Origin of the sequence: Lacrimispora sp. 38-1 (assembly GCF_049890855.1) — a bacterium.
In the GTDB taxonomy this organism is placed as follows: Bacteria; Bacillota; Clostridia; order Lachnospirales; family Lachnospiraceae; genus Lacrimispora.
This window is the reverse complement of the sequence record NZ_JBANEW010000063.1, coordinates 1-57,671: the sequence shown is the minus strand read 5'-3', so window position 1 is coordinate 57,671 and position 57,671 is coordinate 1. Positions and strand designations below refer to the sequence as shown.

The following is a 57,671-nucleotide window of genomic DNA, read 5'->3' as shown; positions in this document are numbered from 1 at the left end:
CCAAAGCTCCCATGGTCTCCTCCAGAGGAGTCTCTGGGTCTGGTCTGTGATGGTAGAATATGTCCACATATTCCAGCCCCATACGTTTCAGACTCTGATCCAGGCTGGACATCAGATATTTTCTGGAACCCCAGTTTCCATAGGGACCAGGCCACATATCATAACCTGCTTTTGTAGAAATAATCAGCTCATCCCGGTATGGAAGCAGATCACTCTCTAAAATCTTTCCAAAGTTCTCTTCTGCTTTTCCAGGAGCCGGAAAGCCATAGTTGTTTGCCAGGTCAAAATGGGTGATTCCCATGTCAAATGCCTTTAAAAGAATCACTCTCTGTTCTGATAACGGCTTCTCCAGTCCAAAATTCTGCCATAACCCCAGAGATACCATGGGAAGCATGACTCCGCTTCTTCCGCAGCGCTTATATTTCATAATATTATATCTGTTTTCTGCTGCCTGATACATCGTTTACTCTCCTTCTAATCCTGGACCGTTCTTCAGACCCCCACCGCTTCACGGAGCACTTTACCGATGCTTCCGCTGATCACCAGATCCGCTTTGTCATCCATCGGGGTAACGGTTTTGTTAATGAGTACCATCTTATTTCCTCTGTAATAATCAATCAGTCCGGCTGCCGGATAGACCGTCAGTGAAGTTCCACCTACAATCAGCATGTCTGCCTGAGAGATGTAAGCCACAGAACGGCTGAGCACATCTTCATCCAGACTTTCTTCATATAACACCACATCCGGCTTGATCAGCCCGCTGCAGCTGCACCTTGGAACCCCATCCTCTCCCATGGAAGAAAGCAGCTCTTCCAATGTGAAAAGCTTCATACATCTGGTACAATGGTTTCTCCTGACCGATCCATGAAGTTCCAGCACATTCTTACTTCCTGCTTCTTGATGAAGTCCGTCGATATTCTGTGTAATAACTGCCTTTAATTTTCCCAGCTCTTCCAGCTTTGCAAGAGCTAAATGGGCCGGATTGGGCTTTGCATCGGGAAACAGCATCTTATTTTTATAAAAACGGTAAAACTCCCCCGGATTTGACCGGTAAAAACTGCGGCTGATGATGGTTTCAGGAGGATACTGATACTCCTGATGATAAAGTCCATCCACGCCCCTGAAATCAGGAATGCTGCTTTCAGTCGATACCCCTGCGCCGCCAAAAAATACAATATTGCAGCTTTCATTGATCCAGTTCTTTAACAGACTTTGTTCCTTCATCATCTTAACCCTCCAACTTGCAGGGGCGGATTCAGCTGAATCCGCCCGGAACTGATTTCCAGCAGCTGAAAATCAGGTTATTTCATCAAAAAACACTCCATTTAAAGGTCTTATCCGGTCTACCATTGTCTGCCGGTTTTCCGGAACCTCCGGCTTTTCATATCCAAAAAGCCAGGAAGTCAGTTCACTGATTCCCATTAACAGGTGCGGTTTTATCTTGTTATTGTCTGACACCGTAGTCATAACAGAGCCGTCTTTTTTAAGCTTCCAGAGAAATACACCGCTGTTCTGACGTATAAAATCATCTTTTACTTCAATAAACAGTTCCATCTCACTGACAGGGCAATCTTCTTTCAGTCTGATTACTTTAACGAACTGCTCGAGATGAATAATGCGCCCCATTACAGCAGGCCTTAAGTTGCCGACTTCCTTTACATAATCTCCAAGAACAATGAGTTCTCTCTGATTTTCTGCAAGCTCTCCGTAATATGCCCAGACTCCGGCAAGTCTCTCTCTTTCATCTCTGGTAAAAAGAAGAATCATATCTCCGCTGTCGCTTCTTACTTCTCTGCATAAATTCCGGTAATACTCCTCATCTCTGTGAGCATATACCTCATACTTTTTTTCCAGCTGGCGGCCCACAAACCTTGCAGCCTCCCTGCAGTCATCAGACCGTTCCATAAAAGCACGGCGGCTTAACCGGGTTCTGCCCTTTTCGTTCAGCACCCGCTTTGGAAGATCACAGATATAGGTAAAATCAAAGGGATGGTAGATGGCAGGATCAACCGGAACCAAAAAACAAAATTCCATCCGTTCCATATACATATCCAAAAAGCACCGGGCAAGCAGTCTTCTCATATAACCCTGATGCCGGAAAGCCGGATCAGTAGCCACTCCCGCAATATAATCTACCTTCCATATGCGGTCTTTCACTACCACCTCATATGGATTGCGATGGAGCATTGCAGCTGCCTGATCACCGCTCCATGCAGTCAAAATCTTATTCTTCCGGACTCTGTCCGAATAATAATAATCCAGAAAGCTCTTGGTATCCTCAGAAAAAACTTTTTCCCATAATGCCCGGCTTTCACTTTTTTCTTCCTGCTTCAAATACCGTACCATAGTTTAGAAACCCTTCTGTACCACTGAGTATTTTCTTGCAAAATCAACTGGATAATAAGACATCTTCGCTTTTCTTAAACCTTCCATTCCCACATCATCTTCCCTGTTCACCAGTAATAACTCTTCCGGATAGGCGTGGGTTATGAACTGCTGGTTAATAAACTGGTAGAGACCTTTTACATTAGGATCGGCTTTTTCAATATGAATGACAGCCATTTTTTCATATGGGTTGTAGCTTCCTATGGTAAATGCCTTTAATACTCCGTCTATAAAGACGCCTGCCATTCTTACATTTAAAAAAGAGCAGTTCTTTAAGATGCTGTGGATTCCCATAACTTCATAATCCAGCTGACGGGTAAACTCCGCGGCTTCCACCTTGTTCTCCCACCACATATTTAAGAATTCCACCACACTGTCCCGGTCTGAACAGCAAAGTGTCCGGTACTCGTATCTTCCCTCATATTCCTTTAAAAAGGAATTCAGATGATTCTTCTTTTTGTGAAGCTTCTTCCCGGCCAGTGTGCGTAATGATTCCGCATCGTAAAGATAATCCTTTAAGTCCTCAACCTCTTTTACCTCAAACTTATCAGGATCCAGATTCAAATACTGAATAGCAGCCTCATCTGCCAGAGAGATCCTGAGAGGCTTTTTTAAAACCTCATTAAAATATTCTTTCATCTCATTGAAATAATAAGGAAGGTCTTCCTCCCGGCACATAGGCATAGCTGTAAATGGCTCGCCATCCTTCTCCATTAAAAACTGCAGCGCTTTATTGTCGCTGATTGCGTACTTTACATGATAGTACTCTCTCCAGATAAAACAATCCAGATATACACTATCACAGGTCTTATTTGGCCGCAGGGCATAAAATGGAGTTATCTTTTCAACATCGTTTGCCTCAATCGGCTTAAATTGTAAATTCATAATTATTCCCTTCTATATACTAGCTTTTCTTAATAAAATCAGTATTACACCTGGGACAATGAATTTTTATTTTCCCCTTACCCCTTGGTACCCTGATTTTTTGTCCGCAGCCGGGGCATTTGTAAATATGAAACTTCATGCCCTGCTGAAACCGGAAACGCCATCTGCGGAATGTTTCCGTTATTTTAAAACAAAAGCGTTCAAACTTCTGGTTTTCCTCAAAACGTTTTCTGATATTTCTTGAAAACATACGATAGTAGCTTATTAACAGGACAGCTGCCGCAATGAAATCCACTAAGGGATTCCGTATAAACAGGCCTGCCACAAATAAAACAAATGCTGCTGCTGTTAAAAACCGTCCAAGCTTATCAGCGCCATATCTTCCTGTCATAAACCTTATAAACTGATCTCTCATTTGATTCATGCTATAGTATCGCCCCTTTTCTTTGACTTAACTATAATAAGCTATCCAGTCAAAGTCAATGTTATGAATGGATATTTCATAATCTTTTCAGAATTAATTCCTGAACTTATCACGGTACTGCTTCGGTGTCAGACCATAACGTTCTTTAAACAGGCGATGAAAATAACTGCTGTTTTCATATCCGATTTCCTGTATAATTTCTTCCACAGGTTTACAGGATGCAGTCAGACAGTTAGCAGCCCTGCAAAGCCGGATCAGCTGTAAGCATTCCGTAAAAGTCATCTGATAATACCGCTTAAACAGGCGGCTTACATAATAGGTCGGCTGCATGACCTTTAAGGAGAATTCCTCCAATGTAGCAGTGGAATAATGGCTTTCCAGATACTGGTATGCAGTTAATGCAATCTGCTCCTCATACTGAATCACGTCATGGGATTCCACCTTATCCGCATCATGAAGCAGTTCCATAATCAGCATGGACATCGTCGCCTGATTAATCTCCTGTCTGCACTTTTTCTCCACCATGAGAGACCAGATCATATTCTCCAGCAGATTCCTGGCGGGCAGGATGTCCTGCAGCCGGAAATGAAGATAATCCGCTACCGAATGATTTTCCGACAACGCACCTGCAATAAAATGCCTCAGAATGCTTCCATCCTCCGTAATTAAAGACGGGTGGGAAAAAAACTCCGGCTTGAGAAAAAAATGAACCGCTATGTCACCCTCCCCTGCAGGCTCAATTGCATGGCTGGTGCCCTGCCTTAAAAGAAGGAGATCATAAGTCTCCAGTACGATTCGTTTGTTTTTATTAATCACCTGAGTGGTGGAACCGCTGTACATATAAACCAGCTCCACATAATTGTGACTGTGATCCGGAATCGCTATATGTGGCGGCTGGCAGTAAAGATCCATCAGTCTCCCAGATTCAATAACAAGATTCTTATCCACCACACTGCATTTCCCTTCCTTTACACAGTATGATAAAATTGAAGATGCATCTTTGATAATACCGTTTTTTTCTTCCGATGTGTTCCTTAAAAATTTCAGAAGTTCTTCATCCATATTAACCTCCAAACGGCAGACTCACATGCCCTTCCCCCGGTTCATTATATCACCTTTTCTACATTATTTGCAAGAAAAGACGGTTTTTATACAAATTTGGACATAGTTTATTTTTCAAACAGCTCCTATAATCTAGTAATGTATTAATTTCAATACAATCATTACAATCCGCAAGAGGTACGACATATGAAAAGATATCAGATACGTTTAACCAGCATCGAAGAAGCAACTGCATTTGTAAAGACAGCGAATCAGTTTGATTGTGATATGGACATCTGCAGAGGAAGTATTATCATAGATGCCAAATCCATTATGGGTATTATGACCCTCTGTTCAGACACCGATCTGGAATTGATCATTTACAACAACAGCCATGATGAGGTTCTGGATTCGTTATCCGCCTTTCTGGTAAATCAAAAAACCGCCTGACCGATACATAAAAAAGCAAACAAGAGGCCGTCAAAAACTAACCTTAATCTGTTAGTTTCCGACAACCTCTTATTTTAATGCTGATCTAATTGAAATTCGTCTACCAGTTCTTTTAATGAGTTCGCCATATCAGACAGCTCTTTGCTTGCAGCTGCACTTTCCTCCGCTGTTGCAGAGTTGGTCTGTACCACTGATGAGATCTGATCGATACCTACAGTAACCTGACGGATTGCTTCAGACTGTCTCACTGATGCTTCCGAGATCCGTTCAATCATCTCTGAAACAGAACGGGTGCTCACTACCGCTGTTGACAGGGATTCTGCGGCATCCTTCGCCAGACTGGAGCCATTCATAACGGACTGAATAGATCCTTCAATAAGGTGTGTGGTATTCTGAGCTGCTTCCGAACTTTTTGATGCCAGATTGCGGACTTCATCGGCTACAACAGCAAATCCTTTTCCCGCTTCTCCTGCCCGTGCTGCTTCCACAGCTGCATTCAGTGCCAGAATATTGGTCTGGAACGCAATATCTTCTATGGTCCTTATAATGTTGCTGATCTCCCTGGAATTTTCACTGATTTCCTCCATGGCAGTAACCAGAGCTTCCATATGTCTGCTGCTGTTTTCCAGCTCACAGGTAGCGGCGGCCGCCTGCGCATTGGCGCTGGTGGAGTCCTGAGCATTCTTATCAATATTATGGGAAATATCATTGATGGTGGTAGCCAGCTCTTCTACCGCACTGGCCTGCTCTGTTGCCCCCTGAGCAAGAGCCTGCGAGCTGGCAGATATGTTCTGCGATCCATAAGCGACCTGATCCGAAGCAGATACAATCCTTTCCATCGTAACGGTCAGTGTACTGCGGATTTTAAGCAGGGCATTCTTCACCTTTTCAAAATTCCCTTTGTAATCGTATTCCAGCTGGAACGCCAGATTCTTGTCTGCAATCTGATTGAGAACAGAAGTAATTTCATCAATATAGTTTACGTAATCTCTCAGCTGCAATACTGTATTGCCCAAGGAAGCAGCAACCATACCGATCTCATCATTATCAAAGTTCTCCATGGCAAGATCCAGCTTGCCTTCTGCAATCTGTTCTGCAACATGAGACAGTTTTCTAAGCGGTTTCGTCATCCCCTTGGAAATGAGAATAATTAATAATACAAGTAATGCTGATCCCAGCAGGAAGACAGTTATAATTGTTGCAGTCACAGCCATTCGGGAAGCAAGCACTTCTGACTTTGGAATACTGGAGAGTACAAGCCAGCCGGAGTCCCCAACCCGGTTTACAGCTCCAAAATACTCTTTCTTATTCATCGTGTACTCATAGCTGCCTGCTGCCTGTCCGGTTATCGCCTGCTTTATATTATCAGACATATCCGCTTCCGTAACATTTTTCTGAATCAAATCATTGTCCGGATGATATACAATCTGTCCTCCCTCTGTAGCCAGAACCACAAATCCATCTGTTCCGATCTTGTAATCACTCATGATTGTGACAAGCTGGGACAGCTTAATATCCAGTCCCATCACACCAAGAGGTTTTCCGGTGCTGCTGTCAAAAACTCCGCAGACTGCACTGACAATGACTCCTCCTGTACTGGCATCCACATACGGCTCCGTCAATATGGGGTGATCCAGCTCCATGGCCCGGTACCAGGGCCTGCCTGTGATATCCCAGCCGTCTTCCGATGTGAAGTTGTCCGACTGTGTTACCTGGCTTAAATCCAGATCTGCTATCCATGCGGCGAGAATGTTATCCTTATCCGTCGCCTGCAGTTTATCCAGCGTTTTCTTAATCTCCGGATATCCCTCACTATCCGGCATTCTCACTTTTCCGGTGGCATTCTTTAAATACAATTCTACCTGCTGGCTGGCTGCCGCACTCTTCATCTCTGCCATGTAAAAAGTCAGAAATGAATCCACCTGGTTTGCTGCAGCTAAGGATGCCGAATTAAGATTTTCCGTAGACTGATGTTCCATGCTCTTTCCAACCTGCATAGTAATAAGAAATCCTGATAAGATTAAAATTACTATGACTGGAGCAGAAATCCCGAAGAGCAGTTTTGTAAATATGCGTTTTTTTCTCTTGTTCATCATAGACATCCTTTCTCCCTCTAAAATTTATACTTTAATATAGCATGGAGATAACGGGATAGCAAGAAGAAGGATAATCTGTTTATTAATTTAAGTTTTGACTTAATTTAATTATCCCCGTAATAATCAAACCAGTCAAAGTCTGCAAAATTGCTGCTCTCAGTGTGATTAGAAGACGCATACAAACCAATCGCTGTTCACTTTTGAGCGAAAGAGAGGGATTCCCGGAAAATAAATTTTGCTCAAGGGCTCTCCCTCTCTTTTTGAAATTATTTTGCTGCTTCTAACTGTTTATTGATGTCATTAACCAGATATTCTGCGACTCCTGCTGCATCATCCTGCTTATAACTGAGCATCTGCATACCCATATAATAAGTACCGTCTGGATTTTTCAGTGCAGAGCGTTCAAATACAGGGTCAAATTTAAATGTAGTCCATTCCATAACCTTTTTATTTGCTTTTGCTGCCAGGCTGTTGGATAAATCAAGGGATGCAAGGCCATTTTTGTTCGCCGGCACTCCTCTGGTATCTCCAAGGATCTTTGCTCCTTCCGGATCACCAAAAAGGAACTGGATCAGAGCAGCTGACTCTGCCGGATATTTTGAAGTTTTGGGAATTGCAAATACCATGGAGGCTTTTGTCATGCCGCCTTTGTAATCTCCCATCTTAATATAATCCCCTACCTCAAATTCAAATCCAGGTGCAGCCTCCTGGTATTTCTTTAAATTGCTGTCCCAGATATACATACCTGCATAATGCCCGTCAATCCACCGCTGGTTTGTATCCACCAATTCGGAACCATCGCCTGCAAGAACTTCCAACGTGGGAATTACATGCTTTTCTTCCAATAAGCTGATCCATTCCAATCCCTCCTGGACCTCTTCCTTGCTGTATTGCAGCTGATAGTTTTCTACCCATGGTTTTCCGTATTTGCACTGCAAATAATAAACCATCAGTGTCATACGATCCAGTTCATTTAAAATAATGGGATAATAGGTACCATCTTTATAAGCTGCAAACGCTTCTCCAACGGCATACAGTTCATCTAAATTCTTAGGAATTTCCACCCCCACATCTTTCAGTCTTGTGGTGTTCCAGAAAAAGACACGCCCTGTATTGCTTGCAGGCACCGCCTGTAACACTCCATTGGTTGTATAGTAATCCAGATCTGATTTATCATATGCCTTTAAATCAATGATATCTGACACCTTGTTTAAATCATAAAAAAGGCTTCCGTCCGGGGAATAATTAAATACCCAGTCCATATTCAGCTGAACCACATCTGCAGCTGATCCTGATTTCAGTGCCAGTGCGACCTTTTCCTCATGGCCAGTAAATGATTCGTATTCTGCTTCTACTTTAATATTCGGATACTTTGCTTCAAATGCCTTGATTCCTTCCAATGTTGCCTGATGCCTGCTGTCTCCCCCCCACCAGTTCATGCGAAGAGTTATGGGATCAGTCGTATTTACTTTAAGCCCTTCCGCTTTTGCTGATTCCGCTGTTCCCTGGCTCTCGGCCTTTGTTTGTGATACGGTTGTCTCCCCCTGGGGTTTACTGCTCTCTGTCGGCATGCAGCCCGCAAGAGATGCTGCCATTAAACCGGATAAAGCAAAAACCGCCGCCTGTTTCCATTTGTTTCTCTTCATGTTTCTCCTCCTCCAAAAAATAATATTTTTAACCTTTTACTCCGCCCGCTGCAATTCCATCTACAAAGGAATTCTGTGCCATAAAAAATACTGTTAATGACGGAATAATCGCTATCAGCGACATTGCCAGAACCCGGTTCCACTCAAATCCCACATCTGCGTCCATCGACATACGCAGAAAAATGGAAACCGGATATTTTGCTACTGTATTGACGTAAATTAACGGCCCCATAAAGTCATTGGATGCCCACATAAATTGAAACAGAGCACAGGATACAATGGATGGTTTTAACATTGGAACAATTACGTACCACAGTGTCTGCAGCACATTACAGCCGTCTATTTTCGCCGCCTCTTCCAGTTCTTTGGGTATTCCCCTTAAAAACTGGATCAGCATATATACAAAATAGGTATCTCCTGCAAATAGCGAGGGAATAATCAGGGGCAGATAAGAATCCAGCCAGCCAATCTGGTTAAACAATATATACTGTGGAACATTAAGTACAACCTGAGGTAAAAATAGCGTAGATAATAACACTGCAAAGGAAAACTTCTTTCCGATAAATTGAAATCTGGCAAAACCATACGCTGTAAAAACTGCTGAAAAAACAGTAACAGCAACTTTAGGGAGAACAAATTTATAAGTGTTCCACATAAAAAACAGAAGCGTCATTCCTTCATAACCCTTAAAGCCTCGTACATACCCCTCCACAGTAGGCGATTTAGGAATAAATCCTATACTTGAGAAGATTTCTGCATTAGTTTTAAAGGAAGCACCCACCATCCAGATTAATGGATATACCATTACAGTACCTACTAATATCAGGACCAGGTATCGGAGAAATGTATTAATTCTGTCTTTCTTTTCTCTTGTCATTATTCCTACCTCCCATCCTCATCGCTGTAATATACCCAGTACTTCTGACTGACAAAAGCAATGATGGTGAATGTGGTGATAATTAAAAACAGCAGCCAGGCAATGGCGCTTGCCATTCCCATTTCATAGCTTTTAAATGCATTATTGTAAACCAGCAGAGATACCAGCGTAGTGGACCGGAGAGGACCTCCTCTTGTTATAATAAAAGGACCGTTAAATTCCTGGAATTTATGGCAAAGCTGTGTTACAAAATTATAAAAAATTACCGGTGTAATAAGAGGTACTGTGATATTAAAAAACTGTCTCCATTTTCCAGCTCCGTCTATGGCGGCCGCCTCATACAGATCTGCTGACACACCTTTTAATGCTGCCAGAAAAATCACCATTGGAGAACCAAACTGCCAGATACGCAGAAGCACAATAACCAAAAATGCGCCCCTGGTATCTCCCAGCCAGTTAAAAGGTTCCATTCCGAATTTTGCAGATATCATGTTGATCAGACCTTCTGTCTTGAATAGAAATCTCCATAAAACTGCAATGGATACGGAACCTCCTAAAATAGAGGGAATGTAATAGGCTGTCCTAAAAAAATTAACTCCTCTTATCTTAAAGTTCAAAATGTATGCGATAAACAGAGCGAAAGAAAGTTCCAGCGGAACTGTTAAAAACGCATACTTAAATGTCTGTCCAAAAGCTGTCATAGTCAGCTTATCCTGAAGAATCGCCCTGTAGTTTTCCAGTCCCACGAATGCAGCTGTCCGGAACAGATTGTATTCATGAAAGCTGTAAATAAACGATGCCATAAACGGATAAAATTTAAATATTGCAAAACCAATCCACCAGGGCAGTATAAATAAAAAGCCAAAATTCTTTTTAATAAAATCCCTGGGATTTTTATATTTTGATACCCGGAGATTTCTTCTGATATTTTTTTCCAAAATTGTCCCTCCCGCAACCATACAATAGTCACTATTCTGTATAGAATATTTTTTTGCTCTCCAGCAGCCCATCCTTTTCCAGTTTTTCAATATCCATACGCTGCGGATTTCCAGGCAGATCAGGCTGACAGTAAAACCTTCCGTTCTTTTCTTCTGGCTGGAACAGGGTATATTTACCCACCGGCTTGCTGATCGGTTCATGGTATTCAATCATTTCATCTTCACCGTAAAGACAGCCAAAAATAGCATTCAGATAGATTCTTCCTCCGGAGGAGAAAGTGATTCCTTTCTTTCTGGCTAAATCCCGGATTTTCAGGATGTCATCGATTCGGCTCATCCGTCCAATGGAAGGCTGCAGATGATCCACTCCCTTTTCCGCATAGGTTTCATAAGCATAATAAATTCTCATCGATTCTCCAAATGCCAGCGGCATGGGAACTCCCAGCTCTTTGAGCTGTCTGATTCCATTCATATCATGAGAATGTATCGGTTCTTCAAACCATGCCAGATCATAAGGTTCCGCCAATTTCGCAAAACGGTACGCATCCTCAACATTCCATCGCTGATTTGCATCCACTGCGATCCCAATCCCGGAGCCCACAGCTTCCCTCACCTTTCTAAGCCTGCGTATATCACGCTCCATATCCCTTCCGTCACTGCTGCCGACTTTGAATTTTACTGTCTGATATCCTTCGTGTACATACCTGACCAAATCATCTACCAGCTCTTCGTCTTCCAGAAGCAGAGACCCGCCTCCTTTATAGGCAGCTGCCCAGTCTTTTTCAGCGCCAAGAAACCGGTGCAGCGGTTTACCGGCTCTTTGTGCCAGAATGTCAAGCATCATTAAATCCAGCTGTCCCACTTCTACTGCCTGGCCACTTTGAAATCCGGAATTTCTTATTTTCCAGTAGAGGGTATCTCTCCACTTGCTGTATGTTCTTGTCTGTCCATCCAAAATCATTGGAAGAATATTTTTTACAAAGCTTCTTCCCACACACAGATGAGCACATGCCCCTTCTGAATCATAAAGTTCAATACACCCCTGTTCGGGAGCATATTTACCCATTCCGCCAGTCCCATCCTTAAAAGGTTTCGGTAATGGAATCGGATGAAAATTATAATAAACTGCTTTGACAAATTGAATGTTATCCTGAAACTGAAATGTATTGTTCATATGCGCCTCCGTTATAACCTGCCTTGAAATTCTTTCCACAGTATAGCCTCATTCCTGCCACGGTTCAATTGACACAATAACACAGAAAATGCATGCACAATTTACATTTTGTGCATGCATTTCATATTGCTTAATATTTATTTCAAATGCGGTTAATCTATTGCAAAATTATTTCACTTTGCAATAGAGCCCAGGGTTACTTTTCACTGATTTCCAATTTTTTTATTTTTCTCCATAATGTGGTTGTGCTGATATTCAGTTCTCTGGCAGTTAAGGTACGGTTTCCGTTATACTTATTAAGTATGGATTTAATCAGTGTACGCTCCGGGTTTTCCGCTGTTCCTTCAGGACTCCATTGCTGCATTTTTTCCTCTTCTTCCAATGAAACTGCATAGATACTGGTATCCCGGTGATAGAGTTCATCAAGCAAGTCCCTGACATATGCCTCTGTAATGGTACGTTTCCCTACAGTCAGAATCATTCTCTCGCAGAATGCTTCCAGCTGAATGCTGTTTCCTTCCCATGGATAATTCAAAAGAACCTGCTTTACACCAGGGGCCATCACATGATACCGGGAATACTGCTCCATATATTTTCTGGTATACAGATCCAGTAAATACTCTACATCCTCTCTTCTGTCCTTTAAATTTGGGATCTTTAAACGCAGAGATTTCAGGGTAAAATACAAATCAGACCGAAACTTGAACTCACTGCGCAGCTGAGTCAGATTCTTTGCCGTACATGCTATAATTCTTGTATCAATCATCAGCGTATCTTCAATCCGGTTACCTCTGATCAAGCGTTTTGTCCGGATCGCACGAATGAGATTGTACTGGGCCTGAAGCGTCAGCTTGTCAATACTTTGAATTACCAGTGTCCCATGATTGGCCTGCACAAGGGCTCCTGGTTCTTCTTCCCCCTGTCCTTCTTTTTTGCTGCCAAACAGAGTTCTCGTCTGCTGGTCCTCTGTCAATCCTGCCATGTTAATAACAATAAAGGGTCCATTCTTTCTCATGCTGTAATTATGAATCCCCTGGGTAATGGCTTCCAATTCCGGGCCCGATATGGCCTCAATCAGCATGGGGCTGGAAGACTGGGCATATAATTTTGCCAGTTCCACAATTTTATGCATATCTTTCAAATTCTTGCTGATATCATCAAAGGTGCCATAAGCTACATATCCTCTTAAATACTGCTCCTTCATAACGTCTTTATCGTTCATATCAAGCCGCTTTAAACGGTTACAGGAAATAATTGCACCGTCAATACGGGTTCCCACAACAATAGGCTCCATAGAAACGACTACGGACTGATCGAGCAGCGTGAGAAATGTTGAGAAATTTTCCAGACTCCCTGACAAGATCTGATTTAACGAAGCTTCATCAAGCTCTTTTAAAAAGCTGGTTACCGGTTTCCCCACACATCGTTCCGAACTGCACCCCAGTATTTGCTCCATGGCACGATTCATTACAAGGATCTTTCCTGCCACGCTGATTTTGATAATGCCATTAAACGCGCTGTCCAGAACCGTTGAAAACTGAGCATAATTGTGCTGTTCAATTTCTGACATATAGTAAAGAGACTCTGCATTTTTAAGCGCCACCCGTATGGCTTCTCCGGTAGAAGACATATATAGGCCAGGGATTCCCATCTGATATGCCCCATCTAACGCCGACTGACCTCCGATAATAATGTCCAGTCCATCCTTTCCTGCCTCTTCAATGGTATTTCTCCATTCATTAAAATCTTTTAATATATACCGTTTTAAATCAACGTGGTATAACTGGTTAAAGTATGTTGTATCACACAGCATGTCCCCCCAGCCAAAGATACCGATCCTGGGACACTCTTTCTCCACAATACTTTTAGCCCGGATCACCAGAAGTCCCAGTTCTTGTGCTGTCATAACTATTTCAGCTACCGCTACATTGGTATGGCGCCGGATCTCTGCTGCCTGCCTGCCTCTTGCTATGATAATATTAACACCCTCCGAAATGGCCTTCTGTGCTTCTGTAACTGCCTCCTCCACCCGGATTCTTTTTACTATGGTAACATGATTGTCTTTTTCTCTCAGTATCCCCTTCGCCTGCTCATACATCTCATCGCTTGGCACAAATAATGCAATTCCGGACATCCCAATCCACCAGCTTTCTTACATTTCTATCAGATCAATCCCTGCTTCCTCTTCCTTCAGCATGATCTCATACCGTTTCTTTACCGTATCCAGATAACGTTTCCATTCAGTCGGATCTATAAATGGATTGGCTCCTTCTGGACTTTGTATCATTAACTGCCGTTTTTCCACAGTCCGGTTATGACCCGCGTGATTCCCCAGCATAATGTCAACAGGCTCTTCATATACCCGCTCTATCCCTTCCAGAAATTCTTTCCTGCACTCCTTTCTGTCAAAACGTTCTATAAATGTTCTGCATAGAGTATTGAGTCCTGCTCCGCCGTGCATGCCAACAGTCATCCGGACTCCATTTTCTTCCGTTTCGAAAAAGAAAGAAATTACTCCATCTGAATGTCCGGGAGTAGAAACTATCCGGATACTGGTATTTCCAAGGGTAATAATATCTCCGTCTTTCAAAATCAGGTCAGGCTCAAAGGGTTTGAAATAACTGCAGCCGGAGTCACGTGTTAACACCAGCTCCGGTCTTTCAAGAAACATGACTGCATCTCCCTCTCCCAGACAGGTTTTCGCTCCGGAAAGTTCTTTTAGTAAAGCCGTTCCTCCAATATGATCAAAATGGCCATGGGTATGAATGATATAGCGGATGTCTTTTGGATTAAACCCCAATTCCCATATAGACTGAACCAGCATGGCCGAAGTAGTTGGATAGGTCGTATCAATGAGTATCAACCCTTCTTCCGTATCAATTAAATGGGATCCAACACTTTTATTTCCTGTATAATACAGGTTTCCATATATCCGAAATGGTTCCACACGGTATTTTTCCGGATACATATAGAAATCTTCTCTGGATTTTACATTAAATTCATATTTAGACACCAGCATTTATCCACCTCCGACAAAATTTTCTTTTATTATCTTACAGAGGAATCCAAATTGCAACTCTATTTGCCGTCTGGACTTATTATAAACACAAAAGAAACGCTTCATAGATTTTGTTTTTATGAAGCGCTTCTTTAAAATTTTTCAAGTATTAAACATGGTTGAAATAAGATTCCATGATCTCCCTCAGTTTTTCTTTATCCGTCTCTTTCAGCGGAACCAGAGGCAGCCTGTATTTCTCCTCACACATTCCCAGTATGGATAACGCCGCTTTAACAGGGACGGGGTTCACATCCATAAACATGGCATTCATGATCCGCAGCAGCTCCAGCTGCATATCTCTGCTCTTTTTTATCTGTCCTTCAAAAAACAGTTCACACATTGTATGCATCTCCTGAGGCATGATATTTGCCAGGACTGAGATCACTCCTTTTCCCCCAAGAGACATAATCGGTACAGTCTGATCATCATTTCCTGAATACAGATCCAGACGGTCCCCGCACAGGGCCGCCACTTTTGCAATATGGGAGATATTCCCCCCTGCCTCCTTGACCGCCCTTATATTGGGATGCTTTGAAAGCTTTAAATAGGTCTCCGGTTCAATATTAACTCCTGTTCGCGTGGGTACGTTGTACAGGATTATGGGAATATCCACGCGGTCCGCTATGGTATTAAAATGCTCCACCAGTCCATGCTGGGATGTCTTGTTATAGTACGGTGTGACCAGCAAAAGCGCTGATGCTCCCAATGATTGTGCCTTTCTGGAAAGCCTCACGGAATTTGACGTGGAATTGCTTCCCGTTCCCATTATTACAGGGACCCTGTGATTTACATAATGCACCACAAATTCCAGCAGCTCAGTCTTTTCCTTCTCTTCCAGAGTTGAGGATTCTCCTGTCGTTCCGTTTACAACAATCGCGTCTGTACCATTTTCCAGCTGAAATTTCAGCAGCCGCTCCATAGCCGTAAGATCCAAATTCCCATGTTGGTCCATGGGGGTAACAATGGCTGCAGCAGAGCCTTTAAAAATCCCATCATTCATAGACATCCATTCCTAAAAAATAGGTTCATACTAACAAAAATATGACAAACATTCCCGGTTGGTACCATACACAAATCATTTTTTTTATCATATAAACCAGTATAAGGAGTGATGACCGTATGCATAAATTTCTTCTATTAGGCGGCGACTCAAGACAGCTTTATTTAAGCCGCATTTTAACTGAAAACGGCTTTTTTAATGTTCTTCATTCTGACGGAGATGATCCGGACTTCTCACTGAAGGAAGCCATGGAAAGCTGCGATATTATTCTCTGTCCCATACCGTTCACCAAGGATAAAATCAGTCTGTTTTCTGACCATGAAATGAACGACCTTGGAATTGGCAATCTCTTAAGCCATCTTACCTCCAGCCATACCCTGTTTGGAGGCAGCATTCCGGCATATGTGAAAGATTATGCCAGAAAAAATGGAATTAGCTGCTTCGACTATATGGATATGGAAGATGTCACCATAAAAAACACCATTGCAACTGCAGAAGGCGCTGTCGCGGAGGCCATCCGGTTAAGCCCCATCTGTCTCCACCAGAGCAAATGCCTGATTACAGGATTCGGAAGATGTGCCAAAACCCTGGCACTTAAGCTAAAAGGCCTTGACCTTACAATCACCATTGCGGGAAGAAGAGCAAACCAGCTGGCCCTTGCTTCAGCCATGGGTTTTCAGACTGTTTTACTAAGTGATTTAAAAAAAGAAATAGGCAGCTATGACTATATCTTCAACACCATACCAGCACTGATCATCGATGAGGAGCTTGTCTCCCTCGCAGCGCGGCAGGCAGTCATGATTGATATTGCCTCTGCCCCAGGCGGTGTGGATTTTGAAGCCTGCAGACAGCAGGGAATCCGTGCAAAACTCTGCCTTGGCCTCCCTGGAATCTATGCTCCCGAAACCTCAGCGAAAATTCTGTATGAAGCGATTCTCACCTGTTTATCTCAAACTGTTTAGGCAAAGGAGTGCAATATGAAACTGGAAGGAAAGAAAGTAGGCCTGGCAATTACCGGGTCCTTTTGTACTTTTGACAAAATAGAAGAAGAAATCAAGGTTCTCGCGGATCAGGGAACAGACATCTATCCCATTTTTTCTTCCAATGTCCAGACTACAGATTCCCGGTTTGGCAGCACGAAAGAATATATGGACCGGATTACTAAAATAGCCGGTAATAAACCTATTCTCCGGCTGGAGGAAGCCGAACCCATTGGCCCGAAAGGATATTTAGATATCCTTCTTATCGCTCCCTGCACCGGCAATACACTGGCAAAGCTGGCAAACGGAATTACCGACTCACCGGTTCTCATGGCTGCAAAAGCACATTTAAGAAATGAAAAACCCCTGGTAATCTCCCTTTCCACCAATGATGCTCTTGGAATGAATTTTAAAAATATCGGTATTCTTTACAATGTAAAAAATATCTATTTTGTACCCTTCGGTCAGGATAATCCTGTAAAAAAACCGAATTCCATGATAGCACGCACGGAACTGATTTGTAAAACTCTGGAATATGCGTTGGATGGAAAGCAGCTTCAGCCGGTTATTATTTAGTGCCGCAGTTTATCCGTGCAGCAAATGTGGCTTACACTCGTTCCTCCCCCGCTCTCCCGGGGGAGGTTTTTATTTATATAAAGTCAATTCTCTTGAATTTATCCAATTCTGCGTTTACACTTAAACGATAGAGGACCCATTTCAGTAAACTGTTCGTAGAAGGGGGATAAGTATGGACTGCCATATTTTAATAATTGACGATGATAGAGATTTATGTACTTTAATTAAAGAATGTGCTGCAAAAGATGGAATCATTGCAGATTACTGCCAATCCGGTATGGATGGACTGATAATGATTGAAAAAAAGGAATACCATCTCATTCTTCTGGATGTGATGATGTCTGGACTTGATGGATTTCAGACACTGGAAAAAATCCGCAGCAAAAGCAACATACCGATTCTCATGCTGACTTCTAAAGATGACAGCACCTCAAAAATTAACGGCCTTCGCTCCGGTGCGGATGATTATCTGACAAAGCCTTTTAATATGGAAGAATTAATTGCCCGGATTATATCACTTATCCGCAGATACACCCGTTTTAATGGGGCGGGAAACGGGTACCGTCCGCTTATATATGAAGGATTGAGCATTGACTTTGACAGCCGAAGTGTAACGACCAAAAACGGAACCTTTGAATTACCGCCAAAAGAGTTTGATCTTTTACTCTTCTGTGCAAAAAACCAGGGCAGAATATTAACAAAACAGCAGATATATGAAGAGGTCTGGAAAGAAACGTATGTTTACGATGACAGCAATATTATGGCCATTATATGCCGGCTTAGAAAAAAGATAGAACCGGATCCGGGAACAACCTTCTATATTCAGACAATTAAAGGAATTGGTTACCGCTTTAATAAGGAGGTGTAAGCATTGGCATTGACATTCGTTCTAAGCTTCCTTCTATGTATATCAGTCCTTAGCGGAATGGTCTGGCTTACTCAGTTAATAGCGGTCAGGAGGCAGCTTAAAGAAATGACAGAGGCTTTATCAGATATACAGACCGGGAACGGGAACCGGAAAATTCTGGCTTCCCGCAATGATCTGACTGCAGAGCTGACTTATAAATTAAATGCAATTGTTTATTGCTACGAAGAACAGATCTATAAGCTTAAGGCTGCAGATGAAGCAAACCGCCAGCTTATGACCAGCCTTTCTCATGATGTAAGAACTCCGCTTACTACTCTGATCGGATATTTAGATGCGGTGCACAGGGGCATCGTCAGTCCGGAGGAGCATGGAAACTATATTGAGACAGCAAGGTTAAAAGCGCACAGTCTGAAAGAATATATTGATCTTTTGTTTGACTGGTTTAAGTTAAACTCCAACGAATTCACTTTATCTTCAGAGAAAATCCAGCTTGCTGAACTGACACGGAACATTCTAATAAACTGGATCCCTGTTTTTGAAGAAAATAAGATTCAGTATGAAATAGATATCCCGGAAAAACCGGTTTTCATTCATGCAGACCCTGATGGTTACGAACGGATTATCAATAATCTGCTTCAAAATGTTATAAAGCACAGCCATGCATCAAAAATAACAATACAGATATCAAAAAAAGAATCCAATATTACAATTCAAATCGAAGACAACGGAATTGGAATTGGCCCGGATGACTTACAGCATATCTTTGAACGGTTATATAAGTGCGATAAAGGACGTTCTGACAAAGGCAGTGGGTTGGGATTATCAATTGCGAGACAGCTGACCGAAAAAATGAATGGCTGGATTGATGTAAAGAGTAAATCAGATCATTATACCGCTTTTATTATTTGTTTTCCTGCTGCCCAGGACTGATTGCAAGGTTATTGCAAGGCAGCGGCAAGGTTTATGCAAGGTTCGGGTATTAGAATAATTTCAATGAGAGAGGAGGTTTTCTAAATTGAGTGAATTGATCATTGAAACGAAAAATCTCACAAAACAATATGGAGATCAAAAAAGCGTTAATAACTTAAACTTGCATGTGAAACAAGGGCGAATTTATGGTCTGCTTGGCCGTAACGGAGCCGGTAAGACCACCACAATGAAACTGCTTTTAAACTTAATAACTCCCTCTTCCGGAGAAATACAGATATTTGGGGAAAATATAAAAGACGACGCAAAAAGAATATTGCCCCGCATCGGAAGTCTGATAGAAGCACCTGGATTTTACCCAAATCTGACCGGGACGGAAAATTTAAAAATTTTCGCATTGCTGAAAGGCACCCCAACGCGAAATGCAGTTAAAAGTGCTCTGGAAATTGTAGGACTGCCATATCATGACAAAAAGCTGTTTTCTCAGTACTCACTGGGAATGAAACAGCGTCTCGCCATTGCCCTCGCAATTATGCATGATCCGGAGCTGTTAATTTTAGATGAGCCGATTAATGGACTTGACCCCATTGGAATTGCTGAAATGCGCTCTTTTATCCGGGACCTCAGCCACCTAAAAAAGAAAACAATATTAATATCCAGCCACATCCTGTCAGAAATATCTTTACTTGCAGATGACATCGGAATTATCGACCATGGTGTTTTGCTGGAAGAAGAAAGTCTTGCTGAACTGGAAGAAAAAAACAGTAAATACATGCATTTTATAGTTTCTGATACTTCTCAGGCTGCCAGAATCCTGGAAATGAATTTCAATACAAAAAACTTTACGGCAGGAAAGGACCACAGCATACGTGTGTATGAAAACCAGCTATCTGCCGCTTTAGTAAACCGCATATTTATAGAAAATGGTTTAGAGGTTTCTGAAGTACATACCTGTGAAGATACTCTGGAGGATTACTTCAGGCGTATAACAGGAGGTGCGGGAATTGGTTAATCTTGTCTATGTAGAGTTCTTAAAATTTAAAAGGAAGCGGATTTTTACACTTGGAATACTGGCCGCCTTTGTTTTTCCTTTTTTTAATGCTGCTATTCTGTCTGAATCAGATTTTTCAGATATCCAATCCGGAGTCAGGGAGGACAATGCTTTTTTAATATTAATACCTTTGCTCATTATCCTGGCAGTAAACTTATTTTTCGCAGAACAGGAAAACAATACACTTAAAAATCTGCTCTGTATTCCCGTTTCAAAAATAAAGCTGGTGCTTGTTAAACTGCTGGTATTACTGATATTTTCAATTGCATTTCAAATTACAGGTTTTTTCGTCAGCACTATTTATGCTGTTACCCAGGATATACCCGTGATTCTGCCTCTTTTTCAATTCTATCTGACAGCGTCAACCGGCATACTGATGTGGGCTGCTTCTCTTCCCTGCATTGTACTGGTCGTCTGGTTTAACAAAAGCTATATTCTATCCGTTATCATTGTTTTTTTCTATACGCTATTAAACTACGCCATGCACTTCAGCGATCATATCATGATGCAGCCCATAGGATTTCATATCGGTACACTCATGCCTGTCCCCATGATCTTTCGGTGGCTTTATCAGTTTTACACACCGTCAGGAGACATTCAGACCGCATTTTATCAACGCTTCAGCCAATATTTTGCCTCTACATCCGTATGCTTTTCTATCCTTCTTCTTGAAGCCATAATTTGTACAGTTTGTATGATCCGGATCTATAGCAGCAGAGAATATTAAGAAAGGGTTATACCTCATGATTTATATTATAAGAGCAGAATTTATGAAATTAAGACGTTTACATGTTTTACTTATTGGTATGATCGGCATGGCTTTTCCCGCCATTCTTTCTGTATTCACACAGTCAGTCACGATTCCCGAAGCAAAGATACAGGATTTTAACTTTACCGTTCTTTTCAATCATACCATATGGAATAGTACAACAACTTTCATGCCTGTAATCTTCACCCTGGTTGGAGGCTATCTAATTAACCGTGAATATAAAGATGATACATTAAAAAACATTTTTACTATACCAATTAGTTTTCATAAACTGGTATTGGGAAAGCTGATTGCAATGGGCATAATAAGTATATTATTTGGTTTTTACAGTTTTATTGTAACACTTATCGTGGGTTTCATAACCAGGATAAACGGGCTTAATCCCACCGTATTACAAAACAGCTTTCTGCAGATGACTGGCATCTCCATCTGTACATATATTTCAGTACTCCCCATTATCGCTTTCACCTGCCGGAAACGCGACGCCTTTATGGGCGGTGTTGTTGTATCCTTTCTGTTTGGATACAGCTCCATGTTTATAAAAGACGTCACTCTCCGCAGCCTGTACCCCATATTATCAGGCCTGACCATAATCCGGTTTAATACGCAGACATACATGAACACTGCTGAATCTGGCAATCTCACTATTTCAATTTTAACTATGGCCGCTATCCTTTTGTTCACAGGTATGCTGATCTTAATGCCTTATCCACGGAAAGCTCTTTATACCTGATTTTATTAATCTTTCCCGATACCAGCGGCATAGATCCGATTCTTGTAATCTCCCATGCCGCTGGTATCCTCTATGTTATAGCTCATGAGGTAATGGGTCCTTGACGTGCCATAAATGGTAAATCCATGTTCCCGGTATAAATCTGCAAAAGGAGCCGACTGATATACCGTTAACAAAACAGGTTTCTTAGTCCGGTCTGACAACCGGGTTATAAAATGAAGAAACTCCCCCAATAATGCTTTCTCCTGACCGGACTCAGACATTATAACAGAGACATCGGTGATCTGGTCCGGCTGTTCCTTAAAAGTTAAGAATCCTGTGGTCTCCCCACTCCTTAAGATTTTCAAAAAGCTGGCATCTTTCCTTGTTCTATGAAATAAGTCGTCAGCAATGATCATCTGTATCTCTTCAACCCAGCCGCCGTAATACTGATCCACAAATGGTTTTAAGAAGTCTTTTCTTATTTTTATATACTGGTCAGAGTCGCCTTCCTTAACCGGCTCTATTGTATATCCCTCACTGATCATATCATCAGATAATATCATGCTTCCCCCTTACCAGCAATGGTCTGGATTCCTTCTATTTCTACCATTATATAGACAGTCCCCATAATTATTCTTTCCGGTTCTCTTTTTCCAGCTCTGCTGTTCAAAACCCTCTTCCACTGCTTTTGCAAACCCAGATCTTATCCTGAACATAGCGCTTTACCAGCTCTTTTCCCATTTTTCCGTAAATCTTTGGGTCTATGACTGATTTATCTTCATTGAGAATCCGTTTTACCCCGTCACTGAACGCAATTCTTAAATCTGTGGCATAATTCACCTTACAGATTCCTTCCTGAATGCAGCTTCTCACCACATCATCCTCTATACCCGATGTTCCGTGAAGCACCAAGGGAATAAAGACTCTTTTTTTAATTTCACTTAAAAGATCCAGACGGATGCGGGGAGTTCCTTTATATACTCCGTGTGCTGTTCCAATTGCAACTGCCAGGAAATCAATACCGGTCTGCTGGACAAATTCCACTGCCTGATCTGGCAAAGTGAGTCCGGCACAGCTGTTTACCAGATCATCTTCTTTTCCACCAACACAGCCTAATTCCGCTTCAACCGGAACTCTGCAGGGGCGGCATGTCTCCACAACCCGTCTGACCAATTTGGTATTCTCTCCCAATGGCAGATGTGAGCCATCAATCATAACTGATGTATACCCTTCCCTCAGTGCCTGGACTGCCAGTTCAAAACTGTCTCCATGATCCAGATGCAGGGCGACAGGGACAGAGGCTCTCTCAGCCACTGCCTTTACATTGGCATAATAGAGATTTAAACCGGCATATTTAACGGTGGAAGGTGTCGTCTGTAAGATGACAGGCGACTGCATCTCCTGCGCAGCCTCCACGACTGCCATGACCATTTCCATATTCTCCACATTAAAGGCTCCGACAGCATAATTGCCTTTCTGAGCATCAAGCAGCATTTCTTTCGAAGTAACTAATGGCATCTTCTTTCTCCTATTCTTCTGTAATCAGCTGTATAATCTGATCCTTTTGTGTACATTCTTTCAGCCTGGACAGAAATCCGGGTTCCATGAGTTTTTTGGAAAGAGCAGAGAGCAGTTTTAAATGAACATCGTCTTCTTTCTCTCCCACAGCAATCATGAAAACGGCATATACCGGTTCTCCATCTGAAGAATCAAAAGAAACTCCATTTTTTGATATCCCGACAGCCACTCTCGGCACTCGAACCGACAGTGATTTGCCATGGGGAATCGCAATGCCGCTGCCAAATGCAGTAGAAGAGATCTCTTCCCGCTTCATAATCTCTTTTTTAAATGCCTCTGCCTCCTGCAAAACACCATCTGCATAAAGCATTGCCACCATCTCATCAATGACCTCCTCTTTCCCGGTATTTACAAGAGAAAGGCATATTGTTTCTTCTTTCAGTAATGAATCCGGTAAACAGAAATCACTAGCAGCTTTCCACCCAGCCCTGTCTTTTTTTGCAATCGGAGTCACAAATATGTAAAGAACTGCCCCAATAAAAGAACCAAGCAGTATACAAAGTACCCATGCAGCCGGTTTATTCACCAGACCAAGAATCAGGAAACCTCCATGAGGCGCCGGCACTTCAATCTTCATCAGATAAGTGGAAACAGCCGAAATAGAGGAGCTTAACATGAGAATCGGAATTACTTTTAACGGATTCTTCGCCGCAAATGGAATAGCCCCCTCCGTTATATGAGTGAAACCCAGAACATAATTAACCAGAGCTGCAGTCCGGTCCTCCTCCGAAAACCGGTTTTTCTTAAGGGTGGCTGCAATAGCCAGAACCAGAGGAGGCGTAATGCAGGCAGCCGAAACGCCTGCCATAAAATAGTAATTTCCCTGTCCAAGAAGTACGGTTCCTGTTACATAAGCGGCTTTATTAACCGGACCTCCCATATCAAATCCGCACATGCAGCCAATAACAATTCCCAGGAGAACCGGACTGGTATTCTGAATCTTTGATAATGCCGCCATCATCCACTGGTTAAGGGCCGCACAGGGCTGGGCAAAGAGCATCATCAGGATGCCTACCCCTCCAATGGTGACGATAGGAACAATAAAAATAGACTTCAGCCCTTCCAGCTGTCTTGGAAGTCTTCTTAAGAAACTGACAACTCCCTGGGAAAGGTATCCCGATAAAAATCCGGCGACAATTCCTCCAAGAAATCCCGCATCAGTACCAGCTGCAATGGCACCTCCCACCAGACCGGCCAGGAGTCCCGGGCGCCCGCCGATGGACTGGGCGATAAAACCGCTGAGAACTGTGACCATCAATCCCATGGAATAACCACCTACTGATTTGATCATCGCAGCAACCGCATTGTACTGTTCTGACTTGGGATCAAAGGAATAAATGCCCCATAAAAAAGAAACAGCTGTCAGAACACCTCCCGCTACGACCAGCGGAAGCATGTGGGAAACACCGTTCATCAGGTGCTTATAGATCTGACGGGCGGTATTTTCATTCTGACTTGGGGCCAGATTATGAATTGCGGTCCCCCTTCTGACAGGCACCTTTCCATCCAGGCATGCCTTTACCAGTTCCTCCGCCTTACTGACTCCATCCCCCACTGATACCTCCAGAACCGGCTTGCCATTAAAGCGCTCTAAATCCACACTTTTATCACTGGCAACAATAATTGCATCTGCTGACTTGATATCTGCCTCAGTTAATGCATTTTCAACCCCGATTGCCCCGTTGGTTTCCACTTTGATCTGACACCCCAGTTTTCCAGCCGCCTCTTTTAAGGCCTTCTCAGCCATAAACGTATGGGCGATTCCCGTAGGGCAGCCTGTAACTCCAAGTAAATTCATACTCCCTCCACCTTTCTCACAATAATCTCTTTTGAATAGTTCTCAACTTTATCCATTAAACCCAGTCCGCTGCTCTCTGCCACATTGGCCCCTACCGCTGCGGACCGCCTTAATGCTCCCTCAATCTCATATGGCTGCTTCAGCCATATACTTAAAAAACCCGCAAGTGCCGCGTCACCGGCACAGGCTGAGCTTACCAGCTGAATTTTCTTAGTTCCTGCATGGTACAGCTCACTGCCGTTATAAAAGTAGGACCCCCGTTCGCCTAAAGTCAGAAGGATATTTCTGGCGCCGCTTTCATGGAGATCCTTAAGAACATCCGTTACATCTGCCTCATCCCTCATTACAATTCCAAAGATATCCTTAATCTCTTCGTCGTTGGGTTTAATCAGATACGGGCGGCATCCTATTAAATCTTTTAAATAGGAAGAGCTGATATCCAGAATAACAGCCGCCTGCTTCTTTCTGCAGATCTCCATCACCTCATCATAAAAGGTATCCTTAAGCCCTTTTGGAAGGCTTCCGCTGATAATTAACGTATCCATATCGTTAAGCGTCTCCATCAGCCTGCACAAATTCTTCTGCTTCTTTGGGGAAACATAGGAACCTTCATTTACAAACTTATACTCTTCGGTTCCGTCATTTAAAAAAATATTGATTCTGGTGGTATCGTCCACCCAGACCGGATACACTTTAATCCCCCGCTTCCGGGTCTCATCAACAATATACTTCCCGGAAAACCCGCCGAAAAAGCCAAGAACAGCGGACTGTGTCTGAAACCGCTTCAGACAGTAGCTGACATTTAACCCCTTTCCATTGGGTGTATATACTGCATCAAAAGTACGGTTCACCACCTTTCCCATAATTCCATAAGACGAGATATTCATATCAATCGCCGGATTTGCTGTCAATGTATAGATCACCTTATTCCACCTCTCTTTTCTATGAAAACCCCTGCTTGTCTGCTATTATAGAGAAAATATCGGTGAAAATCTTTTCAGTTTCTGAAAACTGCTATATCTATCCCCTGACCGTTCTGTGCCTGGCCACAGGCTTGCAATTCCACTAAAATACGCTGGAATACCAGAAAATCAGGTGCTCCAGCGTCTATGTAACCGGTCAGGAATAAGTTGACATATAATCTATGATAATTCTGCAGATCATATACAGTGGAATCCTCGAAGAGACCTCAAATTCCTTAATAGCCTGATGAGAATGCTTAAACCCCACCAGAGAAATCTTACTGCATGACAGTAACCTGGACTTAGGATTGCAACAGCATGAAATTACGCAATTCCCCTTCTGGTGGGCTGTGACAGCCGAAGAAACCAGCTCCGGAGTCTGTCCGTTCAAAGATAAAATAAACAGAACATCCCGCTCTTTCAGCTTTGAAGCCTTCACCTGCATGATATTGGGATCATCCGTAAAGAAAACATCATAATCCAAAAGCTGTAATTTTAATGAAAACTCCTGACCAACATAGGTGGTAAGGCCTCTGGCAAACACTGATATCTGATGTGCCTCCTTTAAACACTGAATGACTGCCAGAATATCCGTCAGTGAAATCCGTTCATGTACAGCCTGAGCCTCAATGAGTGTTTTATTAAAAAGCTCATTCATGCTCTGAATCTCTTCACTTCTCGCCTTATTCCCGGAGCGGTACCTTAATTCATTAAATCCATTCAGGCCGCACTTACGAATGGCTCTTGATACCGTAGAGGGTGAAGAGTAAGTATCAAATGCAATATCAACAATCGACATTGCATGAAGAGTATTCTCATGGCTGTTGATAAAATTAATAATTTCCAGTTCTGTCTTTGTCAGATTTTCTATTATATCTGAGTCAAGTGAGATAATTATGAAAACCTCCCCCTTTCCATACCTTTACAGTCGCATAAATGCAACTTAACGGGCAAAAAAAATTCTTGCAGCCTCTTCTTTCGTCAGCGGGATCATCTTCATAATTTTGTTCATCTCTTCTACCGTAAATGTATTGCCTTTCCTCTTCATCTTACGATAAAATGTACATCTGCTTACTCCAATGGCATCTGCAATCGCTTCCTGAGTCAATGCTGACTCTGCCATCTTCTCCTTTAACATTTGTATATTCAAATAATACACCCCTTTCCAGTTGCATTAATGCTACTATTGTAATATAAGAATAGCTCATAGGAATTAAAAAGTCAATATGCAAATCGCAGAAATGCATCTATTGTCGTTGCATTTTTGCAACATTGATGATATGATACCTATAGGATACATTCAGGAGGTATGAACATGTCAGTTACTGGTCAGAGAATAAAAGAAAGAAGAACTCAATTACAGATGAGCGCAGACGATGTAGCCGCCCGGTTAGGCGTTTCAAGGTCTACGATTTTCAGATATGAGAACGGACACATCGGGAAGGTTCCCGCTAATGTTTTAGAAAAACTGGCGGGCATTCTTAAAACTACTCCTGCTTATTTAATGGGCTGGCAGGATGAAAGCGCTGAATATCAGCATTCAGGCTGGAATGGACCTGCAGATTCAGCCGTCGAAAGCTTATTAAGAGAAGATGGCGGCAAGGGTTACCACACAGATGGTGAGTTGGAAACTGTTATCCAAAAAGCTCACCCGGACGACAGGAAAAAGATCACTGCCATGGCGAAGCTATACTTCACCCTGACAGATTCCGGGAAAAGAAAAGCCTATGATTATCTCATTGATTTGTCCGAACAGCCAAAATACCGGAAGCAGTCTCATAACGCCGTTTTTCAGGTTGTGGAAGAAGAAATAGAATAAATTAATCCAGCTGTTCCATAAAGATTTTTTACCAGTAAAAAAACTTGCGCCTGGTAATAAAATCTTGCTGATTTGTAATTAATAGTATGATAAAATAAAATGTATTTTCCTCACAAACAATACTATAGAAAAGCAGGAACAGTTGAACTATGGAAGCAAAATTAGAAAAAAAATATGGTTTATTTACAGCCATCGCGATGGTTGTAGGCATCGTTATTGGGAGCGGTGTATTTTTTAAAGCCGAAAAGATCCTGACTGCAACAGGGGGCAATTTAAAACAGGGCATTCTTGCGTGGATTATCGGCGGCATCATTATGATTTCCTGTGCGTACACATTTTCAGTCATGGCTACGAAATACCAGTACATCAATGGTATCGTAGATTATGCAGAAGCGACGGTAGGAAAAACTTATGCCTATTATGTGGGCAGTTTTATGGCAATCATCTATTATCCTACGATTACCGCAGTTCTTGCATGGGTATCCGCACGGTACACCTGTGTAATCTTCGGTTTTTCCATAACCGGAGGAGAATGTATGACCATTGCCTGTCTTTACCTGATCTCCAGTTTTACAATTAACGCTTTATCTCCGGTTTTAGCAGGCAAATTTCAGGTCAGCACTACTGTCATTAAGCTGATTCCTCTCTTTTTAATGGCAATTGTCGGAACGTTTACCGGTCTTCGCAACGGAATGACCACTTATAATTTTACTCATACGGTATCTGCAAGCACCTCCAACGGACTGTTTACAGCCATTGTAGCTGCCAGCTTTGCCTATGAGGGCTGGATCATCGCGACCTGTATCAATGCAGAACTTAAAAATGCAAAAAGGAATCTTCCCCTTGCTTTAATTTCCGGCACCTTAATCACCATGGCTGCATACATCCTGTATTACATCGGGCTGGCAGGTACTGTTAAAAATGAAGTAATTATGGCAGGCGGCGAAGCCGGAGCCAAGCTGGCTTTTGAGACAGTTTTTACCTCAATCGGAGGCAACCTGTTATTTGTATTTGTTATTATCTCCTGCCTGGGCACCTTAAACGGACTGATGCTTGGATGCACACGCGGAATCTATTCTCTGGCAGCGAGAGGTCTGGGACCGAAACCAAAGGTTTTCAGCCAGGTAGATCCTATGACGAACATGCCTGTTAACTCTGCAATTTTAGGATTATTCCTCTGCGGCGTCTGGCTGTTTTATTTTTACGGAGCCAATCTGACTGCCAGCTGGTTTGGATTTTTCACCTTTGATTCTTCCGAACTGCCCATCGTTACTGTTTATGCTTTGTACGTTCCTATTTTTATTAACTTCATGATAAAAGGCAAAGGGTTTAACTTTATTAACCGTATATTAATGCCCTGCTTATCCCTGGCAGGCTGCGTATTTATGATCATTGCAGCATGGTTTGCACACGGAATGGCTGTAGTTGCTTTTCTTACTGTTTTTTTTGTTGTTATGGTATTTAGCGCTCTGTTTTTAAAGAGAGCAAAACCCTCGTTTTAAGATATGCATAACATCTGGGATAAAATCCAGTTGGTGGGAAGTCTTTTCCTGAAGTCATATTACTGTTTTGTTTCTGTGGATTACAATCCACAGAAACAAAAAATAATCTAACAGTCACTGATCATAACATTCGTGAAGATTCTCCGCAGCTCTGGATTTAAATCACGTTCTGCAGACATATCAAAAACCGGTTTTTCATTCATATTAAAATGCACTCTGCGAATCCCGGAGCATCTCAGATGATGTGTAAGCGCATCTTCCGCATGATAAGCAATCATCAGATTTCCTTCCGGATCTATGAAAAAAGAATTATGCCCGGAACCATATTCGCCTTCTACAGAATAGAAAGTAAGAACCGGAGTATTGCTCTTTTTCCAATTAGAAATCTGTAATAGGTCATCACCAGCTTTTGCGGTAAGCAGCCCCAAAGCATATGTATATCCATCTGCCGCACCTCCAGAGTAAGTAACATATACGGTATCTCCTGCAACAAATGCATGTGGGCCCTCATTGTTAATAGTCCCCTCAACATTTTCCCACCCAAAAAGCGGTCTGGAAAGCAGCACAGGATCACTGGTCAGTTTCCACGGAGTCCTTTTATCTGCAGATGCAATATAAAGCATGGAACCACTGTCCAGTTTGGTACCTATATTTTCCCGGTAAGACCAGATCATATAACCATTACTCCCGGCTTCCAGATAAGTCATGTCGAGAGAAATGCCATCTGTGGTCAACCAGGTTCCGTCCTTTTTCTGAATTCTCTTCGGTTCTTCCCAACTCTCTGCATCTGGGATATGACCGCCTTTTTTGAGTTTCATTAAATGGCACTGCGGCCCCCATACTTTCCCTCCTACTGCAAACAAAATATAAAGCTCTCCACCTATCAGATGGAACTCCGGTGCCCAGAACGTCTGGATAAAATTACGTTTCTCGTCATAAGCCAGAATCAGCTGCTGCTTTATCCCTTCATCAAAAAGCCGATCGGGAACTTCGGCTTCCCTGACATATAGCCCTACATCATTCAAGTTATCATTGGTAGCTATAAAATAGTATTTGCCTTCCCATGGAAAAATCATCGGATCGGCGAACCCCGTTGCTAACGGAAATGGATATTTACGGTCCGTAACAGTTCCGTTGATCGTATATTCTCCTGGCTTTTTAGAGTCTGGTCCCTCCAAATCCCACAATACTTTCTTCTGAACAGTGGAACCGTCCGAATAAACAGCTGTTGCCGTCACTTTGCTTAGTTCATTAAAAGAAGATACAGAGATATGGTCCGGCACTATTATTTCAGTATTAAAAATTCGGCTCCATTTCTGAATAATGCGGTCACAGAGGCCGCTCCCAATTTTCACCACATTACCAGCAACTGCACCTTTCGGACCATGTACGGCACCCCCTTCAATCAGTCCATTTATGGACTGCACAGCTGAAAAACCGGTCTGGCATATGATATCTTCTTCTGTCGTGATTTGAAAACATTTCCCATTCCTTGTTTTCCATGTGATATGATATTTTCCTTCAAAACTGTCATAAGTACATGTTACTGTTTTTATTTCTTCATCCGATCCCAGATCAAGCAGTCCGATATAATTAAACTCCATAAAATCTTCTGTAATCCAGTACAGAACTTTTCCAAAACTTTCTTCATCTGCACTGCCATCCTGATTCACACGAACAGCCATAATTCCATAATTCCCAGCCGCCATCTGAAATACCCATGGGTTTCTGAGTCCTTTGGGGTGAATGACGTTATCCTCTCCAATTGTACCCTCTGCAAACAGAATTCCATAATTCTGATTCAGTGCCTGAAATGACCGCCCATCTCTGCTCCATGCAAAATGAATGCTGCGTGCAAGTCCTTCCGGATACCTCTCTTCATCAGGCCGACGCGTATAGCTCAGTAAATCAGCCTCTTTTTGTCTGTAAATCTCCTCCATCTGTCTGACTCTCCCTCCATACATCTTTATCTTTTTAATATAACAGTTCCAAACCCACCCAGACTACTGCTCTTTACTCCATAAACAAGCTTATAGCCCTGTATTGGTAATTCAAGCCTTACCGGATCTGCATTAAAGTTTTGAATAATCAGATAGGTCGTTTCATTAGACTCTCTGGTGGTCACTTCTACTCCATCAGGAATAAAAGGCAGAGGTTTTTCAATATTTTTATCTTTCAGCACTGCCTCTAAAAAGTCATTGTAAAACTGCTGTTCCATATCCGCACAGATATAATATGCCTTTCCCTTTCCGTATTGATTGCAAGTCAAAACAGGAAGACCTTTATAAAAGTCTTTCTCATAGGCCATAATCACATCAGCCTCCGTAACTTTCACCAATTCACACAGTTTCTGACAGGTATAGCTCTTTTGCAGGGAAAGGGGATTATCCCTAACCGGAACAGCAGCATTTTCTTCACCATCATATAATCCGTCAATTTCAGTTCTCCTTAAGCCAAAGACTTCCGTCAGCTTTCCAGGCGCACCTCCCAGGTAACAGCGATCCGTATCATCTGTGACGCCAGACCAGAAAGTCATTATGGCGGTTCCGCCATTTTTCACAAAATCCCTGATTTTATCCTCAATCCCCACTCGGAACATATATATCATAGGAATCAGTACAATGTGATATTCCTTCAGGCCATCTTCCATATCAATAACATCCACGTCCAGCCCAAGTCTGCGCATCCCAGTGTACATCTTTTCTGCAGTTTCTTTGTAGGGCAGTCCTGCATTTCTGGGCCCCTGTGCATCCATTAAAGCCCATTGGTTCTCCGTGTCATATATAAGAGCCGCCTTTGGCTTTTGAACCGTTCCCACAAGCTCATTCAGACTGGAAAGTGTCTCACCCACCTGGCAGACCTCTTGAAAAACCCTGGTGTCCTCTCCTCCATAATGATCAATGACTGCGCCATGGAATTTTTCTGAAGCTCCACGGCTTTGCCGCAGCTGGAAATACAGCACGCTGTCAGAGCCATGAGCGACTGCCTGCAGCGATGCAGCATGAAGTATTCCGGGCTTTCTTAGTTTGCTGACCTCCTGCCAGTTTGTTGAGGATGGAGAGGATTCCATCAGAAGAAATGGCTTTTTCAGCAAAGTACGCATAAAATCATGCTGAAATGCCGTTTCTACGGCAGTCCGGGGCTCCGGCTTTTTATGCCATTCCGGATAGCTGTCCCAGGAAACCACATCAATGACTTCTCTGAATTTTCTGTAATTCAAACCATCATAATCGCCCATAAAATTAGTAGTAACCGGCTTTTGACAGCCGCCATCACGAATCGCCTTCTTTTCCTGCGACGCAAAATCCACGGTTTGCGCAGTTACAAATCTTTTCCAGTCCAGATTCAGGGCATGAAGCATCATTTCCCCTCTGGGCGAAGGACTTTCTATCTGATCAAAACTTTGATAGGTGTGGCTCCAGAATGCAGTATTCCATCTGCGGTTCAATTCTTCGATTGTATCATAACGTTCTTTCAGCCAGCTTCTGAATTTTGCCTGGCACAGCGGGCAGTGGCAGTCTCCTCCGTATTCATTGGAAAGATGAAAAAGCAGAACGCCGGGGTGATTCCCCACTTCCTTTGCCAAAAGCGTATTAATCCCTCTCACCTTTTGGCGGTAAACAGGCGAGGTATAGCAATGGTTCTGCCGTCCGCCAAATAAATTCCGTTCTCTTTGTTCATTCATCCGAAGCACCTCCGGATATCGCCTGGCCAGCCACTGAGGTCTCGCTCCGGAAGGCGTTCCAAGAATTGTATATATTCCATTCCGATACATCCGGTCTACAATCTCAATCAGCCAGTCAATCTGATAGTTTCCTTCCTCTGGTTCCAGAAAGGCCCAGGAAAACATCCCCATTGTAACCGTATTAATACCTGCCTTTAAAAAAAGTTCCAGATCCCGTTCCAGAATATCCGGGGAATCCAGCCATTGCTCCGGATTGTAGTCACCTCCGTGCAATATCTTTCCCTGTCTCATCGTTAAATTTTTATTCATATCGTTTCTTCTCCATAATCCCCGCTCTATTTCCCTACATGGTAGAATCTTTAATCAAAACATTATAGCTCAGAACCAACTTGTTACAGTCTGCATTTTTATTTTATGGCATCTAATAGCTTCTTGGTTGAATCAGTGCCATCTCTTTAATATTAAACTCAGACAGGTGACCGCAGGGTAACGGTGCCAGTTATATTATACACTATTTTATTAACAAAAAATAATGCACAATTTTTTATATTACGCAATCTTTTTTGATATAGATCTTATTCTCTCAATCCGAGAATTTTTTAGTTCGGATGCAGCATATAATCATCCCTGATTTCTTGACTGACGGGCTTATTTGTGCTAACATAACAGTTGTTATGCCAGCACAGTAAGATTGGAGCAAACAAGCATGAAGCAGAATTGGGAGAGTCCAGCTTCACAGGAGTCCGATGCCGGAACAACCCGTGAACGGCTGATAAAAGCAGGTATAGAAGAATTTTATGAAAAAGGTTACAGGCAGGCCAGCCTCCGTAAAATTTGTGCTGCCTGCGGCGTTACCACCGGCGCCTTTTATTTTCATTTTTCCGGAAAACAGCAGCTGTTTTCAGCCATTGTGGAACCAGTCATTGAACAATGGACCAGTCTGGGTAACACACTTGCAGACCGAGAGCTTAAAGACCAGTCTACGGCACTGGACAACGACCGGGCTATGATGGACCTGGAACTAAGGCACCGCAGGGAAATACTCATATTACTGGAAAAATCCTCCGGCAGCGGAAAAGAAAACTTTCTGGATAATCTGAAGCAGGAGCTTAAAAAGCATTTCATGACTCATTTTACCAAAACCATCGGCCATGTTCCCAATGGGGAGTTCATACAGCTTCTGGTAGATATGCGCATCTATGGAAACATTCAGCTGCTAAAAGGAAATTACGACAGGACACAGACATTATTTTTTAATGGTCTTCTGGCTCATTATGCGGAAGGCGGATTTACATATTTAATTCAAAACTGCAAAGACCGGTTATAGAATCCAGGGCAAGGTGCCCTGGATTTTTTATATAACAAAAACAGGCAGCCGTTATGCTGCCCCCATTAAAAGGAGGTATCTTAATTATGAAAAAACCAAACTACGGAAACTGGATTTCCAAATCCATGATGCATTTTCTATGGGCCGTAACCGTTATCTTCCTGGCGATCACCCTGTTTTTCACCTATCTGTTCCAGGTGAAGATTCTGGCTGCTGCCACTCTGATGCTGACCATACTGTCAGCCATTTTGTCCGTATATCATCAGATTTGCCGCCATGCGTTTTCCTTCTCAGGAAAAGGAGTGATGAGCGGAATCCATAAGGAATTGCTGACTCATCTTAGCTGGAACGGAGACGGTACCCTTCTGGATATCGGCTGTGGCTCCGGCGCGCTCACCATTCGATGCGCCAAAGCATTTCCCAAAGCAGAAATAACAGGAATTGACTATTGGGGAGCGCAATGGAACTATGCCAAAGAACAATGCGAAGAAAACATGCGGATTGAACAGGTTCCGCCCATTACCTTCTTAAAAGGGGATGCCGCCGCACTTCCGTTCCAGGATGAAAGCTTTGACGCCGCTATCAGCAATTTTGTCTTCCACGAGGTTATGACTCAGCCGGATAAACGCAAAGTCGTCCGGGAGGCACTCCGGGTAGTAAAAAAAGGCGGTGTTTTCGCCTTTCACGATTTATTTGAGCAGAAGATATTATATGGTGATATGGAAGAATTGGTAGAAGAACTAAAAAAAGAGGGGATCACAGAAATCCATTATCTAGCTCATACAGAACATATGGATTGTATACCGTCCTATGTGAAAGCACCGTGGCTGCTGTCAGGCCTTGGGATGCTTTATGGGGTGAAATGAGTTCTTACAAAGAAAAATGAATCCTGAGAGAATCAAAGAAATCACTAAAAAGAACGTATCCTACCATAGAGTTTAAAGTAGCAGCCTCATTATTTCTGTAAAACAAATATGTGGCTGCTGCTTTTTTACAGTAACTGCAATTTAAGAATAGCTCTTTAATAGCAAATATGCGCCTATATATGTTGCATTTTTGCAACATCAGTGATATGATACATCCAGGAGGTGGTAAGATGTCAATAACCGGTCAAAGAATAAAAAAAAGAAGGAAACAATTACAGATGAGCGCAGACGATGTGGCGAATCTTTTAGGGGTTTCAAGATCTACTATTTTCAGATATGAAAATGGCTATATTGAGAAAGTCCCAGCAAATATTTTAGAAAAACTGGCTGAGATTTTGAAAACGACTCCGGCATATTTAATAGGCCGGAAGGATTATTATACTGATACCAGAGATCTGTATATTGGCCCTGTTACCTGGCACAACAGTATTGTTAAGTTTGAAGAGGAAATATTACTCAAAGAAACGGCTGATGACACTTACCGCACAGATAAAGGATTCAGATCCGTTGAGCCAGGAACATTCCATGACGACAGTGACAAACTCGCCACCATGACTGCAATTTATTTGACGCTGACTGATGTAGAAAAGAAGAAAGCCTACGATTATTTTATAAACTTATCAAAGCAGTCAGAATCCGGAAAACAGCGGTGAACTACTGGAGCCTGTTCCAAAATATATCATTATAAAGTTCCTGACGATTATTTGGCATAACTCTCAAAGTGTTTTTATTTTAATTTTATAAATATCCGCTGTTTTCCCCTCATACTCAAAACTTCTTTCATATACTCCACCATTCTTTTTTATGGTTTTTATGGAAGGTATATTGTCTTGTTCTACTGATAAGTGTAATTCTGATAAGCCAGCCTCTTTTGCAATAACCAGCAACTGTTTAAGCATCTCTGTTGCAATTCCTTTACGTCTGAAAGTAGGTCTTACGCTGTATCCGCAATTTCCAAAATTGATTAAAAAATCATTAAGTGTATGTCTCAAATCAATAATACCTACGATATTTTTTGTTTTATTATCGATTGCAAAAAAAGTATCTGTAACCACCCAATTCGTATTGACGGTATTAGGGTCAGAGTTATCGGTCACAGATTTTAACCAGTCCTCATAAGAATCTGTTTTATCAAATAATTCACTGCCATTAATAATTTGCTCTCCACAATCAAAATGTTCTTTTCTATAATCTATGGCATTTTCTTTTAGCTCAGTTGTTGGTCTCACTAATAGTATATCAGGCTTTTCATCTGGCTCTCTCAACTCCATTGTTTCTTTCTCCTATTCAAAATATTTATATTCTTCTATCTCAACATTTCCTTTATTTTCTGTAACATTTCACTTATCTGACTCCTGCTAATATCAGTAACGTTACTCCACATTCGTACACCCTGATAACTATATAAGAGCAGGTCTATGATTGGTTCAGGATTTGTTTTTATAAATTCCCCTCGTTCCATTCCATATTTCAATAGCCGTTTCCATTTTTTTCTTCCCATATCATTTATTTTTTCAAATAAATCAGACTTTCTTGTAACTGCGTATTCATAGATAGCTAAACTTAAGGAATCTTTTTTATTAAGCATTTCTTCTTCTAAGACAGAAAATATTTCTTCTAAAATAATATCTGCCTTAATACCACGACTCATCTTTTCGTTAATATTATCAATACCACCTTCTGAAAAGCCTTTAATAATCTCTTCAAATATATGATCTGTATTTTCATAATGCCGATACAGTCCACCCCTGCTTAATCCCGTCTTATCACAAATATCTTTCATAGTAACTTGAGTAAATCCCTTTACTGCAAATAATTCATATGCCTTTTCCAATATTAACTGTTTCGTCAGTTCACCCTTACTTCCCATCATTGCACCTACTATAATATTAACAAAATAAAATATTTGATTGCGACACAGATGTCTCTTTTTGCATTATGCGACACCCGTGTCTCTTTGTCAAGACTTTGCTGCCTTTCAATAAAAATATTTATAACTAAACTTACCAATAGATATTAATACCCTTCTTAATTATAATTACCTGCCATTTCAACTTCTCTCGCCAGACACTCCAGCTCTCTTACTGACTCCTCTACGGTATCACTTAAAACCGACAATTTAAGAATCCTCAAAAGTCTTTCATAACAATTGTCCGGTTTGTTTTCAAACCTCCGTATATACTCTTCAATTCTTTTGCGGCTTGGAAAATACGTATGATTCAGCGCATACAGAGCCTGGAACAGATGATCTAACGAGCTTTCCAGCACCTGATGATAAAAAAGAACTTCTTTTCTCAAGATTACTCTTCCCAGGTCCTCTTCATTAAGTACCCTGGAGATATGAAATTGAAACAGCTTATGAAACAATTCAGCCGGAGGTCTCTTTACCATTGCTTTCATATCTGACCAGACAGAATCCTCTTCATATAATATATTAATAGTTTCAACACTGGACAATCTTCCAGTTGGATAAAAGCCGCCCGTCATTCCCAGATGTTTTCCCTGCAAAGTTTCTTCCAGGTACGACATCATCTCTTTCACAGTAAAATACATAGGCATAACCTCAATTCCATCAATTACCAGTATATCTCCATACCCCCACATGCCACCGTTGCATACATTCATGGAGCAATCTGAGTATTGCCCCGCAAAAACAGAATATATCCGCTCTCGCTCTATCTTTTCCGGAATATCCGTGCAAAGAACAAACAAATCAATGTCACTCTGTCCCGGCACCAGTATTGCATTTATATCACCTGTCTGCGCTATTCCTTTCACCTCTTTACATTTTGATATTTCACACACCAAATTATCTTTTATCTGAAGAACATTCATGTCTGTTTCCTTTCTATAGTTAAAATTACTAATGCTGCTTAATCACCGGCCTGCTGCCCCAATACCGTTCTGAGCAATCCTTTAAAATACCCAATCATTCCATTTACATCGTCCAAATCATAATAACCTTTCTGCTTCAGCTGAATAGCCCCTGACAAATTGTTCAGGCAATGTCCAATATGGTAGAACTCCATCCTTTTGGGGTCTAAACCATTATCCAAATTATCAAAAAATTTGCTGAACCGGATCTTTAAGAAACTTGCCTCTTCTTCCAAATCACAATATTTCCCTCCTTCAATATCGATTAAGTAAGCATTGTCATATTTATCAACCATAACATGGTTTGGTCCCAGCTCACCATGTATAAATGTATACTCCTGCCTTTTCTGTAAGCCCTGTGTCAGCTCACCCAATTTTTCCGATATTTTAACGTACAATTTACTGTTGCTGACATCCGCCTCCTTTAGATATATTATATTTTTCAATGCCAGTTTTAACGAATAACCTATGATATCAAATTCCTCCGATTGCATCCGATTCAGCTGTCCGGCAAATTCGCTCTTTTCTTTGTGCAGGTTTGTGATACTGGCTTTTAAAGAATCCAACACCTTGGGCAAACATTCTGATTTCAGTGAAATAATTTCATCCATATCAGTTCCATTTATGTACTCTGCAAAAGCATATTCATATTTCTGATCTCCTTTGCTTCTATCCATAAAATATAACTTTGGCGTAAGTACGTTATGCTGTATCATAAGTTTGTTATTTAATTCAAACAATTCTGCACTGCTGCAAGAAAATATATCCTCATTCTCATTATAAGTAAAATACGATGTGCTTTTATCCCATATGTAGATAATAAAGCAGAATCCGTTATCGGTCTCTGCTAAATATGTATGCTTTTGCGCGCCACCCAAAATTCTTGTCATTCGATTCAGGACAAATGAATTTCCAAAAATTTCTTTTGATTTTATACCCATATAATTTTGAACCTTATGAGTATCCATATAGAATTCCTTTCTATACTTATTCATAGATTTTACCTTCATCTTTGAGACACCTAATCAACGAAGAGTACTTTACCAATGGTATAAAAAGCATCCCGCTGGCAATGAACAGAATCACTCTAAATATCAGTAACATTATATCTGCTGTCCCAATCCCTCAGCATATGGACGCCATTTTACCTTTCCATATGAAAAATTGATATTAATACTTTTAGTATAAGTCCTGAACCCCATACCTTCAAGATATCTTCGATAATCCTTTGTCTGAGAATAAGCCTTATTTCCCACATATTCTACTGCATACTCGTATTCACATAATTGGCATTCCTCAAAAGTATAAAAAACTCTGCCGCATTTCTTTAGTCGATAACCAGAATCAGCCATACTGTTCAGCCATTTTTCCTGTCCGTCTACAAAATCATAAAAATATCTGAATATTTTTTTACTCATCCGTTCTTACCTCCTATAATTATAGTTGAGGCCAGCTTCATAACTTCAGCCATTCGCTTTAATTCTTCTTCTGCTTTCTGTCTTCCAGCATCAGTTATGACGTATTTCTTTTTTTTGCTGTCAAATTCATCATCATAAGGAACAATCCACTTTTTCTTTACCAATGCATTAATAGCTCCATACAAAGTACCTGCACCCAAAACAACCCGCCCATCTGTTTCTTTGTCTATAAACTGCATAATGCCATATCCATGATTCGGATTATACACAGCCAACAAGACAAGAAAGGTAGTTTCAGTCAATGCACCGCCTTTTATATTATCCCGAATAATTATCGCCCCCATCTATATTACGTTTACTGTAATAAATATATCACTAAACGTAACAAAATTCAATATTTCTTAACGGATCTGCCTGTCATACTTAATTCTCCAATGAAACAAGACCATCCTGCATTCAGCAAGACGGCCCTTTTAATCAACAAACAAGTATTTACTTACTTAAACACAGAAGTTTCTCCATTAATGCCACACTTCCCACATTGTAGCCGCTGCATGCGTAGACTGCCTTCAGGCCCGGGTTCGTGATGATTAAAAGCGGAAGCTTTTCAGGGTCAACATACATTTTACGAGCCAACGGTTCTACCCCCTCATCAAAGTTAAAGTAACCCACCTCGATTCCAGGAATTGCCTTTAGAACCTTTTGCACGGTTAAATTTTTTAAAGATGCTTCTCCTTGCAGCAGAAAAATAATCTGGGCATCCAAAGCATTTAAGGAATCCTTTTGCTCCAGCATTTCATTAAGAACGTGCTCGGTGGGTTCCTGTCCCTCACATAAGACAGCCAGTATATTGGCCTTCTCAGCCATAAGTTCCGATGCAAAAACCGTATGTTCGCTCATATAATCTTTCATGTTCACTTCAAAATCATTTATTACATAGTCTACCAGCATATCCTCCATACTTCCAGTACGCAGGCGCATGGTGACCGTCTTTACTTCATCAGTTTTCAGCTCAAATAAAAATTCACTGGCATTTTGGTTTCCGCTTGGAAGACGAACGGAAGTAATAAGGCGGTATTCTCCAGGTGCTAAATCAAGACTCAGTAAGCCTTCTTGAAACTTTAATCCCGTATAATCCAAAGTTACAAACTGCCCATCTTTTTTCATACCAATAGTCCACGTCTGATAATAAACCGGTACAATATCCATATCTGCGTGCAATAACAGTTTTCCTTTTTCTCCAGTCAGATGCTTTGCTCCTTCTTCCTCTCCAGACACAGATACAAAACCATCGTATTCATATATCTCAGCTTCCAGATTCACAGGGTTAATCCTTGCGGGAATGCCCAAAGTACGGCAGATGGCTGCAATTAATATTTTCTGGCTAAGAGGGTTACCCTGTAAAAGTTTAAGGCTTCCAACTGGTGTAGAAGTAATAGTCTTGTAATCAAGCTTGGACTCAAAACCTATGTTTTGCTTCACGTACCGCCAGACAGCCCTGGGATTGCTTCGGAATTCTTCCTTTTGACTCTCACTGAAGAATTCATCTATAAATCCCCGGTAGTCCGTCATCTCTTCCAATAATATTCTGGGACAGAGTATATATTTTGCATAAACATCCAGTTTATTGTTATCTTCCCAGGTCTTACGGTACGGAGCCGCTCCAATTAAATGACTTTCCAGGATGTCCGCACTGGCATCCTTATAGTCCTTAATAGTCAGACTCTCCAGCATAATTTCCCGATCCGGGTTATTATCCCGATTCATAAACCTGTAAATTTCATCAAAATTACCCGCCGATAACCGTAAAATATGGTCCTGCTCTGGGCTTGCAAAGCTGTCTTCTCTAAAGTACCCTGCAATCCTTTCTTCCCTCACCTGATTAGCCTTGTTAATCCTGTCTCTGTTTCTTTCTTTTTGCTCTCTGGTAAGTTTAAATGTATGCATAGGATAGTCCTTGGGAGCTCTGACATCTGTATCAACCCAGACTTCCCGGGAGGATTTCCTGTTCTCATCCCTAAGATACAGCACTGCATGATCTTCCTCTTCTGGTGAAATCCACGCATCACAGCTAAGCTCTCCTTTACCTGCCCGTACATGAACATCTCCCAGACCAATGGTAATTGTCACCTTACCCTGATTGTCCGTCAGCAGGGAAGCCACGCTGCAATATTCTGCCATATTAAGTATTTCAATAGAAACCGAAGCGTTTTCTACAGGATTGCTCTCTTCATCAAGCACCTGTATTTCATAAGGCCTGGTTCGGGCATAGGTGGCTGTTTCATTATAATAAACCAGCAAATCCTCCTGTCCCAGACACTCCTTCACTGAATCGCCAGAATAATCAGAAAAGGTTCTGGTGTGCACCAGCAATGCCCTGGAAGATGCATTGGTAAACCAGCCCTTATTAAGTACTTCCTCCGGCTCACACGCCCCCAGAAAATGCCATTTTCCATCCACGAGCACCTCAACCCATGCATGATTATCATCACAATGAGCCCATCTGGGTGTATATACCTGTCTGGCCGGTATTCCCACACTCCGGAAAGCCGTAACCGCAAAGGTGGATTCTTCCCCGCATCTGCCTTTTCCAGATTTATAAACGGTTACCGGAGAAATGGTCCTGTTATCGGACGACTCATAAGTTCCGTTTTCCGCACACCAGTAATTGATTTCCAGCACTGCATCTTTTACAGAAAGTCCTTTGACCCGGTCAATTAACTTATCATAAAAAAACTGACGGCAGTCTTCAATATTTTCCGTATTGACCCTGTAATATAATATATGATGTAAAAAGATATCTTCCGGAATCTCCCGGCACCATTCCATCTGCTCATAAACCATAAGAGAATGCCTTACAAATCCCAGGAATACGTTAAAATCATATTCTCCGGCATCCCTAAGTGGCATGGTACCATACAAAAATTTCATGAGCACCTGTTCTTCAAAACTACAGCCTTCCATGGCTTTCTCAACTTCCCCTTTTAAATCTTTTAAATAGGGAAGCCTGAGTTCATATTTTTCCTGGGCATACTTCTGCAAATGTTCTGTAAACATTACAAATTTTCCTCCGCGTAATCATCTCTTTGTATTCCTTTATAAGCCTTCATCAAACGATTAAAGGATGGTGACCCCGGCTGAATAAAGCCTGTTGCACGTAGCTTCATCTGGATTTGAATCAGTAATAATCCCATCAATGTCATCAAAATGGGCAAATTTATAAGAATCATTAAAATAAAATTTATCCTTTTCCATTACCAGATACTTATGCCTGCTGCTGGCAATGGCAGCTCTCTTTGTGAGCCCATCCTCTACCCCCAGAGTAGTAATGGAATTATCCGTAAGATCCAGGCCACAGGTCCCGATAAATGCCCGGTCGAAACTGTACTGCTTAATGATTTCAATAGCAGCCGCCCCCATAAATCCATTTACCGTATGGTACATAATCCCTCCGGTTCCGATGGCGACGATACTGGGATTTACTGCCAGTGTCTGCATAATGTCAATCATATTTGTCACTACAGTTACCCGCTTATGGGACTTGGCAAGCAGATCCGCAACCATAATATTTGTAGTAGAAATATCCAGAAAAATGGTTTCATTTCCGCTTATGAGATCGAACGCTTTTTGGGCAATTAACATCTTTTTCTCAATATTCGTATCTCTTCGGTCAATTACATCCCGTTTCAATGGATAATCCTGGGATAACAAAGCTCCCCCATAGGTTCGTTTCAGCTTTCCGGCATTTTCCAGGCTTTTTAAATCCTTTCTAATGCAATCCTCTGTCACCTGAAAAAGGGCACTTAAATCCTTTACCTTCACCATGCCTTCTGCCTGAAGAATCTGTAATATCCTGTCTAAACGTTCTTCCGTAAACATGCTTTTTCCTCCATTAATTTTTTTGCCTGGCGTATCTCTTCCTCCCTCGTACGGAAGATGTCGTATTCACCGATTCCCGGAATTCCCATGCTAACATTCTCTTTCCGGTAAATCATCCCACTGTCCACGATCTCCTTGCCTGACATATGAAAAATCCTGGCGCCTATCTCATCCATCAGACAGGCCATTGTACTCACATTCACCCCGCTGCCAGCCATAATATCAATTTTGCCTGCTGCCTTACGGATCAGTTCCCCCAAAAGTTTTCTCCCCTCAAAGCAGGTATTCTGCTGTCCCGAAGTCAGTATGGTATCTGCTCCCGCCTCTATGGCCTCCTCAAGGCTTTTAAAAGGGTCCCGGCACACATCGAAAGCACGGTGAAGAGTCAAACTTCCTTTCCCCACCTTTTCTTTCAGTACCTTCAACCGTTCCACATCAAGGTTTCCATCTGGTTTTAAAAAGCCTGCCACGATACCATCTGCTCCAAGCTCCCGAAACATCTGGGCATCCTCAGCAATCATCTGGAACTCATAATCTGTATATAAAAAGTCGCCATACCGGGGCCTTACCAGCACATTTATGGGAATATCACAGGCTTTGCGTATTTGCTTAAACTGGCTTACTCCAGGAGTAGTTCCTCCAATCACCAGATTCGCACAGAGCTCCAGCCTTTGGGCTCCTCCCCGTACTGCCGCTATTGCAGACTCCACAGAATCCACACAGACCTCCAAGATATAGTCTTTCATCATTTTCTCCTAACAATCTATTTTTCATTGCCATCCTGTTATTTCGCTTTATGGCATGCTGCAAAATGTCCCGGTCTTACTTCTTTCATTTCCGGTGTGTTTTTGCTGCAAAATTCCTCAGCATAAGGGCATCGTCCCGCAAAAAGGCACCCCTGCGTCAAACGGATGGGATCAGGAAGACTTCCTTCCAGCATAATTCTGCTCCGGTTCTTCTCTACATCCGGGTCTGGAATTGGAATTGCAGAAAGCAATGCCTGCGTATAGGGATGCAACGGATCATCAAACAGAGTCTCACTGTCCGCCAGTTCCACCATACTTCCAAGATACATAACGCCAATCCGGTCACTGATATGCTTCACCATGGAAAGATCGTGAGCAATAAAGAGGTACGTCAGATTTCTCTTCTTTTGCAGCTCCTTCAGCAGATTAATTACCTGAGCCTGAATGGAAACATCAAGAGCAGATATGGGTTCATCGCAGATCACAAACTCCGGATCAACCGCCAGGGCTCTGGCAATCCCGACTCTCTGACGCTGCCCGCCGGAAAATTCATGGGGAAAACGATTTGCATGTTCTTCCGAAAGCCCTACCGTTTCCAAAAGCTCAATCACCTTCTTTTTCCGTTCCTGCCCCTTATAGATTCCATGAGCATCCATTCCCTCTGCAATAATATCCATGACTTTCATACGGGGATTTAACGAAGCGTAAGGATCCTGAAAAATCATCTGCATTTTCCTTGTAAACTCATGACGATCCGCCTGTGACATGCTGTTATTAATTTCCCGCCCATCATAAACCACAGTTCCTTCCGTTGGCTCATACAGCTGAATTACCGTCCGTCCAAAAGTAGACTTTCCGCATCCGCTCTCGCCAACCAGTCCCAGTGTCTCTCCTTGATAGATATTCAGACTGATGTCTCTCACCGCTTTTAAGGTCTGGTTTTTCCCCACATGGAAATACTTTTTCAAATGTTTTACTTCTAATAAAGGTTTCTTTTCCGCTGACATTATGATTTCCTCCTATTCCCTGAGGGCCTTCGCCCGGTCATCAAGCAGCCAGCAGCGCGCATGATGGGTTTCGCTGCAAAGCATATCCTCAGGAGGATACTGCCTGCAGACCTCCATGGTTTTTGAGCATCTGGCCGCAAACGGACATCCTTTTGGCGGTTCCATCAGATCCGGAGGTGTCCCCGGAATTGCTGTCAGCTCATTTCCCTTTTCAGAAGCCTTTGGAATCGAAGCCAGAAGCCCCTTCGTATACGGATGTGCGGTTTCATAAAATAAATCTCTCACATCAGCAGTTTCCACCAGCTGTCCTCCATACATAACAGCGACACGGTCTGCAATATTGGCAACAACACCCAGATTGTGAGTGATAATTATAATAGATGTCTTGATTTTTTTCTGCAAATCCCTCATCAGGTCCAGAATCTGAGCCTGAATCGTCACATCCAGGGCTGTGGTAGGTTCATCTGCAATCAAGATCCTGGGATCACAAGCCAGAGCTACTGCAATGACAATCCTTTGTCTCATGCCTCCGGAAAGCTGATGAGGATACTGATCAAACCTTGCTTCCGGATTTGAAATACCAACCAGAGAGATAAGCTCAAGAGCTCGGTCTTTCATTTGTGCCTTTGACATATCCTTCCGATGTTCTTTTAGAACCTCTACGATCTGCTTACCAATGGCCATAGTCGGATTTAAAGAGGTCATGGGATCCTGAAATATCATGGAAATATCCGATCCTCTAACTGACTGCATCTGCCGTTCACTGTATTTTGCAAGATCAATACCATCAAGAAGAATACTTCCTTCAACGATCTTTCCATTTTTAGGAAGCAGTCCCATAATACTTTTTACGGAAATAGATTTGCCGGATCCAGATTCCCCTACGATAGCAAGAGTCTCCTGTTCATCCAAATGAAAGCTGACTCCCCGGACTGCTAAAACCGTACCGTGCTGTGTCTCTATCTGTACCCGTAACTGATTCACTTCTAATAATCTGCTCACTGACGATTCACCTACTTTCTCATTCTGGGGTCCAGTGCATCACGCAGACCATCACCAAGAATACTGAAACATACCATAATAAGCACAATCACGATGGCAGGGAAAATCAGTACATGGGGGAAATTACGAAGCACCTGGTATCCGTTATTAATCAAAACTCCAAGAGAGGCTTTCGGCTCCTGCATACCAATACCAATAAAGCTTAAAAATGCCTCTGTAAATATGGCAGAAGGAATTGTGAACATGGCATTAATAACAATGACCCCAACCGTATTGGGTATGAGATGTTTCCATATGATTTTGGAAGTACTTGTACCCAAAACACGGGCGGCCAGCACAAACTCCTGGTTTTTCAGCTTTAAAATCTCCGCCCGGACCAGACGGGCCATATTTACCCAGCCGGTAATGGAAAGAGCCACCACAATGGTCCAAATACCAGCCGGCATAATCATCATCAAAAGAATTACAATAATCAGATGGGGAATTCCCACCAGTATTTCAATGAATCTCTGCATAACTGCATCCACTTTCCCGCCGATCAGGGCAGAAACCGCTCCATAAACCACTCCAACCGTCAGATCCAAAAATGCAGCCACAAATGCAATCAGCAGTGATATGCGGGTTCCCATCCAGGTTCTGACCCACAAATCCCGGCCGAACTGATCCGTTCCAAACAGATGTGTGATGGAAGGAATTTGATATATAATATCATAATTCGTTTCTTTATAAGAATAAGCCGAGAACACCGGTGCCAGTAATGCAAGAAGCCCAATTGCGATTAAAGTAAACAAACTGGCAACCGCCGCTTTATTTTTCTTCAACCGGAGCCACCCTTCCTGAAAAGCGGTAAGACTGGGGTGGGCGATATGTTCTTTTTCTGATTCATCCACATGAACCCTCACAAATAATTCATCCATACTCACGCCTCCTTTCCTGCTGCCAGGCGTATTCTTGGATCAATCAGAGAATAAGCGATGTCAACGATCAATACTACAAAAATGTAGAAAGCGCTGTAAAAAATCGTGATTCCCATAATTGTAGAATAATCATTGGCCTTAATGCTGTCCACGAATAAGCTGCCGATTCCCGGAATGGTATAAATATTTTCTACTGCCAGAGATCCCGTCAAAAGATTTACGACAATCGGTCCAAGAATGGTTACCACAGGAATAATGGAGTTTCTCACAGCATGCCGCATCAGTACTTTCATAGGGCTCAGTCCCTTTGCCTTTGCAGTAACAATATAATCCTGCTCCAATACTTCTAACATTTCCGTCCTGATAAACCGCGCAACCATAGCTGTGGCAGAAAAGGACAGGGCAACAGAAGGGAGCACTGAGCACCTCCAGTCCGTCCAAAAGCCAACCGGAAGTATCCCCCATTTTAAAGCCACATAATACTGAAGCAGAGCCGCTGCCACAAAATTTGGAACAGAAACTCCCAGCACAGCCACAATCATGGTAAAATAGTCAATTCCGCTGTTGTGTTTCCACGCCGCAATAATACCCAGGGTGAGCCCCAGAGCCAAACCGATCAATACCGCCTGAATTCCGATCAATGCCGAAGGACCGATTCTTCCTCCTATTACAGTAGATACTTTCTGACCCGTATATGTAAAAGAAGTCCCGAAATCTCCATGTAGAATATTGCCCATATACTTTACATACTGCCTTGGCAGAGATTCGTTTAATCCATACTGTTCTAAAATAGCTTGTTGCTGTTGTACAGACATCATATTAAAACGTTCCGCATCAAAAGGAGAGCCGGGCAGCTTTTTCATCAGAAAAAATGTCGCCGTTACAATGACCCATAATGTCAGCACCAGATAAATCAGACGCTTGCAGATATATTTTATCATGCCGTATCCTCCTTTGCATTCCTATTTTCATAAGATTTCAAAAAGAGCCGTCCTTCTTAAATTTTGAAAAAGAAGGGGCGGCTCTTCTCATTTCCCGCATTCTATCTGCCAGGGCAAACCTCTGCCCGCCGCGGATTACTCAAAGTAAGCGTACTTAAATTCCACGTCTGGTCCGAACGGATGGTTAACCAGTCCTTTTACATTTGCTTTCGTCAGTGTAGCAGATCCTCTGTGATACAAAGGAGCAACAATCACGTCTTCATCAACCAGAAGTTTTTCCGCCTGCAGCAGCATATTCAGACGCTTCGCATCATCAGTCTCAACTCTTGCGTCGGTGATCAGCTTATTATAATTTTCGTTCTGATAGGAGCCACGGTATGGAGTACCATTGGTCCATAAATCAAGATAGGTCATGGCATCATCATAATCAGCGCCCCATGCAGTGGAAGCAAACATATAATTATCGTTATCCATTAATTCATTTCTTGCCTGAACCGTCTTCGTATCGATTGTAATATCAATACCTAAATTCTTATTTAACTCACTCTGAATGTAAGTCGCAACTGCTTTTGTCACAGAATCATCACGCACCAGAAGTGTCAGCTTCGGAGTCTCTCCCAATTCCTTACAGCCCTCTTCCCAATACTTTTTCGCTTCTTCTGCATTAAACGGGCATAAATTTCCGTTAAGCTCACGGAAGGTCTTACTTCCGTCTCCATACATACCTTCTGCAACAAGGCCGTTGCTGGAAGAAGAACCATCTGCAAGGATCACTTTAGCCAGAGTATCACGGTCAATTGCTGCAGAAACAGCTTTACGAATGTTTTTGTTTTTCATAACCGGATTGCTTAAAGAAAACTGGAGATATTCCGTTCTGAACTCGCTTTCCGATTTGAATTCCGGATTATTCTGGTAAGCCGCCACATTGGAAGAATCCAGTGCAACCTGGCTCAGCTCATTTGCCAGATAAGCATTTAAAGCTGCCGAAGCATCTTTCATAACTCTTACCTGAGCATTCTCAATCTTAACATTTGCAGCATCCCAGTACTTGTCATTCTTTTTAAGAGTCGCACCAACTGCCGGATCGTAACTGGTAATTACATAAGGTCCGCAGTAGATCATGTTATCCGCACTTAAACCATACTGATCACCCTTTGAGGTAACATATGCCTCATTTAAAGGGAAGAACTGGCAGAGAACGGTTAAACGTGCAAAATAAGGAGTGGGCGCTTTAATGGTCACCTGGAATGTCTTATCGTCAACAGCTTTTACACCGACTTCCTCCGCACTAACTTTCCCCTCATTGTATTCAGTACCATTTACAATGTAATCTGTCATAATAAAGCTATAGCCGTTAGTCGCATCTGCGCTCATCTGCTTTAACCAGGAGAACACGAAATCACTGGCTGTTAAAGGAGTTCCGTCGCTCCACTGCAAACCATCTCTTAAATGAAAGGTGTATGTAAGTTTATCATCTGAAACATCATAACTTTTTGCAAGTGCTGGCTGAGCCTCATTTTTTTCATCCAGGCGAAGCAGACCCTCAAATGCATTGTTATTTACCATGGAGGACTGGCTGTCAGAAGCTGCCCACTGTACCAGAGTCTTGATTTCTGCGTTTGCATAAACGCTAAGTACCTGATTACCTGCTGCCGGAGCCGTGGTTTTGTCAGAAACAGATTCACTTGCACCTGCACTCTGAGATGACTCACCAGCAGTTGTTCCACCGGTGTTCCCGGTAAATGCACAACCAGAAAGAGCTCCAATTACCAGACACGCAGCAGTACCCAATGCTAATACTCTTTTTTTCATATTTCCTCTCCTTTTGTATTACTTTTATTGTTTCGTCTTAATTTATAGCAATTTGCCTATAAAATTATTTAAATTATACAGATGCTTAGTGGTTGTGTCAATACATTTTTTATTATTTTATCTTGTTTCAAATTGTTTCAATTCTTAACTAAAATACTTGTTTTTAAAAGTCTGAGCAATAAAAAAAGAGTTTCTGCTTTGCTTTCGCGGTGGAGAAACCCTTATATGAATTTAAGTTCAATCAAACTATAATCCCACATGCTCTTTTTGCATAGTCTAACTATTTTTTGATATCGCATCCGTAATTAATTCTTTTGAAATATACATTGCCTTTAAACGATTTCTAAGAAGTGTGTGATGAGAATTTCCTTCGGGGAATTTCTCCTGTGCCTTTTCGCATTTGCTTATTATGGAATTTATAGCCCGTAGAGCTTCTGTCAGTTCTTCATTTGAGAATTTATTCATTATTTTTACTCCATTCTATATTTTTAAAATATATTATCCCATTAATAACATTTTATTATTATATGAATTGTGCTCATGATTATTTTGAACCATACGAGATTAGTAATCCATAAAACTTGGTCAAAGTCAGCAATTCTTGATTCCTGCCTATAAACTCTGTAATTTTATTTTACTTACGGAAATCTCATATTTAGAATAACGCATTATAAGAGTCTATTCCCTTATAGAGTGAGAAAAAATACAAATTACAGAAATAAAAGAAGGGTTTCTGCTTTGCTTTCGCGAAGGAGAAACCCTTATGCTATTCTACTTTCACTCTAACTACAGGAGCTTTTTTACTCGATCATCCAGTTTAAAATTGTATACTAACCAGCAATATACTAATTAGCACTATTAAGTTCCTCCTGAGATTTATGCATAATAACCCCCACATGTTCATTAATAATACATGTAAACTTTTTTCCATCAATCTGAACCGGGAATACGATAGAACTGCTTTCGTCCGTGTAAAACTCAGATAAGTTAGGATTAATAAAACTCATATTAACCGTCTCATTGGAATTAATAGTCCTCTCATCATAGAAGCTATGTGTATCCGGATTATAAAGAGATAACGTAGTGGTTTTTTCATTTGTAGTTATATCACATTTATTTTTAACTGTAACCGGTTTATTACTTATATTCTTTATACCTACAGAGACAACTTTACTATTTCCAACTTTCGCATCAGAAAGCCACACTACCAGAAACGTCACTCCATCATTGACATCATTAATAATTTCCCCGTTGCGATCAGCCATACGTCCATCTGGTATTAATCCATTTACCAAAAGTACTCCTGAATCATTAAAATAGCGATCCTTTCCTTCTACGTTAACAATTCCAGTCTGCATATACCCATTTGAATCAAAATGATAATGTTCACCCGTCTCAGGGTTAGTAAACCAGTTGTCTCTTAATACCGTACCATCATTGTACACATATTGCCATCCGGTCGAATCCTGTTTCCATTCATCAGCATAGCTCACAATGGAACCCAATACTGAAAATACCAAAGACACCATAACTATAAACTTTTTCATACATATCCCTCCATTTATATTAACTAGATTTATTATATAATATAAATTAATAAGTTACAATTATTACCAAGTAATAAGACTTCTGTATCCAGTAAAAAATAACCTTCAGAATAAACATAGTAGAAAAAAAGGTAAATAAGTACTTGACAAAGCGCTTATTTGTAACTAAAATAGTTACAGAAGGAGGTGCTTATGTATTCAACTAAATTATCAGTAAGCATTCATATAATGAGTGTGATTGTACTGATGGAGGGACAGCCCGTCACATCTGAGTACATCGCTTCCAGCATTAACACCAATCCCGCCCTTGTCAGACGTTTAATGAGTCGTTTAAAGAAGGCAAAGCTAATTAAAACGAGTACGAAACTTGGTGTAACAGGTCTTGCCAGAGAGGCAAAAGATATTTCACTTCTGGATATCTTTTTTGCAACAGAAGACCATCAGGATTTGTTTAGCATTCATAGCAACACCAATCCAAACTGTCCTGTAGGGGCAAAGATAGAAGTCACATTGAAACATTTATACGACAGCATACAAAAAGCAACAGATGAAAAGTTGTCTGCCATTAGCCTGGCTGACATTATAAAAGAATTTATATAAAACAACTATGACTCATTTCATTAAAATCTGAGCCTGAAAGAAAAAGAAAGGATGTGTGTAACGATGAAAATTGCAATAATAGGTGCAACCGGTATGGCCGGCACCGCACTCTACAAAGAAAGTGTATTACGCGGACACGAAGTAACTGCAATTGTCCGGCATAAGGATAAGGCAGTATCTTTGTTTGGAAACGGAGTAAACGTAATTGATAAAGATGTGTTTGATTTAACAAGACCAGATCTTGAGGGCTTTGATGTCATTATAAATGCCTTCGCAACAGCTCCCGCTAAAGCTTATTTACATCTTGATCTGGCTGCAAAGCTCATAAATTTTTTCCGTGAAACCGAAAAGCCCAGACTGTTTTTTATTCTCGGTGCAGCCAGCCTGTTAGATGAAAACAATAACCTGTTTCTAGACACTTTGAAGACCTTACCTGACGTTGCATCTTGGATTTCCATTCCAGTAGAGGCATATAAAACCCTTAATTTTTTAAGAAGCATTGAAAATGTTAACTGGGTAGGCGTATCCCCATCGGCGCAATTTGTCCCAGGAGAAGCGACGGTACCTGTTTTAGGAAAGGATCATTTGCTGACCTCCTCCAAAGGCGAGTCAGTCGTAACAAGCGGAACCATGGCTGTTGCCATTCTGAATGAAATAGAAGATCCACATTTTATTCGTACTAGATTTACTGTATGTAATCAATAAATAGAAAACAAATTTGAAATGGAGGTATATTTTATGAGTAAGACAATTGGAATTATTAATGGTAGTTTAAGAAAGAATTCATTTTCCGGAAGCATTGCAGACTATGTGAAAAATCACGGGCCGGAAGGTTATGTGTTTAAAATCATCGATATTGGAAAACTTCCGCTTTATAATCAGGATTATGATAGTGAAGATCTGAATGAATACACGGTATTTCGGAATGAAGTAAAGAATTTAGACGCCGTACTGTTCATTACACCAGAGCATAACCGCTCTATTCCTGCAGCTCTGAAAAATGCTCTTGACATCGGTTCCAGACCTTATGGTGAAAATGTCTGGAGCGGCAAGCCAGGTGCCGTAATCAGCCAGTCACCAGGCGGCATAGGCGGTTTTGGTGCAAATCATCATTTACGACAGGTACTGGCTTTTCTAAATGTTTTAACCCTTGCTCAACCTGAAGCGTATATTGGTTCTTTCCATACACTGATCGATGAAAATGGGGAGTTAAATAACGAAGCTACTAAAGAATTTTTGAACGGTTTTTTAGCTGCTTTCGCTGCTTGGATTGAAAAACTATCTTAATTTAGACAATAGGGAAACAGTCATCTGTTTCCCTATTGGTTATTTATAGGAGGCATTCCGTGTTTAAACAAGATACTTCCACTCGATTTTGAGTATTGTTCCTTGGTTGATTTGATGTAAGGATAATACGAAAACATTACAACATCTCGGAGAGCGTGCAGGTAAATCTGTTAAACTGTCTAAAGGTATTTTTTAAAGGCAAGGTAATTTATAAGCTGAGCAGCTTGCATCTATCTCTAAAAACAAAAAAAGCTTTTCCTCTGCTTACGCAGAGGAGAAGCCCTAATACCCTTTCATTTTCATCAATGCTCAATTTTATTCACGCCATACCACTTAGGTTTATACTCAAAACAATTAATACATTTAATATTTTTATGTTCCGGATCATGCCTATTGATAGAAACAATACTCAACCTAGTTTTAAGCACGGGAATTAATTTATTTCACTATTAAGTTCTTTAAGTTTCTCTGACGATGCATGTAGGACATACTCATTTTGTCCGACAGCATAACATGTATATTCACTGTCATTAATTACAGTTCTCAACATAAGAACGCTACTTTTATCTATATAAAATTCTGATTTATTATGATCGATAAAATTCATAATAACCTGTTCTTTCGGATTAATGGTTTTTTCCCCATAAAATTCATGTGTATTTGCATCATATAGATATAAGGTATACACATTTCCATTGCTTATCATTCGACAATCATTTTTAATGGAAATAGTTTTATCACATAAATTCGTAATACCTACACTAATAGCTTTACCATTACCAACTTTTACATCAGAAATCCACGCAATAAGAATCGTTATTCCATCATTTACATTATCAATTATTTCTCCGTTATAATCTAACGTGCGTCCATCTGGTATTAACCTATTTCTTTGAAGTTCTCCTGCATCATTAAAATAGTATTCCTTTCCATCCACATTCACAACTCCAGATTGCATATACCCATTTTGATCAAAATGATAACGTTTACCAGACCCAGAATCATTAAGCCAACTATTTTTCGCAAAAGTGCCATCACTGTATACATATTGCCAGCCATTAGAGTCCTGCCTCCATTCATCAGCACGACTTACAATTGAACCTAAAATCGAGAACACTAAAGACAATATAACTATAAACTTTTTCATGCGTATCCCCTTATCTATTAATAATACCTTTATTATAATTTATAAATTAATTAAATACAACCAATATCATAATATATGAGAGAATCTATACGAAATTTAGAAGCAAACGATACATTTAGTCCTGCTGTTTAATTATATTTCTACTTAATTTGTCAAATTGCTGAACTTCGTACCTTATGTTGGACAGATATAGAGGACAAATTTATCTTAATAAGAGATGGTGAACAGCTAACCTCTATTATATTTAACAGGCATTTAAAGGCTTATTCTGATTCTTATTGGCATTGACCCCAACCAGCCATAAAATCCGCTTTACGGCGGCTCCCTGCTTTATAGAATGGAGTTCCAGCAACTACCCTACAGTGCTTTCTAGGACATTCCACCTTGGCTATGACCTTTGTTTAATGATTGCCCAAAATACCTTGTATACATCTACATATATAAAAAGCATTAATATAAGGCGGGTCCAGAATACCGGATACCCGCCTTTAATCAAACTATTCTCTTACTCTTACATATACACGGCCAATAATATTTCCGTCTGCATCTTTTGCACTGATTAAAACCAATCCTTTGCTTAGTGCTGTGACTTTTCCCTTACTGGTTACGTTGGCTATTGATGAATCCATAGGAGCCCATGTGACGTTAGCTGTATTAGTGAAGTCATCTGTTGTTAGTCTGGCCGTTTCTCCAATTTTTAAATCAATTGCAAGTCTGTAATCGTCTGCATTCTCTACAACTAAAACGTTTATATAATCTGTATAGGAGCCATCTACGCTCTTTGCTGTTATAATAGTATTACCAGGGGCCAGAGCTGTCACTATTCCTTTTTCATTTACTGTGGCTACTGTTTGATCTGAAGAAGACCAGGACATTTGTGTATTAACATTCAAATCATCATCTACGCTTAATCGGAGTGATTCGGCAACCTCTAAAACTACTTTTAATTTAGCTTCAGTTGTGGGAGGTGTTTGAGATGCCTCTGGAGTAGCCGAGGCCTCATTAGAATTACCACTTTCCCTGCCGGCAACGATTGCAGTTATAATATAATAGTAATTCGTTCCATTAGTAACATTAGTATCGGTATAGATAGTACCTGTTACATCGGTTGATATTGTTTCATATGGGCCACCTGCAGTTGTGGAACGCTTAATGGTGTAGCTTGTTGCATCGGTTATTGTGTTCCAGGTTAAATCTACTTTGGAATCTCCGCCATTGGCTTTTAAAACTGGTCTTAAAATTTCCGTAGTAAAACCTTTATATGTAACCATATCTTGAGAAAAATTATAGAAACCAAATTTGCCAGAAGTGTATGTACTATCATCGATTGCTATATTATCTAAAACTTTATCTCCCTGCTTTATTACGATATTAATGCTTCCCTGGCCACTAAAGTTTAATTCAAAATTGTAAACAGTTTTGTATTGATAGCTAATACCATTATGATATAAAGTCTTAACCTTTTTTCCACTACTTGTAGTTGGCCATAAATCGGTTTCTTTAATTGTTTCACCAGTATTTACAAGTTTTACGCTCATTCCTTGTTCCGCAGTTCCTTTGTCAGAAACCACTTGTTTTTTCTGTTTCCAATCAAATAAATAATAATGCCCAATATCCTTATAACCAAAGACGAAGCCAATATAATCATCATCACCAACCGTAGAATCAACACTAAATGACCCTTCTATTTTAGCGTTACTGCATTCAATATCGCCTATTAATGCTGCAGGCCTACCATTAATAGTCTGCGTTACAGAAGTTCCTGAAGAGTCTATTTTCCAATTCGGAAGAGGATCTTCAGGAAAATCATTTGCTAATGTCACACTTTTCCATTCAGAAAGATCTAACTGCTTGGCTGTTGATGCAAAACTAGTTGTGAAAAACATTGTTATTGTTGTAATTAAAGCGACCATGAAGCTTAGTAATTTACTTGTCTTTTTCATACTATATACCTCCAAAATTTATCTTTTGTAATTATAGTTGTTATAAATATTCTAAATCAAAAAATAAAGTGCAGAAAAGAAAGCCATCTGAACGTAACAAATGACTTGTAAATTTTTAATATAATCGATTATAGTATTCTGGGATTTCGGCATTTGATTTATGTTTTAGAATGCATTTATATTATCATCTTATATCTAACGGGGCAATTGGTAACCTTGCCAAACAAATTTAGTACTATTTCACTAATCCTATCCTGATCTGGTGTAAGTTTCACTGGCTCTGTTATCATCTTTCCGTCAGTGTCTACTGCATAGATCTTTCCGGAGTTCTCTACAAGCTGAGATTTACACATAGCCCCGTCTGGTCCCAGGTAATACCAATCACAGTTATATTTGTACCATGTGTTTGTGACCATCATGCCGGCACCGTCAAACCAGTACCACTTGCTTCAGGTACTGATCTGGAGATCCCAATACTTCTTGCTGCTTTTGGCCCGATGCGCCGTGGTGAGATATGCGCTCTCGATACCGAGCATATTAATGGCAACGTGGTTCATGTTTGTAAGAACATGGTACTTTCACCCGATCATTCGTGGGTGATAAAATCCCCCAAGTCTTACGCAGGTGATCGCTTCATTGACTATCCTGATTTTGTAGCCGAGAAGTGGAAAGGTCTATCAGGCAGAATTACAAAGCTGTGTCAATTAAATTTGCGAAATTAATTATACGTCATCTAAAAAATGTATATCGTCATACTATGACAGGAAAAGCACAAGAAATGAACAAGATTGCAAATACTTATTTCAGTGAGATGCAACATGAAATGCAACACGAAAAAAAAGAACCCTAGTATTTACTAGGGTTTTAGAGAGGCGACAACCAGATTTGAACTGGTGATCAGGGTGTTGCAGACCCACGCCTTACCACTTGGCTATGTCGCCATTAAATTATAAATCTGAACTACTTGCATTCAGTGACCCCAACGAGATTCGAACTCGTGTTACCGCCGTGAAAGGGCGATGTCTTAACCGCTTGACCATGGGGCCTTACTTAAATTTCGTTTCCTCACAGTCTATCTAGCTGAGTATCACGAA

The 57,671-nt window shown here is 41.3% G+C and carries 57 protein-coding genes, 2 tRNA genes and 1 pseudogene (1 of these 60 running past the window's edge); 16 read left to right on the top strand and 44 right to left on the bottom strand.

The window, feature by feature from the left end; genetic code table 11:
- From mgrA to V7D18_RS18190, 6 genes are all read right to left on the bottom strand, one after another.
- Nucleotides 1-460, bottom strand: partial view of an L-glyceraldehyde 3-phosphate reductase gene (gene mgrA / locus V7D18_RS18215; protein WP_426156254.1) — the start only. 530 nt of this gene lie to the left of the window's left edge; 460 of the gene's 990 nt are visible here — the first part of the coding sequence; it begins with the start codon at nucleotides 458-460; the stop codon falls past the left edge of the window.
- Between the two features lie 32 nt (nucleotides 461-492).
- Nucleotides 493-1,224, bottom strand: coding sequence for an NAD-dependent protein deacylase (locus V7D18_RS18210; RefSeq protein WP_426156487.1), 732 nt, complete (start codon nucleotides 1,222-1,224; stop codon nucleotides 493-495).
- 72 nt (nucleotides 1,225-1,296) lie between these two features.
- Nucleotides 1,297-2,346 (bottom strand): GNAT family N-acetyltransferase, encoded by a 1,050-nt coding sequence (locus V7D18_RS18205; RefSeq protein ID WP_426156253.1) that lies wholly within the window; start codon nucleotides 2,344-2,346, stop codon nucleotides 1,297-1,299.
- Between the two features lie 3 nt (nucleotides 2,347-2,349).
- Complete coding sequence (locus V7D18_RS18200; protein WP_426156251.1) at nucleotides 2,350-3,270, bottom strand: DUF2156 domain-containing protein; 921 nt, start codon at nucleotides 3,268-3,270, stop codon at nucleotides 2,350-2,352.
- A 19-nt stretch (nucleotides 3,271-3,289) separates the two neighbouring features.
- Nucleotides 3,290-3,694 (bottom strand): hypothetical protein, encoded by a 405-nt coding sequence (locus tag V7D18_RS18195; protein WP_426156249.1) that lies wholly within the window; start codon nucleotides 3,692-3,694, stop codon nucleotides 3,290-3,292.
- Nucleotides 3,695-3,787: 93 nt separating this feature from the next.
- Complete coding sequence (locus V7D18_RS18190; RefSeq protein ID WP_426156247.1) at nucleotides 3,788-4,756, bottom strand: AraC family transcriptional regulator; 969 nt, start codon at nucleotides 4,754-4,756, stop codon at nucleotides 3,788-3,790.
- 186 nt (nucleotides 4,757-4,942) lie between these two features.
- Here V7D18_RS18190 and V7D18_RS18185 point away from each other — a divergent pair, with 186 nt between their 5' ends.
- Nucleotides 4,943-5,185 carry an HPr family phosphocarrier protein gene (locus V7D18_RS18185; protein WP_426156246.1) on the top strand — a complete coding sequence of 81 codons (243 nt, stop codon included), beginning with the start codon at nucleotides 4,943-4,945 and terminating at the stop codon, nucleotides 5,183-5,185.
- Between the two features lie 74 nt (nucleotides 5,186-5,259).
- Here the strand turns inward: V7D18_RS18185 and V7D18_RS18180 are convergent, their stop codons facing one another.
- From V7D18_RS18180 to dapA, 9 genes are all read right to left on the bottom strand, one after another.
- Nucleotides 5,260-7,281: a methyl-accepting chemotaxis protein gene (locus tag V7D18_RS18180; RefSeq protein ID WP_426156244.1), complete on the bottom strand. Its 2,022-nt coding sequence runs from the start codon at nucleotides 7,279-7,281 to the stop codon at nucleotides 5,260-5,262.
- Between the two features lie 104 nt (nucleotides 7,282-7,385).
- Nucleotides 7,386-7,463 carry a hypothetical protein gene (locus V7D18_RS18175; protein WP_426156485.1) on the bottom strand — a complete coding sequence of 26 codons (78 nt, stop codon included), beginning with the start codon at nucleotides 7,461-7,463 and terminating at the stop codon, nucleotides 7,386-7,388.
- 84 nt (nucleotides 7,464-7,547) lie between these two features.
- Nucleotides 7,548-8,927 (bottom strand): ABC transporter substrate-binding protein, encoded by a 1,380-nt coding sequence (locus V7D18_RS18170; RefSeq protein WP_426156242.1) that lies wholly within the window; start codon nucleotides 8,925-8,927, stop codon nucleotides 7,548-7,550.
- Nucleotides 8,928-8,955: 28 nt separating this feature from the next.
- Nucleotides 8,956-9,804, bottom strand: coding sequence for a carbohydrate ABC transporter permease (locus V7D18_RS18165; protein WP_426156240.1), 849 nt, complete (start codon nucleotides 9,802-9,804; stop codon nucleotides 8,956-8,958).
- A 5-nt stretch (nucleotides 9,805-9,809) separates the two neighbouring features.
- The gene (locus V7D18_RS18160; protein WP_426156483.1) at nucleotides 9,810-10,745 is read right to left on the bottom strand and encodes a carbohydrate ABC transporter permease; all 936 of its coding nucleotides are present in this window, start codon (nucleotides 10,743-10,745) and stop codon (nucleotides 9,810-9,812) included.
- Nucleotides 10,746-10,773: 28 nt separating this feature from the next.
- Nucleotides 10,774-11,916 (bottom strand): enolase C-terminal domain-like protein, encoded by a 1,143-nt coding sequence (locus V7D18_RS18155; RefSeq protein WP_426156238.1) that lies wholly within the window; start codon nucleotides 11,914-11,916, stop codon nucleotides 10,774-10,776.
- 196 nt (nucleotides 11,917-12,112) lie between these two features.
- Nucleotides 12,113-14,050 (bottom strand): sigma 54-interacting transcriptional regulator, encoded by a 1,938-nt coding sequence (locus V7D18_RS18150; protein ID WP_426156236.1) that lies wholly within the window; start codon nucleotides 14,048-14,050, stop codon nucleotides 12,113-12,115.
- 18 nt (nucleotides 14,051-14,068) lie between these two features.
- Nucleotides 14,069-14,935, bottom strand: coding sequence for an MBL fold metallo-hydrolase (locus V7D18_RS18145; RefSeq protein ID WP_426156234.1), 867 nt, complete (start codon nucleotides 14,933-14,935; stop codon nucleotides 14,069-14,071).
- 148 nt (nucleotides 14,936-15,083) lie between these two features.
- Nucleotides 15,084-15,974: a 4-hydroxy-tetrahydrodipicolinate synthase gene (gene dapA, locus V7D18_RS18140; RefSeq protein ID WP_426156232.1), complete on the bottom strand. Its 891-nt coding sequence runs from the start codon at nucleotides 15,972-15,974 to the stop codon at nucleotides 15,084-15,086.
- A gap of 119 nt (nucleotides 15,975-16,093) precedes the next feature.
- Between dapA and dpsA the strand changes: the two genes are divergently transcribed.
- The 7 genes from dpsA (at nucleotide 16,094) to V7D18_RS18105 (ending at nucleotide 21,878) form a co-directional block, all read left to right on the top strand.
- Nucleotides 16,094-16,936, top strand: a complete 843-nt coding sequence (gene dpsA / locus V7D18_RS18135) for a dipicolinate synthase subunit DpsA (RefSeq protein WP_426156230.1) — start codon at nucleotides 16,094-16,096, stop codon at nucleotides 16,934-16,936.
- 15 nt (nucleotides 16,937-16,951) lie between these two features.
- On the top strand, nucleotides 16,952-17,530 hold the full coding sequence (locus V7D18_RS18130; protein WP_426156228.1) for a dipicolinate synthase subunit B: 579 nt from the start codon (nucleotides 16,952-16,954) through the stop codon (nucleotides 17,528-17,530).
- Between the two features lie 172 nt (nucleotides 17,531-17,702).
- Nucleotides 17,703-18,398 carry a response regulator transcription factor gene (locus tag V7D18_RS18125; RefSeq protein WP_426156226.1) on the top strand — a complete coding sequence of 232 codons (696 nt, stop codon included), beginning with the start codon at nucleotides 17,703-17,705 and terminating at the stop codon, nucleotides 18,396-18,398.
- A 9-nt stretch (nucleotides 18,399-18,407) separates the two neighbouring features.
- Nucleotides 18,408-19,328: a sensor histidine kinase gene (locus V7D18_RS18120; protein WP_426156481.1), complete on the top strand. Its 921-nt coding sequence runs from the start codon at nucleotides 18,408-18,410 to the stop codon at nucleotides 19,326-19,328.
- Between the two features lie 85 nt (nucleotides 19,329-19,413).
- Complete coding sequence (locus tag V7D18_RS18115; protein ID WP_426156224.1) at nucleotides 19,414-20,337, top strand: ABC transporter ATP-binding protein; 924 nt, start codon at nucleotides 19,414-19,416, stop codon at nucleotides 20,335-20,337.
- On the top strand, nucleotides 20,330-21,103 hold the full coding sequence (locus tag V7D18_RS18110) for an ABC transporter permease (protein WP_426156222.1): 774 nt from the start codon (nucleotides 20,330-20,332) through the stop codon (nucleotides 21,101-21,103). Before V7D18_RS18115 ends, V7D18_RS18110 begins: the two co-directional genes overlap by 8 nt.
- Before the next feature lie 16 nt (nucleotides 21,104-21,119).
- The gene (locus V7D18_RS18105) at nucleotides 21,120-21,878 is read left to right on the top strand and encodes an ABC transporter permease (RefSeq protein WP_426156220.1); all 759 of its coding nucleotides are present in this window, start codon (nucleotides 21,120-21,122) and stop codon (nucleotides 21,876-21,878) included.
- A 5-nt stretch (nucleotides 21,879-21,883) separates the two neighbouring features.
- Here V7D18_RS18105 and V7D18_RS18100 read toward each other — a convergent pair whose 3' ends face one another.
- From V7D18_RS18100 to V7D18_RS18075, 6 genes are all read right to left on the bottom strand, one after another.
- Complete coding sequence (locus V7D18_RS18100) at nucleotides 21,884-22,423, bottom strand: hypothetical protein (protein WP_426156219.1); 540 nt, start codon at nucleotides 22,421-22,423, stop codon at nucleotides 21,884-21,886.
- Nucleotides 22,424-22,526: 103 nt separating this feature from the next.
- Entirely contained in the window at nucleotides 22,527-23,378 is an 852-nt protein-coding gene (locus V7D18_RS18095) for a class II fructose-bisphosphate aldolase (protein ID WP_426156217.1), read from the bottom strand.
- 10 nt (nucleotides 23,379-23,388) lie between these two features.
- The gene (locus tag V7D18_RS18090; protein WP_426156216.1) at nucleotides 23,389-25,236 is read right to left on the bottom strand and encodes a fructose-specific PTS transporter subunit EIIC; all 1,848 of its coding nucleotides are present in this window, start codon (nucleotides 25,234-25,236) and stop codon (nucleotides 23,389-23,391) included.
- Nucleotides 25,233-26,159, bottom strand: a complete 927-nt coding sequence (locus V7D18_RS18085) for a 1-phosphofructokinase family hexose kinase (RefSeq protein WP_426156215.1) — start codon at nucleotides 26,157-26,159, stop codon at nucleotides 25,233-25,235. The genes V7D18_RS18090 and V7D18_RS18085 overlap by 4 nt, the downstream gene beginning before the upstream one ends.
- Nucleotides 26,160-26,355: 196 nt before the next feature.
- A complete protein-coding gene (locus V7D18_RS18080; protein WP_426156479.1) occupies nucleotides 26,356-27,060 on the bottom strand; it encodes a MurR/RpiR family transcriptional regulator in 705 nt (234 codons plus the stop codon).
- 81 nt (nucleotides 27,061-27,141) lie between these two features.
- On the bottom strand, nucleotides 27,142-27,348 hold the full coding sequence (locus tag V7D18_RS18075) for a hypothetical protein (protein ID WP_205692775.1): 207 nt from the start codon (nucleotides 27,346-27,348) through the stop codon (nucleotides 27,142-27,144).
- A gap of 165 nt (nucleotides 27,349-27,513) precedes the next feature.
- Between V7D18_RS18075 and V7D18_RS18070 the strand changes: the two genes are divergently transcribed.
- Nucleotides 27,514-28,017 carry a helix-turn-helix domain-containing protein gene (locus V7D18_RS18070; RefSeq protein WP_426156213.1) on the top strand — a complete coding sequence of 168 codons (504 nt, stop codon included), beginning with the start codon at nucleotides 27,514-27,516 and terminating at the stop codon, nucleotides 28,015-28,017.
- A 149-nt stretch (nucleotides 28,018-28,166) separates the two neighbouring features.
- Complete coding sequence (locus V7D18_RS18065; RefSeq protein WP_426156211.1) at nucleotides 28,167-29,519, top strand: APC family permease; 1,353 nt, start codon at nucleotides 28,167-28,169, stop codon at nucleotides 29,517-29,519.
- Between the two features lie 107 nt (nucleotides 29,520-29,626).
- Here the strand turns inward: V7D18_RS18065 and V7D18_RS18060 are convergent, their stop codons facing one another.
- Nucleotides 29,627-31,459: a family 43 glycosylhydrolase gene (locus tag V7D18_RS18060; protein ID WP_426156210.1), complete on the bottom strand. Its 1,833-nt coding sequence runs from the start codon at nucleotides 31,457-31,459 to the stop codon at nucleotides 29,627-29,629.
- Nucleotides 31,460-31,485: 26 nt separating this feature from the next.
- On the bottom strand, nucleotides 31,486-33,513 hold the full coding sequence (locus V7D18_RS18055; RefSeq protein WP_426156208.1) for a beta-galactosidase: 2,028 nt from the start codon (nucleotides 33,511-33,513) through the stop codon (nucleotides 31,486-31,488).
- Nucleotides 33,514-33,910: 397 nt separating this feature from the next.
- Here V7D18_RS18055 and V7D18_RS18050 point away from each other — a divergent pair, with 397 nt between their 5' ends.
- The 3 genes from V7D18_RS18050 to V7D18_RS18040 all read left to right on the top strand — a co-directional run bounded on the left by V7D18_RS18050 (nucleotide 33,911) and on the right by V7D18_RS18040 (nucleotide 36,110).
- Nucleotides 33,911-34,531: a TetR/AcrR family transcriptional regulator gene (locus V7D18_RS18050; protein WP_426156205.1), complete on the top strand. Its 621-nt coding sequence runs from the start codon at nucleotides 33,911-33,913 to the stop codon at nucleotides 34,529-34,531.
- A gap of 86 nt (nucleotides 34,532-34,617) precedes the next feature.
- Nucleotides 34,618-35,397 (top strand): class I SAM-dependent methyltransferase, encoded by a 780-nt coding sequence (locus tag V7D18_RS18045; RefSeq protein ID WP_426156202.1) that lies wholly within the window; start codon nucleotides 34,618-34,620, stop codon nucleotides 35,395-35,397.
- A 230-nt stretch (nucleotides 35,398-35,627) separates the two neighbouring features.
- A complete protein-coding gene (locus tag V7D18_RS18040; RefSeq protein WP_426156199.1) occupies nucleotides 35,628-36,110 on the top strand; it encodes a helix-turn-helix domain-containing protein in 483 nt (160 codons plus the stop codon).
- Nucleotides 36,111-36,173: 63 nt separating this feature from the next.
- Here the strand turns inward: V7D18_RS18040 and V7D18_RS18035 are convergent, their stop codons facing one another.
- The 16 genes from V7D18_RS18035 to V7D18_RS17960 all read right to left on the bottom strand — a co-directional run bounded on the left by V7D18_RS18035 (nucleotide 36,174) and on the right by V7D18_RS17960 (nucleotide 51,600).
- Nucleotides 36,174-36,728 carry a GNAT family N-acetyltransferase gene (locus V7D18_RS18035; RefSeq protein WP_426156196.1) on the bottom strand — a complete coding sequence of 185 codons (555 nt, stop codon included), beginning with the start codon at nucleotides 36,726-36,728 and terminating at the stop codon, nucleotides 36,174-36,176.
- Nucleotides 36,729-36,763: 35 nt separating this feature from the next.
- The gene (locus tag V7D18_RS18030) at nucleotides 36,764-37,330 is read right to left on the bottom strand and encodes a TetR/AcrR family transcriptional regulator (protein ID WP_426156193.1); all 567 of its coding nucleotides are present in this window, start codon (nucleotides 37,328-37,330) and stop codon (nucleotides 36,764-36,766) included.
- A gap of 155 nt (nucleotides 37,331-37,485) precedes the next feature.
- Entirely contained in the window at nucleotides 37,486-38,292 is an 807-nt protein-coding gene (locus V7D18_RS18025) for a hypothetical protein (RefSeq protein WP_426156191.1), read from the bottom strand.
- 38 nt (nucleotides 38,293-38,330) lie between these two features.
- On the bottom strand, nucleotides 38,331-39,326 hold the full coding sequence (locus tag V7D18_RS18020; RefSeq protein WP_426156189.1) for a hypothetical protein: 996 nt from the start codon (nucleotides 39,324-39,326) through the stop codon (nucleotides 38,331-38,333).
- A gap of 108 nt (nucleotides 39,327-39,434) precedes the next feature.
- On the bottom strand, nucleotides 39,435-39,749 hold the full coding sequence (locus V7D18_RS18015; protein WP_426156187.1) for a DUF2812 domain-containing protein: 315 nt from the start codon (nucleotides 39,747-39,749) through the stop codon (nucleotides 39,435-39,437).
- On the bottom strand, nucleotides 39,746-40,051 hold the full coding sequence (locus V7D18_RS18010; RefSeq protein WP_426156185.1) for a PadR family transcriptional regulator: 306 nt from the start codon (nucleotides 40,049-40,051) through the stop codon (nucleotides 39,746-39,748). Before V7D18_RS18010 ends, V7D18_RS18015 begins: the two co-directional genes overlap by 4 nt.
- A gap of 190 nt (nucleotides 40,052-40,241) precedes the next feature.
- Nucleotides 40,242-42,806 carry a transglutaminase domain-containing protein gene (locus V7D18_RS18005; RefSeq protein ID WP_426156184.1) on the bottom strand — a complete coding sequence of 855 codons (2,565 nt, stop codon included), beginning with the start codon at nucleotides 42,804-42,806 and terminating at the stop codon, nucleotides 40,242-40,244.
- A gap of 60 nt (nucleotides 42,807-42,866) precedes the next feature.
- Entirely contained in the window at nucleotides 42,867-43,628 is a 762-nt protein-coding gene (locus V7D18_RS18000; RefSeq protein WP_426156181.1) for a DeoR/GlpR family DNA-binding transcription regulator, read from the bottom strand.
- Nucleotides 43,607-44,374 (bottom strand): copper homeostasis protein CutC, encoded by a 768-nt coding sequence (locus V7D18_RS17995; RefSeq protein WP_426156478.1) that lies wholly within the window; start codon nucleotides 44,372-44,374, stop codon nucleotides 43,607-43,609. Before V7D18_RS17995 ends, V7D18_RS18000 begins: the two co-directional genes overlap by 22 nt.
- A gap of 38 nt (nucleotides 44,375-44,412) precedes the next feature.
- Entirely contained in the window at nucleotides 44,413-45,381 is a 969-nt protein-coding gene (locus V7D18_RS17990; RefSeq protein ID WP_426156179.1) for an ABC transporter ATP-binding protein, read from the bottom strand.
- A 12-nt stretch (nucleotides 45,382-45,393) separates the two neighbouring features.
- On the bottom strand, nucleotides 45,394-46,383 hold the full coding sequence (locus V7D18_RS17985) for an ABC transporter ATP-binding protein (protein ID WP_426156177.1): 990 nt from the start codon (nucleotides 46,381-46,383) through the stop codon (nucleotides 45,394-45,396).
- Between the two features lie 11 nt (nucleotides 46,384-46,394).
- On the bottom strand, nucleotides 46,395-47,300 hold the full coding sequence (locus V7D18_RS17980) for an ABC transporter permease (protein ID WP_426156176.1): 906 nt from the start codon (nucleotides 47,298-47,300) through the stop codon (nucleotides 46,395-46,397).
- A 2-nt stretch (nucleotides 47,301-47,302) separates the two neighbouring features.
- Nucleotides 47,303-48,241: an ABC transporter permease gene (locus V7D18_RS17975; protein ID WP_426156174.1), complete on the bottom strand. Its 939-nt coding sequence runs from the start codon at nucleotides 48,239-48,241 to the stop codon at nucleotides 47,303-47,305.
- A 135-nt stretch (nucleotides 48,242-48,376) separates the two neighbouring features.
- Nucleotides 48,377-50,053, bottom strand: coding sequence for a peptide ABC transporter substrate-binding protein (locus tag V7D18_RS17970; RefSeq protein ID WP_426156171.1), 1,677 nt, complete (start codon nucleotides 50,051-50,053; stop codon nucleotides 48,377-48,379).
- A gap of 276 nt (nucleotides 50,054-50,329) precedes the next feature.
- Nucleotides 50,330-50,518 carry a hypothetical protein gene (locus V7D18_RS17965; RefSeq protein WP_426156169.1) on the bottom strand — a complete coding sequence of 63 codons (189 nt, stop codon included), beginning with the start codon at nucleotides 50,516-50,518 and terminating at the stop codon, nucleotides 50,330-50,332.
- Nucleotides 50,519-50,898: 380 nt separating this feature from the next.
- On the bottom strand, nucleotides 50,899-51,600 hold the full coding sequence (locus V7D18_RS17960) for a hypothetical protein (RefSeq protein WP_426156167.1): 702 nt from the start codon (nucleotides 51,598-51,600) through the stop codon (nucleotides 50,899-50,901).
- A 192-nt stretch (nucleotides 51,601-51,792) separates the two neighbouring features.
- On the opposite strand from V7D18_RS17960, the gene V7D18_RS17955 reads away from it, so the two are divergent.
- The 3 genes from V7D18_RS17955 to V7D18_RS17945 all read left to right on the top strand — a co-directional run bounded on the left by V7D18_RS17955 (nucleotide 51,793) and on the right by V7D18_RS17945 (nucleotide 53,487).
- A complete protein-coding gene (locus V7D18_RS17955) occupies nucleotides 51,793-52,200 on the top strand; it encodes an Rrf2 family transcriptional regulator (RefSeq protein ID WP_426156166.1) in 408 nt (135 codons plus the stop codon).
- 63 nt (nucleotides 52,201-52,263) lie between these two features.
- Nucleotides 52,264-52,905, top strand: coding sequence for an NAD(P)-dependent oxidoreductase (locus V7D18_RS17950; protein ID WP_426156165.1), 642 nt, complete (start codon nucleotides 52,264-52,266; stop codon nucleotides 52,903-52,905).
- 33 nt (nucleotides 52,906-52,938) lie between these two features.
- Entirely contained in the window at nucleotides 52,939-53,487 is a 549-nt protein-coding gene (locus V7D18_RS17945; RefSeq protein WP_426156163.1) for an NADPH-dependent FMN reductase, read from the top strand.
- Between the two features lie 433 nt (nucleotides 53,488-53,920).
- Here the strand turns inward: V7D18_RS17945 and V7D18_RS17940 are convergent, their stop codons facing one another.
- The 5 genes and pseudogenes from V7D18_RS17940 to V7D18_RS17920 form a co-directional block, all read right to left on the bottom strand.
- On the bottom strand, nucleotides 53,921-54,634 hold the full coding sequence (locus V7D18_RS17940) for a hypothetical protein (protein WP_426156161.1): 714 nt from the start codon (nucleotides 54,632-54,634) through the stop codon (nucleotides 53,921-53,923).
- Between the two features lie 497 nt (nucleotides 54,635-55,131).
- The gene (locus V7D18_RS17935; RefSeq protein WP_426156159.1) at nucleotides 55,132-56,577 is read right to left on the bottom strand and encodes an Ig-like domain-containing protein; all 1,446 of its coding nucleotides are present in this window, start codon (nucleotides 56,575-56,577) and stop codon (nucleotides 55,132-55,134) included.
- A 176-nt stretch (nucleotides 56,578-56,753) separates the two neighbouring features.
- Nucleotides 56,754-57,023, bottom strand: a pseudogene (locus tag V7D18_RS17930) (hypothetical protein); the annotation flags it as partial.
- Between the two features lie 424 nt (nucleotides 57,024-57,447).
- Nucleotides 57,448-57,518: transfer RNA gene (locus V7D18_RS17925), tRNA-Cys, on the bottom strand.
- A gap of 33 nt (nucleotides 57,519-57,551) precedes the next feature.
- Nucleotides 57,552-57,623 (bottom strand) — tRNA-Glu (locus V7D18_RS17920).
- Between the last annotated feature and the right edge of the window lie 48 nt (nucleotides 57,624-57,671).

Coding starts and splice junctions, on each gene's coding strand:
- V7D18_RS18055 (WP_426156208.1), bottom strand. CDS start 33,513: ATGAATAAAAATTTAACGATGAGACAGGGAAAGATATTGCACGGAGGT.
- V7D18_RS17970 (WP_426156171.1), bottom strand. CDS start 50,053: ATGAAAAAAAGAGTATTAGCATTGGGTACTGCTGCGTGTCTGGTAATT.
- V7D18_RS17950 (WP_426156165.1), top strand. CDS start 52,264: ATGAAAATTGCAATAATAGGTGCAACCGGTATGGCCGGCACCGCACTC.
- V7D18_RS18210 (WP_426156487.1), bottom strand. CDS start 1,224: ATGAAGGAACAAAGTCTGTTAAAGAACTGGATCAATGAAAGCTGCAAT.
- V7D18_RS18105 (WP_426156220.1), top strand. CDS start 21,120: ATGATTTATATTATAAGAGCAGAATTTATGAAATTAAGACGTTTACAT.
- V7D18_RS17955 (WP_426156166.1), top strand. CDS start 51,793: ATGTATTCAACTAAATTATCAGTAAGCATTCATATAATGAGTGTGATT.
- V7D18_RS18100 (WP_426156219.1), bottom strand. CDS start 22,423: ATGATATTATCTGATGATATGATCAGTGAGGGATATACAATAGAGCCG.
- V7D18_RS17990 (WP_426156179.1), bottom strand. CDS start 45,381: ATGTCAGCGGAAAAGAAACCTTTATTAGAAGTAAAACATTTGAAAAAG.
- V7D18_RS18040 (WP_426156199.1), top strand. CDS start 35,628: ATGTCAATAACCGGTCAAAGAATAAAAAAAAGAAGGAAACAATTACAG.
- V7D18_RS18205 (WP_426156253.1), bottom strand. CDS start 2,346: ATGGTACGGTATTTGAAGCAGGAAGAAAAAAGTGAAAGCCGGGCATTA.
- V7D18_RS18180 (WP_426156244.1), bottom strand. CDS start 7,281: ATGATGAACAAGAGAAAAAAACGCATATTTACAAAACTGCTCTTCGGG.
- V7D18_RS17975 (WP_426156174.1), bottom strand. CDS start 48,241: ATGATAAAATATATCTGCAAGCGTCTGATTTATCTGGTGCTGACATTA.
- V7D18_RS17965 (WP_426156169.1), bottom strand. CDS start 50,518: ATGAATAAATTCTCAAATGAAGAACTGACAGAAGCTCTACGGGCTATA.
- V7D18_RS18195 (WP_426156249.1), bottom strand. CDS start 3,694: ATGAATCAAATGAGAGATCAGTTTATAAGGTTTATGACAGGAAGATAT.
- dpsA (WP_426156230.1), top strand. CDS start 16,094: ATGCATAAATTTCTTCTATTAGGCGGCGACTCAAGACAGCTTTATTTA.
- V7D18_RS18095 (WP_426156217.1), bottom strand. CDS start 23,378: ATGCCATTAGTTACTTCGAAAGAAATGCTGCTTGATGCTCAGAAAGGC.
- V7D18_RS18190 (WP_426156247.1), bottom strand. CDS start 4,756: ATGGATGAAGAACTTCTGAAATTTTTAAGGAACACATCGGAAGAAAAA.
- V7D18_RS18145 (WP_426156234.1), bottom strand. CDS start 14,935: ATGCTGGTGTCTAAATATGAATTTAATGTAAAATCCAGAGAAGATTTC.
- V7D18_RS18150 (WP_426156236.1), bottom strand. CDS start 14,050: ATGTCCGGAATTGCATTATTTGTGCCAAGCGATGAGATGTATGAGCAG.
- V7D18_RS18155 (WP_426156238.1), bottom strand. CDS start 11,916: ATGAACAATACATTTCAGTTTCAGGATAACATTCAATTTGTCAAAGCA.
- V7D18_RS18060 (WP_426156210.1), bottom strand. CDS start 31,459: ATGGAGGAGATTTACAGACAAAAAGAGGCTGATTTACTGAGCTATACG.
- V7D18_RS18015 (WP_426156187.1), bottom strand. CDS start 39,749: ATGAGTAAAAAAATATTCAGATATTTTTATGATTTTGTAGACGGACAG.
- V7D18_RS18125 (WP_426156226.1), top strand. CDS start 17,703: ATGGACTGCCATATTTTAATAATTGACGATGATAGAGATTTATGTACT.
- V7D18_RS18005 (WP_426156184.1), bottom strand. CDS start 42,806: ATGTTTACAGAACATTTGCAGAAGTATGCCCAGGAAAAATATGAACTC.
- V7D18_RS17940 (WP_426156161.1), bottom strand. CDS start 54,634: ATGAAAAAGTTTATAGTTATATTGTCTTTAGTGTTCTCGATTTTAGGT.
- V7D18_RS18185 (WP_426156246.1), top strand. CDS start 4,943: ATGAAAAGATATCAGATACGTTTAACCAGCATCGAAGAAGCAACTGCA.
- V7D18_RS18045 (WP_426156202.1), top strand. CDS start 34,618: ATGAAAAAACCAAACTACGGAAACTGGATTTCCAAATCCATGATGCAT.
- V7D18_RS18000 (WP_426156181.1), bottom strand. CDS start 43,628: ATGTTTACGGAAGAACGTTTAGACAGGATATTACAGATTCTTCAGGCA.
- V7D18_RS18020 (WP_426156189.1), bottom strand. CDS start 39,326: ATGAATAAGTATAGAAAGGAATTCTATATGGATACTCATAAGGTTCAA.
- V7D18_RS17935 (WP_426156159.1), bottom strand. CDS start 56,577: ATGAAAAAGACAAGTAAATTACTAAGCTTCATGGTCGCTTTAATTACA.
- dapA (WP_426156232.1), bottom strand. CDS start 15,974: ATGAATGATGGGATTTTTAAAGGCTCTGCTGCAGCCATTGTTACCCCC.
- V7D18_RS18070 (WP_426156213.1), top strand. CDS start 27,514: ATGTCAGTTACTGGTCAGAGAATAAAAGAAAGAAGAACTCAATTACAG.
- V7D18_RS18130 (WP_426156228.1), top strand. CDS start 16,952: ATGAAACTGGAAGGAAAGAAAGTAGGCCTGGCAATTACCGGGTCCTTT.
- V7D18_RS18090 (WP_426156216.1), bottom strand. CDS start 25,236: ATGAATTTACTTGGAGTTACAGGCTGCCCTACGGGAATCGCCCATACG.
- V7D18_RS18065 (WP_426156211.1), top strand. CDS start 28,167: ATGGAAGCAAAATTAGAAAAAAAATATGGTTTATTTACAGCCATCGCG.
- V7D18_RS18030 (WP_426156193.1), bottom strand. CDS start 37,330: ATGATGGGAAGTAAGGGTGAACTGACGAAACAGTTAATATTGGAAAAG.
- V7D18_RS18170 (WP_426156242.1), bottom strand. CDS start 8,927: ATGAAGAGAAACAAATGGAAACAGGCGGCGGTTTTTGCTTTATCCGGT.
- V7D18_RS18200 (WP_426156251.1), bottom strand. CDS start 3,270: ATGAATTTACAATTTAAGCCGATTGAGGCAAACGATGTTGAAAAGATA.
- V7D18_RS17980 (WP_426156176.1), bottom strand. CDS start 47,300: ATGGATGAATTATTTGTGAGGGTTCATGTGGATGAATCAGAAAAAGAA.
- V7D18_RS17960 (WP_426156167.1), bottom strand. CDS start 51,600: ATGAAAAAGTTTATAGTTATGGTGTCTTTGGTATTTTCAGTATTGGGT.
- V7D18_RS18025 (WP_426156191.1), bottom strand. CDS start 38,292: ATGAATGTTCTTCAGATAAAAGATAATTTGGTGTGTGAAATATCAAAA.
- V7D18_RS18165 (WP_426156240.1), bottom strand. CDS start 9,804: ATGACAAGAGAAAAGAAAGACAGAATTAATACATTTCTCCGATACCTG.
- V7D18_RS17945 (WP_426156163.1), top strand. CDS start 52,939: ATGAGTAAGACAATTGGAATTATTAATGGTAGTTTAAGAAAGAATTCA.
- V7D18_RS18050 (WP_426156205.1), top strand. CDS start 33,911: ATGAAGCAGAATTGGGAGAGTCCAGCTTCACAGGAGTCCGATGCCGGA.
- V7D18_RS17995 (WP_426156478.1), bottom strand. CDS start 44,374: ATGAAAGACTATATCTTGGAGGTCTGTGTGGATTCTGTGGAGTCTGCA.
- V7D18_RS18035 (WP_426156196.1), bottom strand. CDS start 36,728: ATGGAGTTGAGAGAGCCAGATGAAAAGCCTGATATACTATTAGTGAGA.